This window comes from Legionella qingyii (assembly GCF_003184185.1).
Genome location: NZ_QHJG01000013.1, coordinates 77,780 through 135,450 on the forward strand (window position 1 = coordinate 77,780; position 57,671 = coordinate 135,450).

Genomic DNA, 57,671 nt, shown 5'->3' on the forward strand with positions numbered 1-57,671 from the left:
GAGGTAATCTTCAAAAGTTTTTGTTGTTCTTTTAGAATTTCGTCTTCTTGTTCGGGAATGGGTACTCGATTCATACGAACTTCTACTCTCATATCGGTATCTACTTTTCGTATTTTGAATATTATTACAAAACTTACGTATACTATTTAGACGAGGTTGGAAACTTTTACTAGGTCTTTACAATCTAGCCCTTTAATCGAGTGAGCTTTCTGTTTAGCTATCTTACTGAGTTTCACACAAACTGCTTAATCTGTTTCCGTTACTTTTCCTTCGCGCATTCTATAACTTAGTTGTTTTACGAAATTTGGACGTTAACCGTTCGGATTTCCTGTAGTTTAGATTTCACCCTTTACTCTTTCATAAAAAACTACGACTCAATTTGAGACTTCCGCATTGGATACTGTTTCGTAATAAACGAGAAGGGTTTCTAGTTCGGGTTCCTGAACATTTTGTGCTACCATTCATAAAAGAAGAACTATTTCCTCTTTTAACCCTTCTACAGTTTTTACTAAGCAGTTTTAATCTTTTACGGGTTCGTGCGAAACTTTTTCGGTTTGGGCTCTAATACTCACATTTTTTACATCAAGTTGTGCATTTTTTCGTTCTTCAGCTTGATTTATGTTGTGCTGTCCTTCTTTGAGCAAGTTTTTAACGCCATTTATTTCGTCTTGTTAATTACCAACGTTTGGTTTAATGTAACTACGTTAGACGGGCGCGTTTACGCGTCGTTCGCCGCGAATTTCGTCGGTAACTACATGGATACGTCGGCGGTCCTAGTTGTTAGTGTTGAGTTTTCAAACCGGATCCGGAGTGTAGTTACGGTTGGCGACGTGTTAGTGGATTCCGTAGGGGACGCGGATGCGGTAGCGGTGTCTATAAATTACGGCGACGGAAACATGTTTGATATTCATTACTGGGGTTTGGATGAACCCCGAAGTACAAAAGATTTCAATTTTGTTATGTCCTAGGTTCTCGGGTTTTTCTAAATCTATTTAAAGAATGACTACTTCGATTCTTTTTGAACGGTCTTCTTGTTTTTTTACTTGACCTATTTAAATTGGGTCTTCGTAATTTTGCTTTTGAGTACTCATACAATCTTTTTCGTGGACAAGGACTCTATCGTTACTTATCAAAGAATTTTGTATACCGACTTAAACTTCTTCGGATATTCGGATTACAATGAACACTTCTTTCGGGTAACCGTGTCGCACTCGTCCGTGTTGGCGAAAGAGGTAAATTATGATGTAGGTTATGAATTTGGCAAGTATTATCTTTTTTACATGGAGTTCTTATAGGTAGACCTACTAACCCCATGAAAAATTTATTATCATAGAGTAAGGACGTTTTGATTAATTATAGGGATTAAAGAAGTTTGCTCTTAATGTTTATATGAACGGTTATATTTGATTGAGAAGATTGTAATTTGAAACACTGAATTGGTTTCAAATGATTTTTTTATGTAGTGGCATCCTGAGTTATACTAGAATCTATTCAATGACCCTTTCGTTAGACACTAATATAGTGACCTACATCTGTTAAAGAACAAACTTGCCAATCTTGTTTAATTTCGTCGGCCAAAGCTAAATCAACTTTAATTAAGTTGTCTAGTTTTTAATAATCGAGTCCGTTAGCTAGCTATGGGGAGAGAATTTTAACCACGGCCACCACAATAACTATGTGTTGTTGAGCTTTTGACGATAGTTCGTCCACAAGTAAAACGATGATCAGGACCAATGAATGGACGTTAACGTGTTTGTCGTTTACAAATGAGTAAGTTAATGAATGGTCCTCAGCGATGCTAAAGTCTTCGTTACCGACGCTACTCGGAACCAAAACGTGTGCAGGCGGGGAAGGGGCGACTAGACCGGAAAACATGAGATAACTTATTCACGGAAGGAGTGAATTTCGATAAAGGTCGACTTTAACTTACCCTTCTTCGTCTCGTAAAAGAATTAAACGGGAGACATCGTCGTCACTCGTATGTATTAGGACTACGTTTTGTCGACCTGCACGAGTGTTGTTCATAAAACCGTATTAAAATTCAAAAGTCCTGAATGCTTTTTAGAGTTCCAGCTCCGTTTTTTACAAAATTACTCCCTCAAATCTATCTGATTTACTGGCTTAATTTTTGTAAAAAATTGTTTCTCTAACCTCAAAAAGCATTCAGGACCAAAACAATTCTTCAAGTTTTAAATTAGAATTCATATATGAATACCGATTCGTAAGGAATTACAATAGGACGGATATTATCCAATTAATGGATCAAAAATATCCGATAAATGATACGACTGACTGCGATAAAATCTACTTTGTTATCGCTGAGAAAGGTCAATATTGCCTTTTGTGTTTTTGCTAGGAAATAAACTATTGATGTTTCTTCCGTATTTTTTTCGTGAACAACTAAAATAATTAGTTACATTCTCCAATGGTGAACGTGTCGTTAACTTAATATAACGGTTTCTTTACTTTCTTTTTTGTCCGTCATACAGACGGTTTTAACTGTTCCAATCACCACCTTTCGCATCAACCTGAAATCAAAAACGATATTGTCGTAATCGTTAGCTTGCTTTTGTTTTAAATGGATTTCTAGTAGGACTTTAACGGAAATATCTATACGAGAATAGACCAAATTCATTACCAACCCAGTTACGTAAATTAACCCACCCTTATTGTCCTAATTCTGACTTAGTTCTTCGTTAATTATTTCATTATCTACCTTACTTTCCGACCTAAGTTTTTATGCTATAGTTAGTTCCCCTTGTTTGCTCGGTACTATAGAATAACCGTGACATGTGAAGGGATAGAAGTAAACTCCTTTTTAATTGTTGAAATATGGACTGTGGATTTTTTATATTTCTACTTTACCCTCGGTATTTTCGGGACAACTGACTATTTAAATTACTTAATTTTTTGTTTAACCTTTTATTTTTATCTGGAAGTCAAGTTAATCAACTAGGTAATCTTTTTGACCGAGGATTTCTTCTATAAAGTATAGTTGCGAAATTTCTAGTTAATTTAGTGAATTTTTACGTTGTTCGCGTTTAAGACGTTTTATATTTATGGAAAGGAGTTCTTGTTAAATTAGCTTATTGAGTTAATGTTGTTAATAATTTACTCGTTGGAAGTCATTCGTCGCTTCTGGATTACTCAGTTAAAACCTCGGTCATACTATGAGTTTTTTTTAAGTTAGTTGAAGACTAGCTAGAACTATATGGTCTTTTACTTTCTAGCCCTACCTTGCTTATAAAATTTATGGTTGTACCGAGAATAGTCCTTGTTCGTTAGAGTAACAACACCTGTCCTGCAACCCCGGAAGGAGTTAAATAGCCTCCGTAGGGTTCATTCTGCTAAAGAAATCTCTATAACTCCTCATTTTTACTATGCCGGAATTTTGGAGACGTTTATTAAGTCTGAGTTTAACTTGCTGTGTTTAATTAAGGCCTACTTCTTTTCGGAATAGTGGAGTAATAATCGTATCTTCTACTCAATTTATTGAATCGTCTTAATTTTTTCCAATTTTCCCTAAATAATCTTCTCCAACAGCTACAATATTCGGTATTTTGTTGTTTACGTAACCGTTTCTATTTATCACTATAACTCCTTAACTAATTATTAAACCTTTTCGTTTTCTTTTACTAAGTTAGCGAATTTTCGTAGGTACTTTTTTATCTTGCTAACTTCTTCGTACATCTAACATGTTCGAACCTTCTGAGAAAATCTAATAAGGAACTACTCCGTTCGTTATTTTATTCCGTGTGTCAAGAAGGAAATGGAAGACTGAATAGTTATCGTTTTTTTTAACGGCGAAACCTGAAGAGATATCGATCTCGAGTCCTCTTACAAGTTCCTGAAGTTAATTCGTAGTTGATATACCAGTTTCTTACATTCTCAGTTTTTAGCTCACATTAACATAACCACAGTCTAAAATAGGTATGGTTTCTTTTATGGGACCCTGTACGTAAGGATAGGAAAAAGAGTAGAAGCATATTTTCATACAAATTTCTTAATTTTCTTCGAGATTTACTCCTTAGTTAACTTCTAGCAAATTTATTTTAGTTTCGTTATAATCCGTAATCGTTACTTGATGCTGTTCTTTTTCTTTAACGGTCAGTTAAAGTCTTTGATTTTCTTCTTCGTGTTCTTCAAGATTCATTTTTTCCGTAACTTCTTTACGGTTATGATTATCTTGGATTAATTAACGAAAATAATTGGTTATTTAGGTTTTACTTTTTAGGTCGAGGCTATGTTTAGCGTGATAGACGATACAATTTTCATCGTTTTACCACCACAAATATTATCTGTAGATATTTTAGTTAATGTATTGGCACTATACGAGATAGCTTGTCTAATGGATATCGTGGTGGATTTTATTCCGAATAGGGACGGTTTTCATTGAATCGTACCGAGCGTCATGCTATGTCGGTCTATCGTTCATATGATGAGTGATAATTCGATTTCTGCCGTTTTTTGGTGGCTACGGTTAGAGGCCGTGGCGAATTTTTTGATTTTCGTCGCGGTCTTAATATTCGGTTTCATTCTAATTTGTAACCTTTTTGTCCATTACCAAATATCCCTCAATTTTTTCGTGAGTGGTTCATAAATGAACGAACTAGTGTTTATTAATGATGTTCTGAATTATATTTGGTACCGGTAAAAAAGTATATTTAACGGAGTAAAGGAGAACCGGTGACTATAACGGTTGTGTTGCATTTGTCTCGAGCCCTACAACTTGTAGAACAGGGTGTAGCCCAGCAGATACGGTTGTTGCTCGTGTGAAAAGTACGAATGAACGACTTTGTCGTTAGCTTTGTGGTATACAGCATCGTCTGTTCGGTCGTCCCCGACTTGAGTACCCTACTTGACGACGAGGACTACATTAATTATTTTTCGCGTTAAGGAGCGGGTTTGCTCAGTTAAATCCATTATGAAACAGCAGTCGTATATTTCAATGGAGACGTCGGTTTCGTCTTGGCTAAAGAGGAAAAACTGCACAAAGGAGGTTGCGGAATAAGTGAAGTAGTGCCTAATTTACGTTAAGTAGGGTTAGGTAGTACAAGTGTAGTAGTTAAACTCCGGTGCGTAGTATGGTTTCAAGTCATTTCTGACTAAGGACCAATATAGGTCCATATATCGCGGGATAGAGGAGTCGGCATTTCCTATTATACCCTCGATTGGTTTCTCTCTTACGGGATTATTACACCATGTAGCGTCAAACTGTTCTTGCTGCCCGGAACGAAAGAAAACGACACCATATAACAGACAGGAATTAGTTTAGTTCTATTTTTGAAGGGTATAGATGACGTGTCTTTAATACTTAGAAGACCATTTATTATACTTTAACTATCGAAAGTATCCGAAGATATTAAAGAAAAACATTCTCAACTGACGCGAAATTACGGGTAAATAGGTTGAGGTTTTCTAGAAACAGAACCTGTGTTAGTTAACGGCCTAGTTTTAGCTTATTTAATCGATTGTTTTTCGCCCGACATAATGCTTAAGACGCCATTCGTAGACGTAAAGAGAATTATTAAAGTAGGCTTTACGAGTGAAGTACAGCCATTAGTCATCTCCGATGGGTATTTGCATTTTATAGTCGTGGCACAACTAATTGGTTAACTAGATTTCGTTGTATTAAAGGAAACCTAAATCTTTCAAAGAATGGAAGTCGTAGGTGGCATATAGGTACTCAGTTATGCCAAAATATTCCTCGTTGTGGTATGTACCGGTGCCTTCATCAATTGCTCCTCAATTTGGTTGGCGCTACGACTAGACTCGGGAGCTTTATTTATAGACGTCCTTTTCGGTTTCGTAATAAAACAACATTTTGTGTCTTTACTCAATGAGGACTCAGTTTGGTGTGCAGGTACCATAGTAATTAAAAGAGTATTTTGAGTCGTAGTAGGGGATCGTTGAGAAAATGTAGGTAAAGCTTGGTCCGTAGCTAGGGGCTAAAGAGTTATTCATTTCGCTGGAAAAGTTAGTCGAGTTCACATAATCCTACGTTAAGTGCGCAGCGCGATACATGTTTGTTTCCGTATCCTCACGGGGTCCGAGAAACAGAACTATACGTGGTCAGCCCAGATAAAAGTTGGTATAACGATTATGCTCGGAACGGGGTTAGTCCTTGGGTTCAATGAAATAGTTAAAGAAACTGTTATACAAGGGAATTGACCGAAAATAGGTATCTCTATTTGGTAACTCCGCATCGGTTTTTTTAGTAGCCACTAAATACGGCGGTCGTTACTCCTATTGATACAGATTATAAAAGAAATCGATTTTCCTGAGGAAAAAGTCGATTTTGTGGATTCTACCAGAGTAATCGGAAGTTATGTCTTTCAGGTCGTTTTTCAAGTTGTAGTAGTCGTTTTGTTGGTAAAGGAAATTGACCTAATTAGTTTCCATTTAATATGCGAAATGGTTGGTCTATTAGTAGACCTGGTACTCGCCCGCGTCATACATGTGAAGGACATGGGCTGAGCCATCACTGTACGAGTGGATTATGGTGACCATGTTTTGCTAATATTTTTCCTACAAAGTTAAAATTTACAAGTTTAACGAAAGGAAAGCGGCTCGGTGCATAACATATAACTGAGTAGGGTATTGCTCGGTAGCGTCTAAGTTGGTTTAGTCATCGCTCATAGGTTATACGTAGTGGTCATAGCTGGTTCCTTATTAGTTAGCGTCCTACGTTTGTATGGCGAAGTAATCGTCCATTTCAGGTACCTCATCAACAGGTTTATCCTTCTGGATCCCCGAAATAAAGACGTAAATGAACTTTGTTTACTTATTTAAGAAGTCCTAAATGACGTTTTTTTCGCTGTAGTTAGCTACCTCTCCAAAAGAGTAGTATCAGTTGAAGACGAAGTCGATTTCGTCTTGGTGTTAGTTATGTGGTTACATGACCAAATTTTGGAACAACATTTACTGGTAAAAATTAGTAGTCGGGGTTACGCGCGTGCTATAACCGAAGTATTGCCTTTAGGTATCACTGTATTCCTAACTTGGTTAGTGGTTTTTGAGGTTCGGAAACTTTAAGAAGAGCGACTTACAGTTAAACCGACCGTCGTATGAGTGCCGTAAATCGTGCTTTGAGAGCTCGCCTATGGAACAGTGGTTGAGCCGGATAAAAAAAGAGATGTAATTCAAGTTACCCATTGGGCACTGTTAGGGTAGGTCCTTGTTTACCGCGCAGTATAGGTGATTCACTAAAACTAAATTGTTATTACAGAAATTCTTAGAATAAATTGCGTACAGGCGTCACGTTTACTGGTAAGCGTATTCCACCTGGTAGTACGTCTTACTTTGCGAATGTAGGTCGTGCCCGAAATGCTTAAAAAAGTATATGGAAAAAACGAACGGTTAGTCGGTTTTGGAGTCCAAGAGCCCATCGGTCCGAACGGAAGTAGCCTTTACTTCATAATCCTTCCAAATTACATAGAAATATAAGACGGTATTCTCAAGCGAGACGTTTTAGCAATTTGAAAACCACTGAAGAGTGGGGCATAGTCCTATATCGAGCGTAGCCCACGTAGAATCATACTTTTTGTAAAACCTTTTTGCGCGTAATAGGGACGGGAAGGTTTTACTAAAAGTAAGTTGGCCGTGAGTTTAGATGTGGATCGAAACTATATCTCCATTAAAGTAATGTTAAGAACTCCTTAAGAAAGCGGTGGCGTTATAGTAGTATTTAGACACGTTAATTTCGTAGGTGGCTTCACTTAAATTGGAGTAGTGCGTTAAACACGTTCTTTTTGTGGACGTTATTAAGCGGTATATAACTGACTAATTTTAGCTTATCTACTTGAAGGTTTTATAAAAACGACGGTAGATGACATCCTGCCGCAGGTTGTAATCGCTGTGGTATTTGGTAAAACCTCCGTTAAGCCTGGACTTGACGTTTATGAGGAACATCGCCATTGCTCATGGCTACTTCTCGGTCTAAACGACATCCTTAAGGGGTGACTGCAGGCGCAGGTAGAGGTACATTATGTGCGGGCGTTTATGATATTCCGGATGGGTCTATAAACCATCGATACGAGTTGAGCGGTAGGACATTTCGACAAGATTAAGCACAACTTGACTAAGCTAAAAGCAACTATGTTTTTAAACTTATTTATAAGTGTAGCGTTCGTATAAGTCTTGACTCAAGGAAGTTGTTCGAGTGTAGCGGAAGAGATAAAAACGGTTTTGCTTTTAGGAGTGGATACTCATCTATGAAGTGTAACTCACATCTTTTGTTTATTCATGCACGTTTTAGACGGCGACTACAAACGCGATTAGGTGATAATTTAAAATCTGTCATATATATTAGTTAGACCGTACTCGCATTGCGTAAATTAAAAAGAGAATTTGACCTCTCAGAACGTCCACGAAAGAGGACAACCTTTATAAGAGACCCGACACCGAGTTTATCTTATTCCTGATTTCCGTTGAAATTAAGTAAACGAAATCGAGAATTTCAGGATTATTCTAAAACTACTGGATTTACGTGTGGTAGTTTTAAAGGTTATCATCGATGGTGTGGAAATAGTTTTCGTCTTTTTACAACTTAGGGCGCGTTGTTAAAGTATTATTAAGTTAGCACATTGAGCTTTGGATCATCATATGAACAAAAGACGGGTCAACTCTTTATTATTCTTCTAACTTTTATTTAATAATCCGCAGCAAGGTCGAGGTCCTCGTTCGTTTTCGTTTTTAATCCAAAATTTTCTAAGGATATAAGAGACTTAAAGCGAAGCAACGGGGCTCTATGTAAAATACTAAAAAGACCTACTCGTCTCGCCTGTTAGTTTTGTAGTGTAACTCGAGGCACGTTTTATCTCAAACGACAACTCGGATTATTATTACTTTCTGGCACGAAAGGTACTGAAGGACATTGTTAGTTTAGCTATACAGCGAGAACACGTTAAGAATTTTAAAGTAAAAACCACCTTGGTTTAAGTTATTTAGCCACAAAACGTAGGTGAGGATTGAAAACCGGATTTAGTAACTCAAGAAAAAGCCGAACGAGAGCTTATCTATTAAGTTGGAGTCGTTTAGGCCGTTTTGGTCCTATACGTATACGTCCTTACCCGAGATGCTGTACTTGATTATAGTTTAGTCGCGGTAAGAGTAGTCGTTAAAAAAAACGGAATACGCGACGATATTATGGTTGAAGCAGTTTCAGTCATCGTTTGTTATGGGAGAATATGTAGTAAAAGAGGAATTTTAAGGCTACGGATGAATATCTGATCGTCTAAATTTTAATTAACGTAATGTTTATCTTGTACAAAGAATAGTTTTTCTATTCATAATATTTAAAGGGTAAGAAACATTAAAATAGAACTAAGTCTACGCAGAACGAAACTATTCAATCTACTTAAGAAACGTTTAAATCCGGAAAGAATTATTTTGGAATTACAAAAATGTTATTTGAGAATCCCGTATAAAATCAGTTTATTTAGGTTGCTAATCCTCAAAAGTTACGGATTCCGAAAATGGGTAAATACGTTTTTTCAATTAGAATCAAATATATTGCTATGGAACTGACAAATAGGGTTTGGTTCGGATGTTGTTTCATCGGATGGAGGACATTTTCTACTTAATTCGAATGAAAAAGAAGATAACAAGAGATTTTACTTAACGCAATCACGACTTCAGTTATTAAAAAAATACGTAGCGAGTTTGCTCAACCCACAAATAGCGAAACATGTAGCGCTACTACGACTAGTAATAAATATAGTAGTTCTGCTAAAACTTTACCTCCTACTAGTAATAGTACGAGTTAAACGTTATCGGTAATTACTCCCATTTAATCTATCGTAAAATCTACATAACGTCTTTATAAGCTAATAAAGACTTCTCCTTGTATTTTCGAAACAGTTTCGTATAGTACTTCGCTTACGATAAGGATTTCTTCTAGAACGTTGTTTCGTTTGCAGCCAACAATGAGGACGTCGATTCGTCTTTCTTCTGTTTGGATGAAAGCCCCCCAAGTTTGCTCCTAAAAAGGAAAGTTTATTTCTTGGTAGATTCCTCAAACTAATAGGACTATTTGGTAGGTACTTATGTGAAACTTTAGGTCGAGAGAACTGATAAGAATTTTAAGTCGCACGGAGTGAAGTCCGTGCAAGGAAGTAATGGAGTCTACGGTTGTAGTTAGGTCTAAAAAGAGAGAATTAGATTATACGAGAAGTCGAAATCGTTAACGAAAGGCTTATCGTAATCGGAGAAGACTAACAAGACCACGGTCAAAATTATTCGCAACGGTTATTGAATACCGTAGGAGTATTCGTACTGAGTGTTTTCGTAGGTAGCGTTCGTACCGATTACGTAGACCGACTAACCCTAATAAAAAATTATTAACTGATTTTTAGAGCCATTAAACAACCCATTTAACGACTAATAAGTCTTGGGTGTTCGATACACGTATTAACTACCGCTTAACAAGTAGTAGACCTAATTTAACTATACGAAAGCGTTTTCGTAGATGTCGTAAAACGACAAATAAAACCGATCATATATTCGCAGGGTTTTCTATGGTAGGAAATCGTGAAAAACCTCACAGTAGGTTAAAACGCGCATTAAATAGCTAATTAAGAACGCCTGAAAAATGCCTAAGATTGTAAAAAAATCGAACAAGGACTCTTAAGTCAACTACTTGCACGAGAACGGTAGGTGGTTTTGGTGGGGTTATTTTTATAGGTCGTTTACGCTCATTTTTATATCTGCCCTGGTCGTCGTTTGGGCGATATTTTACTGCGGACTTACCCATTTAATACTTGTATGTCCGGTCAGGACAATCTGGACGATTATTAGGGTTATTGGTGGTAAGTAAGTATTCTTTGAGTGATTAAAATTTATTATGGACCCAAGCTCTTGGGAGAGGTACTGAGTGATTGGATCAAGTTCACTTCATACGAAGAAGAGAGCTCAAGATTTTGTTCAAGCGGTCTTTTATTGTTTAGGATCATTATTTTTATTTTCTCCAGGTTTGGTGTCATTTTTTCAGTGGCGGAATTGACCACCAAACTTATCTTATTTTAGCGGTATTGCTCGTCAATCTATTAGTGAATAAAGTAATAGTGAGAATGGGAGAAATTGGTAAGCTATATGAACTCGTGCGTTCAGAAACCGATTGAGTCGTAATCTTAGGCGGTTTAGAACTAAAACTGTTTGTTCCGTGGCGTTTAGAAACTCATTTACCAATTTGACTCGAAGAAAAACTCGACTTAGGTTTCCTATTTACGACGAACGGGTTTGACTACTTGTATTTTTTTCATTTTTAGGTTTGTTCTACTCCAGATAAGAGTACTTCAGACGAGGTTGACGAAATAGTTCCCATTTTGGAGAAAATTGGTATGGAGAACTCAGTATTGAGGGTGTACAGCTATTGCTTAATAAGGAACAAATAGTTGTTGTTTTCAGAGACCACGAGGTATTTGAGGATTTAGTTAGCGTTGGGAAGGTAGAACCAGGACCTATTGCTCAAATATCCCTAAGGGGGTAACGAGATTGGTAGCCTCACGTAGTCAACGAAACAGAAATATTAAATTGGGTATTTAACCATAAGGAAGCGCACGGTCAACGTTGTATTTTTGAACGAGTAGTTATGTACGGCTTGTGGTTGACCGGGTTTGTAAATTGTTTTAGTGGACTAGCGCATTAACTAACCTTAATTATTCCCTTGGGCCTCGGACGTTAACTCCATCTGATTTGACTCCGTTACCGAAAGGGTCGACTTGTCTTCCATTGAGTACACCTAAATCTCTATTTGGTGCGGTTTCTTTTTGTGTTTCGTCGTTTTTTTCTCATTAACCTTATTGGAAGGTAGGATAAAAAAAGTACGAAAATTGAGGACTTGTGGTTGACGATGGCTGACAGAAAAAGCTATTATAGCAGACAGTCAGTTACGTTTTTTTGGTGGTCGATTTTAGTATTTAGGTGGGCGGGTTTAGGTCGCTTAATTTCCAAATATTATCTCGGAATGGCTGGTACTTAATAATCAATTACCAAGTGGCTCCCGTTACATTTATAGAGATTTTCCACAGTGTAGTTAACGGCTAAGGCAGTACCCGTAAACTGGATAACATATGTTGGAAAAGAGTCCCATTTAGTAGAAGCAGAATGGAACTATTAAATAAAATTTAACGCGAAACCAAGGGAATATCAACCCCGGTCTATTACCAAGAACGACGTATTTGAGCTATCTCATTGGAACGTCTCATTGAAAAAAAGGTCCGAGGTAAACGTGTAGTAGAACATGTGGTATTCGACATCTGTGGCGTTACGGTTAATGGCATCAACGGTGTGGATTTACACGGTCTTAGTAAGGGGTTATTCGGACGGGATGGACCTTATTTGGTGCGAGCATTTAGGCAGACATTCGGCGGACTCAGCATGAATTTTAGTGGGTCTTACGGTCCTAGTTCGGGTATTTCCGTCATTACAGTTTAAGAGAGCTTCGTCATTCGTTGTTTTACTTTCCTTTATTTTTTGACTCTTTACGGTAAAAGGTTTCAAAGAAATTGTGTAGAACGGTTGCTAGTGATAAGGTAGAATTTACTTATGGTTAAGGGTAGTTATTGTCGTTTCCTTGGTAGTTGCCTTGTTTATGGCGTAATTTTATCCCTCGTGGATGTCTATTAAATGGATCGGGGTTGGGAAGTTGTTCGTTGCCTATGTGACAAGGGTAATTTTGTCATTCGTATTAATGGTGATTCTTTTGTAATAAATTATTGTTGCGTGAAAGAGCCCTTTTTCCTGAACCCAACGACGGACTTACGTTCGAAACACGGGATTTTTCTTTATTATTATTTCTTGGCGGTTATTGTTTATCATTTTTAGGGTTATACATATTAGGTGCAACGCCTAGATGCCGTTTACGTACTTGGCTCCACTCTTGTGGCCTTGCATGTTCTTTTCATGGTTAATTCGAATTTCTTTTTCGCCGTTACCGGTTGTTGTAGCAGGTGCGAAATTTAACAACCGCAACGAGTCAGTGACGGTTTCTTACGTTATTTCGTCAAGGATGGTCGGTTCCGTATTTTCTTCGCAAAAGCTGACCTAGGGTTTTGGTGGTAGGAGGGGTTGGATTGAGAGCTATCCGGGTGGTTGAAGGATTTCATTAGGGTCGTCAATTTGTTGTGGTCCGTCGATTCCAGGTACCAGATCAGGTAAACCTGGTTGACCAAAGATGGAACGGCCGGGTTTCACGGCGATATCGTTTTCGTTTTCGGTGTCTTTTTGGTTGTATGGGGTATATGTTGTATCCGCCTACTTTATCTTTGGGACCTAGAACATTATTACCTAAGTTTAGTGCTGGAACTCATAAATTTTTAACTTTAACCGCATTTTTTCCTAACCTCCATCAGTCATTTTTGTCTTATTTTGGATATGAATTGGTCGGTTCTTGTTGATTTTGCGCGCATGCGTATCGGAATAGCTCTGGGCATGACGTTTTTCGATGTTCGTTGTAGGTTTTTGATTCTTATGTCTGGGTATTGTTGTATCTTGGAAGTACAGGCGGGGTATGACGTGTCTCAAACATTTTGGTTCCATTCCTTTATGAGCTCAATGAATGATGTATTTATTGACTTTTTAGTAAGAAATTTTTCGTTTCCCAGTCCTTTTTTATTCTGTTCCGGTATTTCTTTTTGACCGTCTGGTGTATCCATGGACGTCGTAGGTAGGTTAATGACGCGAAATCAACGTTGGGATGTTCTCCTTGTTTCCGTTCGTAATACCTGCTTTCGTTTCGGTTTTAATTTCTTTTTTGGGGATTAAGACGTTAGTACTCACATGGAAAAACCTATTTCGCCGAAAGTGAAGGCCGCCGTATATTAAACGTAGTACAAAGCGGTTATGAACACTCCGTGCTTTTACAACTAATAGTTCGTCGACGGGAAGTCGTTGATGTGGGACGGGGAGAGCTTTGTTTAGTCCTTCTTAGGGGAATATTCAATGCCATTAGCAGAATAGTTTTAGTCAATAAAATTTCCACTGTAAGTTTGAAAGAAAGCTTGCCTGTTACCTTGGCGAGAATTGGTAAGGGGGGTGTGCTTATAATACGACAGCACCGCGAAGTGGTCAATGTTGAACCCAACCTCATATTTTGTTCGATTATAAAACAGAATCTCGTATATTTTGGTTGCGACGTCGTTACCTATTTTATCTGTCCCATTTATGATCTTAGTAATAGAACGCAAACGCACGACCTCAGTAGAAATAGCGAATTTGGTAACAACATTAAAAACCGCACAAACGAAAGGAAAGGTAAAGTATGGATTATTTAAGTAATGATTTTGTTGTGTTTGGTTTGGTATTCGACCGGTGTGTATTTACCTTATAGGAGGGTAGCGGTTGGTAAGATTTTTGACTAAGTAAATTGAAGGGGAAGTTTAACTTAGAACTGGGTTCTAACAGAAAAAAGGGATTCGTTATCAAGGACCGCACGAAAGGGATTTTATTAGGTGTTTGTTATATTTTATTTAGGGCGATACCAGTTGTTATTCCCCATATTGTACGACGGTAGTTAAAACCCAAACCGTTTTTGGCTGTTTCACCTAGGAACTACATTCCATAAGGTGGTTATTTGACTTATTACTTATTAACCATTTAGTTCATAAGGTTGATTTCAATTCTACCGTTACTAAAATAGAGGTAGAAGAAACGAAAAATATCGTATCACTCAGCGATTTTAGCGGCGTATTTCGTTATTTTCCTAATTAAGTCTACAATTTGCTCGTAGGGTTTGGGTGGTGCGGGGGGTGTACCCGAAAGGGGTCTATGAAGGTCAATGGTCGCGTTCTTTTCGGTATGATTCTGGGTAAACTCGGTGTTATAATTAGTTTTCTGGACGATAGAATTATGCGGTTTGGTTTTCGTTATGGCGATTTTTGGGGTAGGTTCGTATCTCGTAGTAGCTATTTTTGCGTGACCCCTGTACGTGTATCTATTATGCCTTACGTAGCGGAACAACTATTAGTCCGCCTCATTTACGGTCAGGGGTTTGCTATGGTTGTTTATTGCATTGGTTTCGTGGATGACGGTTTCAACCTTATTCCGCAGGTCGTTTTAATATTTTATTGAATCCGCTACGGTCAACCATATTATTAAAGGTGTATCCTTATTAACTTTAGTTTTTTTCGCCTAAAATAGTGCATAGGTGAATAAGCGTTTTAGGTATTAGTTCTGTCAAACCGGTTTTATCATTTTTCCCTTAGTCGAGGATAAGTTGTACTGACTACGCGTAGTGAGGTCGTTAACGTATTCCATTTTTAGGGTGTCGTTGATGGCTATAACGACTATTGTTCCGGTCTATTCGCGATTGACCATTTGGAACGTACCGTTATAAATTTCAAGGTGAAGGTTTTTATTCATTTCCATTCCAATTACCATTATTTTAGTTTCGGTAGTTTTCTGGAAAAACCAACTGAGGCTGTGGTTTGCGTCGTCGGTTCCGTGTTTCTTTTTCATTTCGCCCTCAAGGCGTTTATTATCATTCGCGTTCATGAAGACAGAGGGTATTTGAATTACTTTTGTTATTTCGTTAATTCCCCGTATTTTACTCATTGCCGTCATTTAATTTATTGGTCACGCGTTAATGAAAACGTGATTGATCGTTACCATTACTGACTGGTCTTTGTTAGGTAACAAGTTAATGGGGTACGAGTATTAGAACAACTTTATTCGCGAGACGACTCTCGTTATTTCTGTTCTCATAGCGGTAGGTGTGGTTAGGTCCTCGATATCAAGATTCGTTTTACTAGAGACCGAAATGACATTCTCCTTTGTATTTTTCCTTGTAATTTTTTTTGTTTGTCCTCAACTGATTTTTTGCTTAAACTGCGTGGACTTATTCGTTGAGCGCAAACGTAACAAACCATTTATTTCGTTTACTACTTTAGTGTTTGTTATGAGGAGTATTAGTCTCCTCAACTCACCGTTAACGACCACGCTGCAGTTATTATGTCGGGGTGGGACGAAAGCTACTCGACGATAAAATAGGTATTAGACACATTACCGGAATAGTAGATTGCGGTGATTTCCGAGCAGTTCGTTGGTATTAAATTGTAGTCTCTTGGTGTTCGCATCATTTGGTCGAACGGACGCGACAGGACATCTATTATCCGGCGTCCCCTATAGATCTACTACAAGTTCAAATTTTTAGCTTCGCTTAAGAAAATCGAATGAGTTAAGTAGCAAGAACTACCATGCACTTGTACTTCTTCATATTACTTCTAGTTTTTGTGTTAAAAGAAAATTGCAATTTAATCCTAATTAGGGACTAAACACTGGTTGTTTTGTATCTACCGCAACTATTCAACGAGCCAGGACCAGATATAAAGCGGGATCTTTAACTTAAAGTGGGACTACGCCTACTATATTTGGCCGCTAATTAAAGTTATTTCAGCAGAACGGACGTGGTAAAGAGGGTGCATTTACTTAATTAGGGGGACTGCCGTTTACTTTTCGGTGGAATAAATTATTTCCGAATAGAACTATTAGTTTTAGTTCCAATTAGTGTAGTTCGTATCCAGTTATTATGTGACACCCAACCACGGTTGCGGACCTACTCCGTATCGCTTTTGAAACTTGGTAAAGTTGAAATATTATAGGTCAAGTCGGCGTGAAGAGATGGTAATTCAGTAATTTAGTTCATGAAAACAGTAAGGGTGTTTCCACCTTTAGATAAAGATGTACTTCGCGATTCGGTGAGATTTTTTATCTAGAGGCGGAAGCGCCTCTACTGTATCTGATATAAAGATTGTTCAAGTGAATTATCGTCACGGCGATGGGATGAGCCCGATATGAGATTATTTTCTTATCATGAACTTGATTTTTTGTTTTGTTCACAATAAAGTAAAGGTTCCAAAAAAGTTTAAGGTCTAGCGAAGAAGCAAGACGCTGGTAGAGAGATTTTCGAAAATGTCTTCTCCATAGCGTAACGTGTTTTTTCGAGTTTTGGGTCCAACATTCAGGAACTGAACGTCGTTCGTGGAATATGAGTCCGCTAAAAAGATTGAAACAATAATGAAGGAGTTCTAAGACGCGTCATCGCAAAAGTTCAACAAAAAATTTTAAGTTGTCTTAAACCGAAAAATTATTTAGTGGTCATTTAAAAAATATTAGTGGTAGATTAAACACTGAGAAACGTAACTTTTCTACCTTAGATAAAAGACTACGTAAAAAATGAACTCGAAGTATTACTCATGACTGATACATCTTAACACCAAACTATTCTTAACTTCGTAATCACTAGTCTAGTCTTGTTTAAAGTAAAACAAAGAGCTAATAAAAATACCTTGAATTTAGTAATAATAGCTTGTAACCTTTATCTAACCCTGGTTAGTAAGCTGAGTTTAATAGTCTACAGTAGAACCAAAAAAGTAGTAACCGTTGTAACAAATTGTAAGAATTGTTCGTTTTCCGATAAAAAACTAATTAAAGACTCGCAACAAGGTTCTACACAAAATAAAAAAGATCTATTAAAAGTAACAAGACAAAGCGAAACTAATTTCACGGATTAAGTTATCGACATTTGTTCTCGAGCAATAACCGAACATTACACGGGTTTTAACGAAAATCATGAACACGTGTAACGTCTTAACAGTAAAGTCACTTTAGTTAGGAAGGAACAAGTTAAAGTCGTTGATCCCGAAATGCGGAACCAAGACTTTTACGTCTATATGCTTTTTGTGGAAGAAAGAGTTGTAGGAAGAAATTAAATAATAGATAGTCGAACTACTCTTAATTACGACGTATGACGTTTAAGAGTTAAAAGAAAACAGAATTAGAAAGTAATCTTCCGTATTATAATGTAAGGGGATGTTGAATAACTTATATGAATTTGATCGAGAACGCATGAGAGAATAACTCTCGGTATTAAAACAAAAATAAAAAATTTCCAATTACTACCTTAAAAATCGAGTTATGCCATACAAAGAAAATTTTAGTCACTGACATCACTAACGGAAAGAGTATTATAAACGTCCAAAAAAAAGGTACTCGGCGTTTGGGTTCGGATTTGACCTTTAGTGTAGTAATTTACTCGTAGTACTAGTATAGTATAGGTATTACTTGTTTCTTCAAGAACCGTTTTTCGGCGGCTTTTTCTTTTTTTTATTTCTTCTTGTCGGTTGAGAAATACAAGAACTAAAAGTACCCCTGTAATCTCGGAGGGTCCATCTTGTTGAATCTCTCCTTTATTGTCGGTATGATACGTAACGTTTTAGACCTCTACTTCAAAATCAAGCGGACCTATCAGGACCACCCCATCAGTTATCGATACCTAACCGACGCAGTGTCGAGGTTGCATAAGCACTATCTTTATAAGGTAACTGACACTCATAACTATTTTACCGGCGGTCACCGCCAATAGATTACAGGACACAACGCTTAGTCTAGTAACGTCGTGGAAAACGCTAATAACCGAGATATCCACATCATCGGGTTTAGGGATTAAAGGTAGCGACCGAATTTTTTGTGCTATAACTGCACCTTAACAATTGACGGCCTCTCATATTTGCTTGAAATTGTAACGATCCACTCTTATGACTTTTTCCGTTCTTTTTCCGAGTCCTTCTAGACCTTTTTTAAGTACGACGAAAATCTTTAATACATCGACTTGTAGCGCTTGTTGACCTATATCTATTTCAAAGATGTCCTCTTGTAACCAATCGGTTTCTACGGAAACGAGACGTAGAGCAGCTATTTAATACGTGTTCACTACTGATAGACTATCTTTTTTAACGTTTGAAATTTCGTAAGTTTGATTGACACGGTGGGTTTCGATGAGATCGATTATTTAACGAATTTGGTCGTTACTCCAAATACGTTGGGACCCCAATTGGTTAATTTAAGTCGTCAACTTAATATTCCTACTTATTATTTTTCGAAATTATAAGTTTTATGACTTAGTTGTCGACTTAAACTCTATTACCATATATTAATTAAATCTAATGTATTACCTCACTCGATACTCACTGAAATTTTGTTTTGACGGTCTAGAGTTTCTCAATCGAAGTTACTGTTCGTTCAATATATGTCTATAGTTTTTTTCACAACCACTTTAGCAAGTCAGGATATTTCTTTTATCTCGGGTTGTTCGTCTCCTTTGCCTTTTTTGTCTCGTTTGTTGTTTACATCTCGGACAATTTCTCCGATTCGGATTTTTTTGGCAACTTCTTTCGCGTAGATTACTTAGGTGCGTTGGTCAACTTGGTGGTCTTCTTGGCTTTTGGCTACTGTGCTTTGTCATTCATCAAATTGACTAATGTTACATCGGACCCACTTCGCATCGCTTTGGGCCCTGAATGTATTATATACACTTAATAGACTGTGTGGAACGGTTTATCGATTGAGTTCTTTGCGAAGTTTGAGCAAGCCCTGCCCATTCTGGTATAAATGCGTAAAAAAGATGGTTTCACCACGCGGAGTATAAGTTTATTGAACGTCGTACACGTTGATGGGTTAGACTGAGTACATTACGAACTGATTATTCCCGATTGAGTCAAAAATGGTTTACAAGAAAATCCAGATATGGGAGACATGGTCTTTCGACGAGGACTGAGTAGCGAAGATTATTTCGAAGAGCAAGTCTTGAGCTACATAGACTAAGACATACGCCTCCGAATATAAGTGGAGCTTAGAAAACACCATTTAGAAAAAGTGAGTTTTAAGGAAACCCTATGTCTTATCAATTAGCGAGCTGATTTAATCGATTGAGAGATTATAATGGACCGGTCGATATGACTGAATTGCATCGGTATCGTAGGCCGTAATTCGCATGCGATCCAGACAAAAGTGAAAGCTACGCTCTCTAGTTGAGTAATTTATTATTACCTTACAGGAGACGAGCAAGGGACTCTCCTCCGTAAAGATACCCTTTATGCAATTCGGACATTTTATTTAGGAGAGACTTGAAGGGAAGAAATTAGCGAAGGAGGTTTAAAGATACTCACCGTCGTTATTAGGAATGTAAGTGTAGTTATGAAAATAATCTTGGATGAGCGAGTTTTGTTGCGAGAACATTATGGGCATTATTAAACTGAACGTACCCATTGCCGTATAGTGGATAGAGTAGTTCTTTATTTCATGGCGGTAAACGATTAAGTTTAGCAGGAACCGCACTCCATTAGCGCGGTCATTTACGCGGGAAGAGTACTGGTTTATTAAGTGAGAGTTCGTCGAGAGGCCCTTACCGTGGTGTCAATTATCCTTATTTTCCGAATCATCGAGCACTTCTGTCTCTTACTTATAATGCACGATGTTGGAGAAATGGACATGGTCTAAGGGGATCTTAATCTTGTGAACGAAGTCATAGTCTATGAACGAGATAATTAGACGCTTGTAATGCTTATGACTGTGATAAGGGGTGTTCCGACGCATTATTTCCTAAAAATACTAACGACGATTATTATCTAAACTGACGAAGGAATCGTTAAACCGTAACTACGTTCCTAAGGTAATAAACCCGTATTCATTTACCCTTGCAAACTGTTCGTTGTTGTAACGCATTCTCCGTAACTCATAATAAATTAAAAACCGGATGCTCTTATTGACCTTGTAACCCTTTAAACAAATGGTTTCGTAGGTCGAGTAACTAACAGAGGACATAACGAAGTGAACGAGGGTCTTCATATTGTAATCCGAGTTATAGTCGGTGAAAGGTGAGCGATATGAATAACTGAAGTCATCTAAGTGGTTATTTTAGTTCATACCATGCGTTGCACAACGGTGCTGAAAGTAATAATAGTTACTATTTTTGAAACAGTAATTATGAGTATTTGAATAGGAATTCAAAATATATGAACGTAATAGTAAGAAAGGAGGTTTTCGCTCCTTTCTAAAGTTATTGAGTGATAGCTATTGTGTGCTAATTAAATTTGCGTAACGTGACTAAGGGTTTCGTATTGAGAACCGATGGCTAACAAAATCACCGTGAATGAACCCAAAGAAAGTGTTTTACGAACCGCACATATATAGGGTATGCTGACGTTTTCCTTAAACGACGTGCACTTGGCGTTGGAACGAAAACCAGTATCGTGGTTAGGTGTGCTATTAGTAATTTCGCTCCCCGTCGTTTTGAGAAAAGGGCTATTACTATTCCAAAACCTCCCCATACTCTATTAGGTCATCGTGTTTGATACCAGTATTTTGGTAATGTCGCGGTCGGAAACGTCAAACTTGACCAACTATCCATTACACAATTAGGATATAACATCCGTTAAAGTAATAGCGAGCTTATTAGCATTGGATCGTAAACCGTTATTGCTAGGCGATGCTAAAACGGTGTAAGGAATGGTAGGTGTCATGTTATTAGGTCTGCGAGGGGATCTATTCATCCTACGGTTTTTAAAGCTTTTCGAAATAACACGAAAAGTAATCGTAAACTTACTGAGCTTTTCCTTGTTTTATTTTTTTGATTTTTGTATTTCATTGCTTTTAACGAGTAATTTTGTTAGGAAATCGCTAATAATTTAGTACAATCGGATACTGCGAATGACCATGTTCTCATTGTATACCATTTAGTGATAACTAAATAATTTACATCGTGTAGATTCAGTTAAGTAAAAGTTTATAACCGATAAATACTACTAGTTCGACTTCCTTAATCGAATATATCCTAAAAGTGATAGTTATTTATTTACGAGATCGAGTTTGACTCTTCGTTCTACTAATGGATTTCGGACTTAAGGTATTGCAAGTCATCGTACTACCGGTGTCCTTATTATTACTTATGGATTAAGAAAACGAACTATTATTCAAGCAAGTCTATAAAGGGGCGACTATATTCGTAGGTGCGGATTTGCCTTACGTAGAAGCTATTTTAGGACACGAGGGGGTGATGTGGTTCGTTATACACACTAGCGAAAAAGTGATGGACGTTACTTGTTACCCCAAGCAGCATTGAAAAAACAATTTATAAGTCATTTGAGATGAACGAAGTAACAAACTCGATTGAAAGGACTGGTGTAGTCTAATAGTCATGGAGGACGGGCCACGCATACTTGTTTCAGGTGAAGTTTATTAAACCGATTTGTCCGTAATAAAGGGTCTAGTCATACCGTTAGGTTTCCTTCTACTATACGCTTATCTAAATTAAGTAATGTGTTATTAAATATTTAAGCAACTGCGAAGTAGGGATATTGGTAACCACGAAGTGGCGCGGTTTTCATTGGTACTACTTGATTGTTTCGTAGACGTGGGGTACGTTAACGGAGTCACTAGCGGAGTAGTCTTCGCCAGTGACGTCATGTTTAAGCCGCTTAAACGAGAAATGGAAGTTGAACGTAAGGTAACCCTCGTATTAGTGATATAGCAAGTGTCGAGTTATCAACCACGTCCATATTCCTATTAAGGAGAAATCATTAGTGGCCAGACTTTGAGAGAACTACAGTCGCGGATTATTTCTATTAAAAAGAAGATATGCGAGCATTGGAGATAGATGTACTATCTATGCGAGTTGTCATCAAAGTGGTAGTCGTTGATTAGGTCGGTTTTAGTTTGACCGACTTCGTGCATTTAGTCAACGGTAATGCCCACGAGGCCAATTAGCAAGTTGAGGTAATTAATAACGTCATAAAGGTAATTCAACTTAGACGCGCGGGTACGCAACATTAAGAACATGCACGTATTTTGCTAAAAGTTTATAGCAAAGTTGATATCATCTCCTTGGGAGGCGTTGACTCAAGTAACGGTATTTAACTCGAACGTACAGACAACGTTTTCGTCCTATGCCACGCCATCTTTATAAATGACGAACACCTGCAACCAATACGTACAATTCTGAATGGGTTAGGAGTGGATACCAATTGAGACGCGGTCGAAGAAGTTTAAATGTATTAACGCTATTATTGCATAGTCCTGCTTGAGCAAAATGTCATTGTACAGGAGCCCAGTCTCGAGGACGTCGGTTTATTCAAGGACGGAGTTAGGCCAGTCTGTAATGACTTATCCACGGAGGTCTTTCTCTGAGTTGTGGAAGTTAAAGCTAATAACTCCAAGGACGTGGTCTTTAAAAACGTGGGTAAACTTAATCTTTTAATCGATTTAGTTGGTGAAGTCCGAGTGCTCGTCGTAAAAACTATTAACAACAAGGAAGTCGGTCCCAACGACGGTATTCATACAAAAGTCATGGACATTGTCACTGACATAGTTTGTAATTTGCAAACGGAACGTTCGCTGGAGCAGCTGTTGCTCGTAACTATATTGGTAAAAAGTGCCATTATAGTCGCGGGTATCAAAAGTTACGAAAATTTACGTTTAGCTGTCCAGAACAAGGTTATCGTGTTGGAGGCCCATTTCTGTGTAGACGAAATGGTTTAGCTCGTTCATTTCCGGGGTTGTGATTTTAGCTTCGGGCGTACCAAAATTGGTTTAGTATTCCTCGTTGTTTGAGTAAGTGAACTAACCGTAGTTGAACCTGTAAGTAAAAAAGTAGTTGTTAATTAACTCGCGGATTAACTGGTTCGTTGAGGTAGTACCATCACTACAGAAAGTCTACTCCTTGTAACCTTTACCACTGTACTAGAGAACGTTCATTCGAACGACGGTATTATCCATTTCGTCGTAAAAAACGAGGGCTTTATTGATGAAGCGGTAAATCACGGAATGGTGGTAAATAATTATTAAATAGGTACAACGTAGGGGGTAAGAAGAAAACAGGTGCAGAAGTACGATTAGCGTACTTCGGACGGCCACCATTAGTTAAGAAAGTTAACGCGTATTTGGGTGACGACAGACCGCTGGAAACAAAATAAATTTTTTTGTAGTGACTGATATCAATAGACCATAACTATTGGTAGGGGGAGGTGAAACTACATTCTTTGTAGTAGCTACCGAAATTTAAAAACAAGCTAAAGAAGTAATGAATAGTAATTTTAATCGAGTGTTTAACTTTATTTATGTTGAAAACTGTTGTTTCGATAGACTCTACTTTGTTTACGTAGTAGGTTATAAGACAATAAGGTTTATTTTTTCTTTTGGGCCCGAGACCGAGTGTGGCAGTGGGTCCGATGTTAAATATTAGGATTTTTTCATTGGCGAGAAATTTTTCATCCGTAAGGATAATCTTGTTAGTTTATAATGTGTCGGAGGTTTTACGGGAAGTGTGGCGTTTTGAGATGATTTCTAACTCAAAGCCATCCGTATGGATATTAAAGTTTTTTGAATAACAAAAAAAATGTATTAAAAGATCGAAGCTATTCGTTACGATTTGGTCGTGATAGTGTTACGAAATGTAGTGAATCTAGGTTTGATTTAGCCAGTGAAAATAGAAGGTAGTTTCGGACTATCTCGAACCGAGCGTGCTGTTGATGACTGAATTTACAGTCTAGTTGTGGTCCAAATTTTAATCGTGATGAGTGTTAATCCTTCAGGAAAATTCAACAAAAACTAGGTAATTGAACTACTGAAGCAGTTATGACCTTAAAACATTACGCCGTCGTTTGACGCTTGCCTTTGAAACGTTGTCCGATTGGGGAAGTTGTGATTCTAGTATCTAGAAGGTGACTGGTAAAAATCGTTGTTCTGATATTCTGTTACCTTATAAAACTGGAAGTCGTGCTTATTATTATGACAATTGTGCGTTTTTAGCTCTCAAGTTTCTCGGAGAATTTCCATTTTTAACATACGAAAGTAATCACATAACACTGTTTCCTGACCTTATTCATGCTTAATGGTTCGCGCATTTGCGAAATCTTTTAACGCGAGAAACGCTTAAGCAACGGAACCAGGTTCGAACAGAAGGGTTTTGTCTTGCACTGTATGGACGCTGTAGTTGTTATCCTTCGTTTAAACAAAGATGTCGCACTATTTATTATAAGCCTAACGAAAAGTTCAACAGGAATAAAAGGAAATCTCATCGTTACTACAACAACCGTCAAACGAGATTGTAGCCTTATCCTCTTAAAACACTACGTAAGTAATAGCCTCTATTTTAGTGTGACCGTTGATTATTTTAACAAAAATAATAAGAGTACAAGACTGGAATAAAAAATTACAATTTATCATCAACTGGTTAATTTAAAAGATCTTATTAACGGAGAACTCAGAAAGGTTAGTGCAGAGGTAAAACGTTTATTCCTACAAGAAATAGGGGAAGTAGGAGTTTCGGACCTTGTTATGATTATATTAACCTTGGTTCGTTGGGAAGTCAGTTTTACGCACGCCTTCGTAGCAGTATGCCATAAAAAAATAGTGAAGCGTTTGCGTATCAATGGAAACGTAATTCGAGAGGACCGACATTGAGCTATACCCAATGAAGAGGTTAGAATTGAGGACGATGTCATTGTCCACGGGCGTGAAAATTCGGTGGTTATAGCCATTTTAGTCGGCAATGTAGTATTGACAGTACTCTAGGTTTTGATCTTTTTAATGAATGAAAGTAACAGTACTGGTCGTTTCGGTTATATGGTTCGTTGTATTTATCCGGTTGTGATTTTAGATGCATTGCAACGAATGAGTAAATGGTTAGAGGTTAGTAGTAACGCCAGTTGTTTTTTAGTTCAGGATTATGTCGTTCGCTACTTATTTGATGACAAAATCAGCAGCGAACTGATTATGGAAGACGTCATCCGTGTGTAAGTTTTGGGACCTTATGTCTTTAGGTCCAATGTTGTTTTCGTTTTTGGTTTGAAAATTACTATGGTGACTCATGCAGCTAAGCCTTTAGGTGTCGACGAACGTATAACCTGGTCTTTGAAGGACGTAGTTGTGGATTGGTCACTTGTGGTTATTTTATTGGTGGTTTTTATCGTTGTCGTCTTTTTTAGTTACGGTTTTCTCCATTACATTATTTTGGGCGATATTTTGCTCCTATTTATTGAGAAGGATTTCCTAGTTGAGGGTAGTATAGGTATGAACTATTAACAAGACAACGAAAGTAGTTTGGTTAAAGCCGTCAATTTCGACTTGGACGTGCAGGTCGTTTGTTGTTTCGTGATTAATGACCAGGTTCAAGAGAACTCTATGAATTCCGATTATTGACTGGGTTGACCGAACTTCGCGGTTTAAAAACGTTGCATAATATTGGGACTTCGGGGTGTTGGTAAGGTTATTTATTTCGTCTTTGTTGTTATTAGTTCGTGCTGTTTTGTGGTTGTTTTACCTAAACTATTGCGTTGTTTCCGGTTTCAAAACTTTATGGGCCCGCAGACTTGTTGTATTTTTTGTCTTTATTCGGACTCAAAGGGTTTAAAACATTTTGGGCACTTGATGCTAATGGGTATGCACACTACTTGAGTTCGTAGATTATCGAGGAGATATATGCGAGACCGTCCTATTACTTTTCCTTGTTGGGGTAGGCGAAGAGGTACGTATTTAACAGACTAGACTCCGAGTCTACTAACTTACTCAAGTAAGCCTCAAGGAACCGGATACTAAAAAGGTGGTCTCTAATCTATTTATATTAGACGATATCTTGTTCAAAGAAGTTGCAGCACCCTCTGTTATTAACACCAACATACGTTGTTGAGTAAGTTGGAAAACTAGTTTGCTTGGTTTTGTGGATTTCTTTATCCCAGAACAGGCCATTTACCAAGTAGTATGTAGTATTCAAGTCCTAGGTTTCGATACCACGCACGATTTCGTTGAGCAGACCGGTATGGTGGACTGTTAACTCGTCCGTAGTTTCATCGCCGGGGAGCGTTGGGATGCCGAAGATCGAAGTAGTTATGCTACAGTGCGTTGTACCTGAGTAAATTAACTCATACGAGGGCATTTCCTTTTCGGTGTAATAGTTTGTGACTATCTACCCATTTATTTCGTCTTGAGACTTTTTCGTTCGGGTACAAAGCGGATCGGAGTATGTTTCGGAACGCTCTATTAACTACATACAGAACTGGTAACTGAACTTATGTCGGTGACAGTCCAGAATCGACTCGTGGTTAATTGACGTTATTTCATCAAAAAGGTCTTGGTGAACCGGGGTATTAACGCCATTAAAACGGTGCGACTTGGTCGTATAGTTATGGTAACTTATACGTTGCCGAGAGCGCTCACTTCTAATTTAAAAAATAAAGTTGGGTTAAAAGTCCGTACGAGACAAAAGGCCAATATCGGTTTTCATCTTCATATGGGTTCTATGAGAGGTTTTACGATCCAAAAATCCCCCGAACTAAAAAAGCGAGTCCTATGAAAAATTCCTACTTATTATCGGTTCAAAAAACGCTTATAAATTTTTCGTAGGACTCGTTTTTTTCGTTGTTTGATTTTAATTGTAAAACCTCATAGGACTATTAAATATGACCTGGCATTTTTTTAACTCGCTAAATTAGGATAAATAAGTTTACAAAAAAACAATCTTACCTTTTATTCATTTTTTGTAGTTTATCGGATACTTAAAAACATGTGAACCTGAACGACAATAACTTTGACTTCGTGTTCGACAGAAACTTAATTGGGTCGCTTAACTATCGGCCAAACTTTTTCGGACACTTGATAACGAGAGGACATTGCCCGCCTAGCATCAATGACCATACCCTTTTAGGCCAGTATATCGCTTATTTTAGCGCCGTTGAGATAGTTCATGTCCTTCGGGAAGCAAAAAATACGTGGGCCCGCTTCGTTCAGTGCCCCTAGACCCTTACTAATGGGCGGTTCTATAGCATTAACGGTAAAGAGTGAGTCCATTATGTAATCTCAATCAGTGTAATGAAGGAAACGATTTTTCTGACCTTCAAGGAAACTAATGGGATTGACCTTTAAGACTCAGCTGAAATCGTTTTCGTCGGCTACAATTGAACCTACAATCATAGTTCGTTCTTCGGACGGGAGAACCGGAACGGGGTTGTTGGTCATGATGGCATCGGAATCAATACCCGCTACGTGATCGTTAACGTGAAAACGTTCGCGCTCCAAAATTACTCCTTCTGAAACGAAATAGTGTAGGACCTCCGAGAAATCCGTTTGCTGAAAACGACGCATAACTGCTTGAGACAGTGGTTCCTCGTGTCGATGGCGAATAAGTACTTTTACGTTGTCAGTCACTTCGCGATTAACTTCATTGACTATTTTTTAACCCATACTGAACGCAGTAATTATTGTTTCCCGTAGAACAACCCCAGATATGTCTACCACTGTAAGCTGCGTGAGATTGTGCGGTTATACTATAATTATGCTGCGGTTATTTTCTTCAGTACTGAGCGCTACGGGCATGCTAAGGGTACCCTTACGAACGCCGACTTCGAAACTGATAATACGTTTTTGTGTCATAGTGAAGTAATTAGCAGCAACTCCTTCTATTTGCCGGATATCGACAAGAAGTAGAAGTACTAAATAATTTTCGCCCACAAAAGATTTACTTATTTAATTAACTCGCTCGGTTCTTGTAATTTACGGAGTAGACACTGAATCTACCGCAAGAATGACTACCAGAGAATATATAGCTATTGGTGAAATTACTTGACTTTTGTAAGGTATAAGTACTGCCTCACCCAAATTTTAATGAATACTGACGTCCTTAACTCCAGCGGCAATAATGACCAAGCGCATTACGTCATCATCTAGTATCTTACGTTGTTAATCCATAATAAGTAATGATATTTCTAGTTAATCTATTCGTTCTCTGAATGTTCGTTGAATTTTCATTTGATTTAGAGGTCCTACTTGTGAAACGAATATAACCACTACTACACGGCCTACGAGGTTAATACGCCGTTCAACCAGAATCACAACGGCAACGGTTACGACATGTAGTTTAATTTCTTTAACGGTACACCGTCTGTTGTGACAGACCTCCGGCACCTCGCCATGCACTCAATACACTGGAATAAGAATTACGTGTCTTATTCTACCTAAGTCGATATCGTCCAATAGATTTTATTACTTACGCTGTTTTGTTAAGCATACCGACAAAAAATGAAACTAATAGGACCGCACAAGTCCTACCATAATGTCGGTGAGACGTTATTCTTAAGCGAACCTATCACTTTGGGACCGATTAAGTCATCTGTAATGATAAAGATTGCAATGTCATGCAGTCATATTAGTTGTTCCCTGTGAACGGTTACACGAATGGAGAGGTAAGTACGTCGTATAAGTTTTTCCATTACAGATAAATAATGTTTTAGGTGTATAATAACATTCGGTTCTTCTTGTCGGAGGGACCCTATAGTCGAGTGAGTTCCGGTTTAGTAAACTTCCACCATTTGTTTAGTGCAAATGACCGTTACAACAACACGCAGTTTTTTTTCCTTGCGTTCTTTCATGAAATTTTTGTCTTCTTCATTAGATGAAGGGATTTCTTTTCTCCCGTTCAAGACTAAACGAGCATTGTATGCTTGTTGGTCCATTGCAACAAGTCAGATGGCCTTACTTACGAATGGAGCTACTTTTTTCTCATCTCAATAACGTGGTTCGTTCTCCTTCAATACAAGGTCGCTTACCAATTGATGTCAAACGAAGAAAAAAAGAACAAGTGAAGAAGACGTAAACGGGATCGTCTTCTATTTCTTTTTCATTACGTACATTACCGTCTGAGTCGACTAAATTCGGTTGTTCTCGTATTTCCTTAGATATAACCGTTACAACTTAACCACGTTCCTTGTTGTTTAGATGTTCGGAGATTTCGCCACTGATATCCTTTACTTTTTTTAGTTGATCAACAACGGTATCGGTTACCTTGATTTCTTTTTGTCCGCGTGATAACCTGTTATTGCCTAGGATTTTTTGGAGGGCATGTACGAATACGTCTATAGTAAGCTATAATAGGTAATGCGGTAAATTAACTCAATTATCCCTTACGAGCTCATCTTGTTCCTTTTTTGAGAAAAAGACGACGTTTTTATTCAATACTATGACTCTTTGTTGTACAAGACAGAGTGCCATTACTGTCGGTTTCTTAACAATAATAAATAGTGGGTCTTTTCTTTGGTAGTACTCATATGACCTTCGCGCTTTAGATTTTTTTAGTAAATTTAGCGCTTGGCACCAATTGCCGTAGTCATAGGTATATTTTTTACCGCTCACGCAACCAAACAATCCGGGATTACCTCGCCCATTTTGTTGCACAAAAATATACTATCAACCAAACGTTAGGACGCTACTTCCAGTTTAAGAAGATAGATTGGTTCTATATTGTGATTCACGGTACGTAGTTTCTCGCGCAGACCCTTAATCGATGGAAGGGGTTCTCCGAAGACAGAAAGCATTTGACTGACAACGTCTTTTGTAGTACCGATAAAACCTCGAATCTGGACTAAATTTGCTCGTCCGAGCTCTTCTTTTCGATCTAGAAGACGAAGTTCTCAAAGTATAATGTGTAGACGTATTTTCAGAACCATACAGGAATAGACCTCCTCTTTCTGCTGCACAACTTTAACGCTCTCGGAATCGATAACTCGGAAGGAAGTAAGAAGAACTACTTGGAAAACGACCTCAGCTGGGATAAAGCCAATAACTATAGTTTTTTTAGTAAGTTGTAAATACATTATTTCCATAACCGCAAAATTAGTGCCTAGTATTACAGTCTCTTTGGGACCTATAAACACTCGCTCGAATATAGCAGTCGGTTCCTTTTTATAACACACTTCCTTGGGGACTCTAATATGACCGGTTGGTTGTTCAATCCCGGCAAATAAATCCGCTCCTAAAGTGGAATATTTATTCATGGGACTCATGTCGCGTCGCCTCGGGTCCTTACATATAAGCCATTTGGGTCCCAATGCAAAACGTGGGTTCGCTGCAGTGGTTGGTTATAAAACTAAATTGTACGACGAGTAATAACTATTAATACTAAGTAAGTGGATGTTGGATCACGTTATAAAGGTTACGGAGTTAGTTCTTCATAATCAAATATGGGTACTAGTTTAGTCATATTCGGTCTATTTTTTTGATCCAGGAGTTATGAACCAGTAGAGTGGTCCGGGTTTTCGAGGTTTACTACGTCCATAAAGGTACCTTCGTTATGTATGAAAAATAAGATGATAAGGATAAAATCCATAAACAGAACCTGTAGTTTCGTAACGAGTTCAAAAACCGCCAGCTTATTATGGGCGGAGTCTTTATTACGTACCTTCTTGTAGTTGATATCTTGTATTAGTTGTTTCTTAAAAATTTTCGTAGGGCTTAGTAAAGTTTCGTTGAGCAATAGTAAGAAACTACCAACTTTTTGTTTCGGAAGGTCTCACGAAGCGTTAACTGCGTACCTGTTTACTATGTTAATACCGTTATAGTGTAGCAGTTATAGGACAAAAACCAGATGTTAAGGTGGGTCTCCGTTATAATTCGGTTATACCTGACGTTAATAATCTCTTAAAGAATTTTATACTTTGGGTTACAAGACAAACTCGTGAATTAGCGCTTTTTTTTAAATTTTGGACTTGTTTACGTTCGGCACTAAGTGCGCACATACAGTCCGGTTATATTACTATATGTTTAGCGCTGAAAAAATCGTGAGTACGCGTACTTTCCACTTTGATGACTTCTCAATTAACGACGTCGTCTTCAATACGTCTTTAATCGGGTAGGTTAGCTAAATCCTAGGTTGAATTAACTATAGCAACCCTGTCCGCCTCTACCGTTTTTATGTAAATTGCAAAGATGTCGTACATCAAAACACCATCGTCGTCGTCCTAAGGTTCAACGTTTTGTGCCATTAGCGAGACAAAGATCAGCATCACCTTCACGACTAAATAATCTTGTTCGTCCAAAATATAATTCGGAAAGGCTAGTCGTATATGTCTGGACATAGCTTGTTACACCGGACCGTAAAAATAAACGCGGAGTGATGGTGGGACGGTACGTTGTACGTGCACGTCGTGCTGTTGTTGATCCGTAATCTTGGAACAAGTTGAATGAACCGGGAAATTAGTTAGGACGAGCTCATTTTTTCGTTCATCAACCACATAAAAGTTTTCTAACCGTTTTTGGAAATCGAAGACAAGAACGAGTGAACCCTTCACTTGCTCGAAATCATCATACAAGAGTTCTACCTAATCTACTTTAGTCATAACGGCGTGGATGTCTACAATAACTCATAGCTCTTCCTAGGAAGCTAGTAACCTATTAATTAGGTCTTCTGATACCCTAGTTTGTAGTGAGAAATCTTCTTCAATAACAACTAAGGGGGTGAGTTTCAAATCTTTACTAAGTCCGCCACAAGAGGCCTCTTGTTCCTCGGCGAGCACTATACCAGAATAATTTAAGACGGCGTCGTTAAATGACGCGAGTACTTTCATAAAGCAAATAAGCACGTAACCTCGTTCGATTTTAGCAATATCTGTCACCTTTTCGGTCGGTTACAAAATGAGTTGAATCAGTTGATTGAGTTTGAAATTTATTTCTTAGCGTAGTACTTATCACACAATGTCGCATATCGGGTTGCATTTGTCCTTCTCCAGCGAGAACGGTTCTTTTTATTCGGTAATTCGCATAACCGTCTTGTCGGGGAGTACCTCGCTGCACTAAAGTAACGACGAGACTTGTCACTTGTTTTAGGCCGTTAATAACGCCTTTAATTCGCACGTAGCGGTTCGTTTCCTAATTAGTCTCTCCTAAAATTACATCTTCTTTAACGTTGTTAGATACGTGTTGTACCACGTGCAACGGAAAGACACGAATGACTGTAACTAAAAAAAGTTCCAGTAGGACTAATAAACCGAGACCGTTTTTGCGTAACGTTGGATGGACATAATGCTTTCCTAAAATAAGAACTAGGTATAGTTTAAATACTTTCGGACCGTAATCCACGTCTGACATAGAATGAATAACAACGTAATGAACTACTACAAGTCAATTGCCTAAAGATAGTTAATCGCGTGCTTGACCTTAACCGTCATGAACATCTTTCGGTATCAGTGCTCCTTGACCTCGCGCGAAATGCGAATGGATGGGGGAATTATCCATAATTATTAGCATCAGAAGTATGAAAATTCTGTCTGTAGGTTGAGTCATAGGTTAATTTTGTTATATAAGGAGTTCTATTTTAATGATAGTGACTTTCACCATAATTGTGTGCATGTCTATATTTAAACTACGTTAGAGTACCGTAATTATGGAAAGAATAACCTCTTTCAAATTACTCCCGGTTTCTATATCCCTTTCGAGACCTCGTCGAATATTTATCTTTAATTAGAACCCTATTCATAGGGGGACATGGGACCCACGATGCTTCGTTTTGGGCCCTTTAGACCTACGAATCCCAATACCGAATATGGAATTAGGCTTAATATTTCGTAGGTGGTAAAAACAATTGCGGACAATTTGTTGATGAGGGTTAAACCGAGTCTACCAACACTACCAAGTCCGAGTCCTATAGGTCCGAGTAGGCCGAGTATTCCGAGACCAAGTTAACCTATAAGAAGTCCTAGGAGTCCTATGAGTATTCCGAGACCATAAAGTAACAGCAAAAAGTTCTATTGTGGGAATACAAACATACTAAATATTTTTAATATCGTTTTCCTTTTTTTTACTTTCATCGACATTAGTGGCCACGACGTTTACCTTAACCGAATCGTAATTCGGTTCAGTTAAATGTTGTTCCGTTATGACATCAATACCATCTATTTCTACTGTAATTTGAGTTTGTTCTTTGGCTTGCTAATAACAGGGAGAAGGGCCTCTTTTAAAACCGTTAACGGACACTACATTGGGTTCGACTACTGCAGCATGTTAACCGTGTTGTCCAACTCTTATTCAATCCTGCCTAACTAACCTAGATGTTATTACGTCCTTAATATCCGAGTAATCGCGGATAGACCCTAAACGGAAGTCTTGTATAGGTTGCGCATTACCTACACTTGAATATACCTTACTAAGTATACTAGGTCCGAAAATAAGGCAAAAATAAAGTTGTTCGAAAAGTAAGTGTATAATAGTTATATCGCTCGAATATACGTAATACATGTCCAAGCGTTTGGTGAAGAATAAGGTACAGTTTTGTACGACATGAACGTAACAGACTTAGTAATATAAAACTAAACCACGCATACTTTTTTGGTCATCTACAGAGTCAACAAAAAGGAAGGAAATGTCTGTGTAGGGACAACAGTGTATGTCGGTCACGTTTAAGAAGAAAAGTACTTCGTAATTTCAGTGAAAATAGTGTAAGTGCGGGGCGATATCTATAACGTCTTGTATAACAAGTACTTCATCTGGTCTTCTTTAAAATATAAAAAGGCCTATTTCTTCATTTTCCTATAACACTTCTTGCTTGATTACGGTACTAAGAGGTCCTTTTGGGTGTACATTGGTTATAACTCTTTAATTACCCACGTGATTAATTTGCCGTCCTTAGGTCCTTAATTAGCGAGTGAGGGTTATGTAGAGTGTTTGTGTCATTATTTGGTTGAACTACCTATCTAAGGGCGGGAGCGCCCTTACTGTGATGTATGTTTGTTGAACGTATAATTACTCAGTTATTTACCATTCTTCACTGCTATGTAGTCCGAGTCCAAACTGCACTCAACAAGACCCGACTGCATAGGATTACTTATAACCTCTATTGTATAGAACCACTTGCAAGTTACCATAGTTGGACCTATACGCTTTAGAACCCATAAGCCCGTGTCTCAAGGGCCCAACCCCGAAACGGAAGTGGGTCCGATGTTAAAACGTTAATTCGAAGGTCGTATAGGTTATTAAGCGCCGCTTTGAATACTATTAGGTGAAGATGTCGTACAGAATATACCCTAAATTTAGCTATTACTCCAAATAAGTAAAGAACTTCACAAAAAAGTACGTTAAATAGTCCAGCGAAGTTTCAAGGGTATTATTACGCACGGCGCTAAAAACTGACTATTAGTCGATCTCCGGTTTATGTAGGAACTCCGACTGTGTTTGGTTATTTTATCTCTAATAGTTTCAGGCCTACGTAGTAAAATGCTATGTCACCTTAGAATCAACTTAATGATTTCAGTCGTTAAAGAAATAGCTCCTTTCCTTTTGAATAAAATATTGGACACCGCTTTTAGTGACATAGTTTGAGAAGTCTTAATGGTAAACATTTTACTTGAGCTAAAGGAAGCTTTACTCATTAAGGACCCGCTCCCTTTTGAAGAGGTACTGCTTATTTTATCTCGTTGAGACATAATTAACAACCTACCTAAAGATCTCCTGGCGTTAGACCAAAGTAATTAAATATAAATCGTATAGCGGGGACGTTCTATGCGCGTTTTTTTGAATTTCAGAAGACAGAATCGGTCCTTCCGTAGGTAGAGTAAAAACGATGTCGTAGTAGACAACCAAACGGTTTATGTTTAAATCCCTTTTACACTATCGGAGATGCGTATGACTATGTGTAAAAGCTTCTTTGCGCACGATGAAGATGTCGTTATAGTGTTCGTCTTAATGGCGGTGGTTGCTGGTTTTGTGCAACTAGAAATTTTTGTCTCCGAAAGAATATAACTACACTCACTTCGTCGACAGGTCTTTTAAGTGGACCTATAAGACCGTAATTGCCTAGGGTTACTACCGGTAATCGCTGGTTATCTATTAGTTTTTTGAGAAGTACTCATGGAACTAGTAAAAGTTTTTACTGAAAGGTAACTGGGTCTAGGCATACAAGATGAAAGTTTTGTAAGCACAATTTTGCTTACATAAATCAATTTAGTTTTACCAAACGCATCGAAAATTTTATTAGATTTTGGTTTCATACACTACCTATTAGTCCTATTACGCGGCCGTATCCTTTTAGAAGCTTAAGGCTGGTTGCGAAACTTGATTACTATACTCAGCAAAGTATTTGTGACCTTACTAGTAAGGAGAGCAGTATATGGGTCAATGGCGGCTAAACTAACAAAAAAAGTTTATGTCACTATAGCCAATGTGGGAGAAGAACGTTTAAAAATTAACGTCGTTCTGGCGAGCCTGGACGAGGTTACTACGTCTGTGCTCCTGTTGAGAGAAATGGGAAAACGAACTAAACGTAATGAGTTGTGGAAAAAATGAAGAAGGTAATAGTAACGAACATGTTGCCCTAGAAATAGTTATCATTTTACTAAGTGAAGCTACGGAAAATTGCATCAGTGCAATTACAACAGTTATGCACAAACGAGACCTAAGTGACGAGATTCGAAATTTGGTGATTTGTATCCATGTATAGGTCCGAACTTTTTTAAGTAGCGTACAAAGTGTAATCCTCCGTGTTATCAAACTCTATGTCGTAGGTGTCACTAGTTGTTTAGGTGTCCTTATGGGTAAAATAGGTCTAATGCTCGTTGGAATTAAACAAGTAATCGGGGATTTCTTACAGGGTGATTTTATTATCCGGATACGTAAACTACAAAAACTATCATTCACCGATAACTCGCTCATTGTAATGGACGCAACATGGTGTATAGTGACCCACGACCCTGTAACGTGAGAAGTCATTGTCATAGCGAATCACAAGAGTAGGGCCACGATTTTTCGGGTTCAGGTGGGTCGTACCATACATGGAGTGGTACTATTCCAACCCTAAATGAGTGAAAGTGGCAGAAACATCAACAAAAGCGAAAAAAGACTCAAACACAAAATTCTTAGTGCCTAACTCGCGAGAAGCCATAACCAGAGAAGAGTCTCCGGGATGGAGGACTATTCAGCTGTGTTGGTTGGTATGAGTACCAATGTTCGTTTTTGTTTTTACTCGACTTTTTAGAATTAAAAGATAAAACCTTACTCAAGTAAAATAAAAATAAGAATTAAAAATTTCGTTCCTAGTATCGAATAAGAATCTTCCAAACGGTTCTATCCAACTTTACTTCAATTTAAGAAAGTAATGATATACCTTCATTAATTAAAACCATGAGACGTTCGGTACGTACAAATTTTAAAATAGAACAAAGAGTAATAATACCTCGTGCGTGTTTAACTAGCACCTTTTTTCTTTATGTTAAGAATGACAGTCGGTTGAATTAGCTGTTCAATTTTCGATAGAACTTTTACTTAATCCATGTCAAGTACAACTTCCTCTTGAGAGATTAAACTCATTTGGTCAGAGGCCTGTAAAAATGAAATGTAATTTTCTATTATTACGGGTTTAAGCAACACAAATGAAATTTTTGGCGGTACGGTGACCAGAACGTTTGTTTAACAAACTGCCAGTTGTATATCAGCGATCACCTTCCAATTCGGACATACTTCGTGCCCCGCTAATAGTTAATTAGCACCTCGTTTAATGGCTTCGGCCGAACCCTCGGGAGATAGTTGCAAAACTTCTTAATTTTTTGTTTGAAAGAAGGCTTCCAAATAAACTAAGTTAATTTTTTTCTGGGTAAGGTAGTTACGGAGCGCGGTAACCTCAATAGTGAAGTTGATGGCCTCGACGCTAAGCGCTATATAATAGGTGAGACCGGGCTGCTAAAGGCAATCGACTACAGAAGTAGATAGGTTCACTTCAAGTTCCGCGGCCACGACGTGAAGTCAACTAATTACGTAATTTTGTACGGTTATGTCTTTTTGCTACACTACACGAAGACGAACGTGCTCCACCACCTTCGTAACTTCTGAATACCCGCAAATTACTACTTGTTAACCGTGCTTGATAACGTTTGTCGAGTTAAGGATAACATAGGCCGCACCCGGTACTTTGTCTAAAATGTTAACGGCTGAAACATCGACTAATATCTCGCCTTTGTGGATGTCGGCGACGTTGTCGTCACTGCGGTCTGACATTACTCAACAAATTTAATAATTTAGTAAGCTAGAGAGCGAACAGACTTCGTTACGTGGCTAAAAACGTTTTTATAGTCCAATTTAATGTCGTGAATTAGCTGTTTTATAGCAGTGGTGTTTTTCGCTAACGGTCAATAACCGTTTGCTGGCTAATAAACCTCGCTGTTAACTAACGACCGTATATGAGCTAGTAGTTTGTCTTTTGTGTAGTCGAGGTAGACACGTGGTTAGTAAACTTACGGGTTTTAGGGTTTTGTGTTTAGTTTGTTTGTCTTTACGAAAATGTTTTTTAGCGTCGTGTTAATTAGGTCGATTACGTTTTATTCTAGTTGGTTGAGGTTATAGTTAATTCTTGTGTTAATAGATGGAACGTACGGCAATCGGGGAACCGATGTGACCTATCTCCTATACGATAACGTTGCTTTTTTTTATTTCATCACAAAAGGTCGGTTGTTCATTTATAACCGCTATGTTAGCTATATGCGAACCGTGTTCCATTAAATTGAACGCTTTATTGGGTTTATGTACTCATTTTTCACGAACTTCTTAATTTATTATCAGACTCAACCTAATATTCGGTTTGTTTTTTATTATAAGGTTAAGACCTTTAATAAAATAACTAAGGGACCGAAAAGAAGAAACAGTCAGTCCAGATATTTTTTTAGAATTAGGACCCGTAATAAGGTTCCGTAGAAGCACCGAATGGACCGTAATATAAACGAGGCGAAAACGTGAGTTTAAAGTTGGTATATAAAAAATTGAGCTAAGGGAACCATCAAAATTCATTAAAGTATAATTAATTACCCGAATTGATGAAAGAACAGCAATGGCAATACTAATGAGAAAATTCGCCTTAACGCTAAACCACAAAGCGATTTGGACCAAACGTACATCCACGATCGCCTGAATAGTGACCAATGACCCCAAAAAATCAATCATTATAGATAGTTTTGCCGTGTAATTGATGGTATTAAGACCCACAGTAATCAGAGATAATGAAACGGCCATAAAAGAAACCATAAAAAGGGTCTCTATTTCCCCATAGGACCCTTCGTGTAAATAAACCGGAAAATCGACCGAATCGATGTTCAATAGATAAACATGAAATAGGATTAAACAATGTTCGTTAAGTTCACGTTGGATTACCAAATATTTTATAGCCCCAACAAATGTAAAACGAGCGAACATGGAGTTACGGGCTAAAAGCTTAAAGCTTAACGTCTTTTAGTCCTGACGAACCCGTTCTATCATCTTTAAATTTGTCTGGGATACGATAAGATTTTTCTTTTTATTAAGCTCTTTAGTTCTACGCCAGTGAATTTTGAGAAAAGACATAACCATATAATTCAAAAGAATAAAGTGGTCGTATGCGGGTTAGAGTCATATAAAGGCCAACAACATCAGTTTACCCGCCGCACTCGATAACACTAAGTAGTCGTCCAGCAGAACAAACATTTTTACCAAAAATGAGATGAACAATAACGTGTGGTGTACGGCATTACCTAGATGTTAATAAAGCACCAACGACGAATACCTTTCCGCCGCAACAAAGATGGATGTCGCATTGACCTAAGCAACATACATTACTACCTAGTTAAAGTCTTCTCACGAGAAATGCAGGTCCTCTCTTTTAACGTCGAACCATCCAAAGGCTATATATGAAGCGTCGAATAAAAGTACGACGCATCATAGCGAGCGGTCCTTGCGTATACGAACTGGCTTATGTTAGGTGGGAGTGGGATGATTTTGCCGTTTTTGGGAATTATGAAACGGATTGATTAATGCAGTGATACCTAAAATACCGCTTATCGGAAAACCGAAACCCACGACGCGGTGAATACAGACTTAGAGTTCTACTTTAACTTCTCAACCAGAGATATTCAGTCCGTCATATAGAATTATATCCGTGAAACTTACTACCTAAATACCTGTCTCGAGCTAAACGTCGTTTGTATCGTTTGAGCTATCCTTTTGGTGATTAAGAACTAGGTCAACCGCGTCCTCGTTCATTTGAAGCTTGTAGACGTCGGTACCTCAATAAAAGAATACGAGTTCAGTAGTCTCCGTTACGGTCACTTTAGTAAAGTAATCGCCCACGAGTGCCTTCATGATTTCCTCAACTTTCGAGTCTAGGACATTGATTTCGTTAGTTGTCGCGCGTATCCGACCGTTTTAGTGTTTTTTGTCAACATTAATCACCAGGACTCCTAAAATAATGATTACCTCATCTGCTCTTATATGACGGTAAACCGAGATTCGAGTACGGTGACTAGTGACCTTACCCGACATGTTACTGACGACAAGAATCACGGAAACAACGCACGGTGAGGTTAGTAAAAGTTCGACGTCAACTTCGTTGACGGATAAAACCGAATACGCCCGTTAACCGAGTGCTCGCTCAGTTTCCCGGACGGTGTAAGTTTCTTTGTAAATAATTATTAGATAAACTAGGACTGACCTAAAGTTACAGTTTTCGCTAATGCTCTTAAATCAATACGCTATATTTCGGAATAGATATCGTCCTAAACTACCGAGTCCACCTCGTCCTTAAGTTCGACTGAATTTTTGTAAAAGACGAAATCCAACGATACCTTACTGACATGAATGCCGTGATGGACATGTCTTATGTACACCACATTCTGTGACAATGTGATAAGGTAACGTTCGATATCTTCTAGTTGATTTACGATATAAACTACTGTAATTTGGTCTGTCATATTTTTATCCATACGAGAAGTCATTACTTTAGTAACTTAATCAAAGGAGTAAAGAATTTTCTTTTCGGTATCTATAAGGACAACAGTAACTGGGACATTGTCAACGATTTTCACCTCTGGGTAATAATAACGGGCTCCGACAACTAAGTAACTATTGTGTTGAATACGGGGAACGATGACACTAATGGGGATTAGACGGTCTTCGTAGATGAAAATGTCCTTGTTGACGTAGTAGACTTTTTCTTTACGACATACAACCTGTTTTCGACGAACTTGAACCGGGATTTATGCAAAATGAGTTTCCGCCTGTAGAAAACGTGAGTCTTCTTAGTTTACTAAACAATTATCCTAGTTTGCCTCTATGAGTAACCAAACGTTCGGGTTCTTAATTAAGATTTTTATGGGTGCCTTGACCTACATGGGAAAGACGTCGTTATTGTCGGACGGATCGAGTTTTTTAACTGAACCAAAGCCGTACGTCATAACGTTTTTTTATAAATAAATTACGGTATGTCCGTCGTTTTCTTTTAACGCAACCAGTTCCTTTACCTGGTCAGGTAGTAAAAATGGTAGATACCGGTCATGTTAATAATCTATAAATTTTGTATAGGCAAGATAGACTCGACTACGAATAAGTGATGAGTACGAAAAACCCGATGACTGAGAACTACAACAAGTTAATCGAGGGGTTTTGTGTTCCGTGACTTTTCTTAATTATTCATTGGATAACAACTTATTGTTTTATATCATAGCCTCTTTCTATTGTGTGTTTTTCTTTGGTTATTGGGGTTTTCTTTACCAAAGTAAAGAAATTCGAACTTCCGTCATTGTTTATTGCACGGATATTTTTTTTCTTTTTCTTGTTAGGGATAATTTGGGTCAAGACGTTCGCAATTGGTTATAACTGGTACTCCAAGTAATTCAAAGAAGGGGGTCCGTCCATATCCAACGAGAACTCGTTTCGACATAACTTTTGGAGGACACGGATGAGGATAGTCCCCTACAAAAAGTTTATTTCTAACTCGTATAACTACTTTGACTTAAGATTTGGGGTTTCTTCATAGACGAACTAACGCAACGTTCTCGAATTATAGTAGGTAGTAATATGCTTGAGGTAAAACGTAGTGTCCTGAGTCCCATATCCGATTTGAGTAACGAGGATATTTATGATGTTAAGGCTAGTTTCGAAAAAATTCTCCGTCAAAATCGTGTTAGTTATTTCTGTAATTTTGTGGCATCTATTACATCGGACAAGAGGGTCCTAATTCTTTTTTACAGACTATACAAGGGTTTTGTTGGTATTAATTTATCTATTAAGCATTGGGAAATAAATATAAGCCCGCATTATCATTTTAACGACGTTTTATTTGTGGGTTCCGATGGTATTTGGGTCATTATTACACTAACATTTTATGTAGTCGTCCTAGATACCTTACTTTGTAATTATTGACAAGCAGGAAGTCGTGACTTTCTTGCGTTCAGTTATCGTACCAATCATATATCGATAAATTTTGGGTCTAAGAACAAAACCCAAATTATTTCGGATGTCGTTCGTGACCGTCTTTTTAATTGAACCTTATAAATAGCTATTGTAACATAACGTTACTCTTGCCACGAAGGCTGGTTTTCGTTGGCTATTACTGTTTTTCTTTATTCGGTTACCGTCGAGCTCGGGTATTACATAATTTTCTTATTATGTTCATAACAGACATTATTCCTCGTTCGTGGTCTCGGTGATTCGATTAGTGGTGATTTTAACTGAATTGTGATTGTGAATATCCCTATTTTTTGCGATCGTTTTGTTCGTCGTAACCATAATCATTTAATAAATAAGGAAGATTGTTCGAGTCAGAGTTTAATTAAGGAGACACGAAAACCCGTTAACTAGCTATAACGACAGAACTATGTTAACAAATTGTGGCGCTATTTTTCATGGAACACGTAATTTGTGACGTTTATTTTTTGGATAAGACGGTAGGTTTTTTGGTGCAACGTTCTATATTGTAGACTTTTTGTAGGTACTTCATGAACGGTAACAAAATTATTTTGACCTAGAAGAGAATAAGTTCTACATACAGAAACGTGACATTCTACTTATAAATAAGTAGAATATATTTTGTACTGAGTGTAGAAATTTACTCACTACGTATTATTGTAAAAACTAAAAGGGTTAAGCACACGGGAGACCTTCATGATAAAAAAGTACGTGTTACAGTAATGACTTTATCCGCAAACGTGCAAATTTTTCTGCTTGCACTGCAAATCCCGATCTTCTTATAAAATTCCCAACTAATATCTTTATGTAAACTTAACGCTAAGACTTTCGTAGCCGACGTAAGCTGCTGTACCGGTTTTACTAAAGAACGACGTTAAGGAGTGACTGGCTGAGTAGTCGTAGTTCTAAATTATGGGTTAGCGGACATCGAAAACTATTACGAGAAACAAAAACCCGTGGTATTGGGCCGGTCAGACATCTCTTTTGCACAAGTCACATAAGAAACCGTTAGCGATGACACAATAGCCATGAAGGGCTTAGGTCATGCTGATGAAGTAGCCGTTTAGCATGCCTAAGCTCTGTAGAAGATTATAAAGAGAGAAGTAAAAATCAATAATAATAATGTCAGTTACTGTAAATTTTTTGTGGGAGAGATACTAGTACTGACAGTTTTACGTCGAATGGCAGAAAATGAAAATTCCACTGTACAGGTGGTACGTAGTTAAATGGCTTATTTTCGAGTAGTCGGTCACCAAAAAAATGTAAAAGAACTTAGTTAGCTCGGTAGCCTGCTCGGGGGTAGTGAAACAGTATTGGTACGAGTTATTCGGTGAGTGCTCGGTAAAATAGCTGCAACTTTCATTGCGGGAATACTGAATTAACGAGTAGGTTGAGGTATTACTTGAATAGTTGTTGGTTTGGTTAACAGTGTCGTAGGTTACCTCGTTTTAATTATTAACGTAGCTCAGACAAAGATTTGAGTCCTGATTTAACGAAAAATTATTGGAGTTCGGGTAGTAACGACAATAGAACAACACTTTTCGGTTACCTTAAAGCATGGTAGAGGGGACGGGGACGTAATCTCCAGTAATGGTCTTATTATACAGATTTTAGTCGAACTGCCGGTAAGCATAGCCAATTCCATGGTACTAGGTATTAAACGTTGTCATTTAATTTATGTAGACCTACACGAAAAAGATAAAGTAGTTCATTGTTGTGACGTACTCCTAAAAATCAGTGACGAAGTCAGTTGTTTGGTGGAACTAGTATTGGTTGTATAGGACCTCCACGTGGTTAATTTGCACTTTGCCATACGAAAAGGTACATAAGTCTGTATAGTTTCGCATTATTAAGATACGGATTTTGTAACCGGTTAACAGACCAATGAAGACAAAAAGGTTGGGGGCAACCAGGTCGTTTATCCTTTGTAGGATGACCGAAAACCCCTAGAGATTCAGGACTTGCTGGATTAAATTACCGTCTTCGATTGCGTCACTAGCGAACTAGAACGGGTATCTGATTCTCAAAGTTTAGTGCAAGATTTAATGCATTGCATAGAAATAGTGCTCGTCTATGAAAGAACTATCCATACGCACGTTAAAAACGTTGTTGTGAGAGCTAAAGCCACTGTGATTACTAAAAGAACGCAAATGAGCGGCAATTATTTAAGACTATCCGCGGACGGAGCAGTTGGTGTAGCTAACGAAATAGTCCATTTTTAGCCAGTAACTACATAAAACGTCTATTAAGTCGTCGACGAAAATCACGTCCTTATCACTTAAAGTGTGGTACTACGAGAAGATTAGCAGGAAAATTGGGAAAGTTATAAAGTTTTCAAAGTAGATGACATCCAAGTCCATATAGTTAAAAAACCTTTGCAGAACGATTTCGAGATAGAAAAAGTTTTTATGGAGCCATAAGGACTATGCAACATCTTGGTTATGTAAAATCGAGTGGCAAACGGTTGTTCCCAAATTAATCTAATCTACGTAGGTATTGTGGTGGACTACGTCGAGGTCGTGGTTATTAACATACTTAAAGTAGTTACTTGTTATGCCGTGGTAGAACAACTGGATTAACAAAATTGTGGCGGAAATTGGCAAAAAGTTTTAGTGGTGCTATAAACCAAGGTCGTTCGTTTCGTGGATTCAGTTCCCTTATCTGTTGTGTTAGTGCCTAGCGCAGCCCATAAAGTGGTAGATGTTACGCAGCTCGATTCGGAAGTCGCTAACGTCAAAATGGATGGGGCCGAAGCGGCTGTTCGTTACCTAATAAAAAAGCTGCAGCCGTATTATGGACTTATCATGCGACATAAAGAAGTACTGCAGGTTAGTTGCCTAGTTAGAAAGGAACAAAGCGTGCAGCCAACTCCAAGCATGTTATTGAAAGGTCTCCACTAAGTAATGGGAGACTACTCGAGTATAGTAGAAGGTATCTCAAGTACAAAAGCACGTATAGTAACAAAACTATGAACCTTTGAGGTACTCTCTATATTAATTAATGTAGTTCGGCACATTACAAAAGTGCTGCATTTTTTATTTGACGAACTGAAAGAACAAGCGATTTTTAACGACGATTTTGCAATCGTGGTCAATGAAGTCAAAAAGGACGTCTAACTTGTACTTTATGTCGTGCAACGTTGTGTGCAACTTTTGGTTCACATCCAACTCAAAGAGATAGGTTAAGTAGAAGTCCTTAAGACCCTCAGCAAAGTAGTTACTTAAGTTAATTTAGCGCCGCATTACGAAGTTATAAACGTAGTGTTCGAACGTTATGTGAAGGACGGCGACCCAATAGTTCGTTACTGTTGTTGTTTACGAGTTGACAGTATTTAAGTACTGCGAAGAGAAAACGAAGGAACTTCCGATTTAAGTTCCACTTAAGTTCAAGAAATAAATTGTAACAGCAACGAGGAGAAGTCGGGTGTCGTTTAATGAGCCCAAGGTACGACCTATCGTTACCCACGACTAAGTAAGACCGCATAAGTAAATGGTCACGATGAAAACAAAGACGATATAGAGCACATTTATGGGGTGTGTGCGGAAAAGGAACCTATACTTGGACATTGTAGTGGACTTACCGTTAAAGAAGTAAATCCACTTTTTTTACGAAGTCATGGAGTTGATGTTTTAGGTATCCACATATTAGTAGTAACTCGTTGTGATGAAACATGAAAGATCCGTCAGACAAAAGGCACGAATTGAGGCCAAGTCGCTGAAATACGGAATGTTAAAGGAGATCTAAAACGGGCGAGTATTGTATGTTGGAGATATGATAAAAATATCTGAGGGATGCGTGAAAACCGGTCATTTTAGTAGATAAAAATTACTTTTTTAATCAGAAACTTTATTAGTTTTTGTATAACTAATCTATTGTAAGTAAATTCCAGATTTAACATTACCATACCTTCATCGGAGACTACTTTTATGTTTTAACCTTTATTAGGATTGAAGATAACGTAAAATGACTCCGATGTAAAGTAGGTATGCTAAATGTATACAAATTAATAAAGTAGAGGTTTCGGTCTCGACGAGTGGTTTCAACGAGGCGAGTATGGTGCAAGTTTTAGTATCCAGTGACAAAATCGACGCTATCGTCGAACGTACGGAAACTATTAATTTAGTCGACGAAGTAAGGTAGGGTATACTGCATTGTAGTAAAGTCGTCTATCTTATTATCTGGGTCCCAAATGAAATAAGAAAGGACGTATAAAACCACGACAAGGTACACAACGAAGTTTATGTCGTTGTAGTAGTGAATATAACCGTGGACCTCGCTATGGTTATGGCGGATGAACCCGTCGATTTCGTAGTCTTTATATTAGTGGCAAATTCAATTCACATCGTTAATGCGATATTAGAAGGCCAGAATTTTCTTAAACAACGTTCTTGCGTAGTCGTTAATGTAGTAACTACTACTAAACGAACGGTCAAAAACCTAAGAACTTAAGGTAGGTTCCTGGTGGAAGTATAAGAAACCGTGGTTTTTGTAGTGCACGTTGAACTATCGGGGTTAGAAATTTACGTGGAAGTCATTTGAAGTATTATAACGGAAATACTTGGTTTCAATGACATACCGCCAGTAATAGTTAACGTATAACCTAACGCCGAGAATGGTTTGCGTAGCAAGGAAGAAATCTTTGACCAAACTACGGATACGGTGTTAAGAGCCCTTTTGCCTAAAAAAATTGTGGGTATAGGAAATAATTCTTAAGTTAGTGAAAGAATCGAAGACCTCTTAGTCGGAAGGTAAGTTATGGTCGTATCTATAGGAGTCTCAAAAGGGATTTTTATTGGTATAGCCAAAAGAGTCCAAGAAATTCACCTGAACCCTGCGGCCATTTTATAGCTTAACCCGCGTTTGTTCATATTTCTAGGTAAAGAACTGCTTATCGCTGCAACTCACTCGCTTAAGGCGGAGGTTGACCTCAACAGTCCCCCGGAAATTAGCTTTGTTGTATAAAAAAGTAGCGTAGATTTCAAAGAAATCCATTGGTAACTAGTCGTGGTATTTGAAATCAACGAAAAAGCGGCCGTATATGAAGGTAGGTCCGTTAAAAAGAGAATAGCGGTATACGAAAACGTTGTCGTCGTAGTTGTTGAGCTTAGTAACCGCCCCAATGTAGTTGTGGTTAAGGTAGAGGAAGTTATTTTCCTTATTACCCTAATAATCCATGTGCTTCACTGTCTAGTCGTCGTTGACATTATCGGAGTGGTACACTTCCGTGAAACTAAAATAGCATACAGTAACTGTTGAGGCATTTTAATCTCTTTTCCGTTACTATCGTACACTATCTAACCTTAGGGTTCATGGTAAAAATAAATTAACAGATACGAACTTACAAATGATACGTACAACGTTGTAAAACTAGACGAGTTGTTCAACTAGTATAGGACGAAGTTGTAACTATATCAGTAAAAAACGTTCTATATAACTGTTACTAGGTAGTAGACAACGTCTTCCAAAAACGTTTTAAGGTAACATCGGAAACGAAAAATTTGCTTCTTTTAGTAATTAAAACCACTGATTTATTTTTAATGCCTTTATTAAAAGGCCTTAGTACACATAGCGGACACGTAGAAAAAGGTCTCACAAAGGACCATTTATTAGAAATTCACTTATTCAACTTAATAATACTTGTCGTTGATAAAAGGGGAAACCGTCATTGACAAAATAAAATAAACGGTTGAATAAATGAAGGACTACACGGACGCCTAATATAACTGGTTTGACGTTTTCGCAAAAAAACTAGGGTAATAGACATTTTTAAGCTAAACCTAGTTTGAGTATTGCAACCAATAAATTTACTTTCTGTTATAACGCTGGTGGCCTTACATGATTTCGTTATTCTGGAGGTGGTAGGAAGACCTAATGTCGGACTCGACGAAAATTTCGCCAAACAAGTAATACCACATTCACTTGTTTCCAGAATGGAGATGGGTGTTACACGAATTAAAGTTGAAAAAGTAGTGGTTGGTAATGTTATACTAAGTAGCGTATGCATTTAACTGTTTTTTTCTCTCTTTGGTTCTAACACATAAAGTATTTGTTAAAAGTGGTATTTCATATTAAAAACGCAATAACATATTCTTAATTGGATGTTTTTGTTACTTAACTTAAAATCTTAACGGGTATTACACCTTTTGAGGATGATATTCGTCTGATCTTTGAGCAAAATATAGTACGAATTACGGTCTTTAATATAATAACTTATTTGGAATACCACAGCAGTCGGTTAAGAGACCACTACGAGGCCTTGTGTGTAATTGACGAAAATAATTATTTGGCCCCAAAATGCGTCGTCCTGCCAATCTATTTTTGTCACTTCCGGACAATAATAATTGCTTAGTACCTCGGGATGTTGTAGTCGATTGGGTAGGGTTTAAGTTATTTGCCTTCATAATAACCCAAGTTCAACTTCCGTATGGATTACTTGATCTAAATCAAGGAGAATTTTTTCCAAATCAAGAATTCCTATAATCGAAAAATGGACGGCTTCAGTCTGACTAACTACTTGGAGTTAATACCGGTGCATAAGGAGGATAAGCGAAGGCCTTTTTATAAGGATGGTCAACCGACCTTTAATAAAATTTTCTTCCTTTTTTAGTAGTTCAAGCATTTTACTGACGCCGTTAACCCAAAGGATGCAATTCTAATCAAGCGGTAGTTTAACCACTGACCTTTAATCTCTTAAATGTTGGACCACTCATGGCTTATTATGTAGTAGTTAAGTTTATTGGGCTGGCCGTACCCTTAAGTTGGTCCCAAGAGGTACGATATCATGTCACTGTTCTACGTCCGAGGAAGCAACGGAACCCTACTGCTGAATTGCTATTTGGTCTGCAAAATCGTTCCATAGAAGTGGTTCGTCCGCTTAGGTACCGGTCTGTTTGTAAGGATGGTTACGCGATCGATTTCCGTACTTATTTGATATCAACTTTGGCTCTTCTCGACATTAATTTCTCTATTAGCTAACCATATTTTCTGTTTTCTTAGGTTAGTTCTTCTAAACGACGTAGTACCTTTTTTTAACTTTAGCAGAACTAAACGACCTTCGTTAGGTCCAGTGGTTATTGTTCCGTTTACTTACGAGAGGTTAATGGCAACGGTTATTCTGTAGGTTATTATTAGGGTGTTTGTCATTACATCAGTCAGATTTCAATGGGCCATTTTTTATGAGATATATTTCGTGCTCATTATTTTGGGTCCCTCCAGATTTTCGTCTCTAATTAAGTCCGTATCCGTTATATCTGTTTTCTTCTCGTTGTTATTTAGGGTTCTTATTTGCATACGCTTCTAAAGAGTAGTGTATCAGAGGAATCGTAAATTTGCAAGTAATTAAACACATAAATTGACGAGAACGAGGCGTAGAACGGTATAGTCGTTATGGTTGGCTAATGCTAATTCATCACGTTGTCCAAAATGAAATTGGAATTGTTTTAGAAGTGGTCCCTACGATAAGTGAAGAAGGTGTGAGGGGTGTCCCATTGGAAGTCCCATCACGGATAGGTTTGGACTTCATTGATCATGTAGCGGTCCTACTTAGCTGCTTCAAAACCCATTTAATTAATTTCTATTAAAGAGATATAGTAAACAAGGTTGTTCTTAACGCGCGAGGGGGCACGCTAATAACGCGTGTCCTTGTCGCGAGAATCTCAGTCTTTATTCATTCTGACATGAACAATATCCTGGTTGTAGTTGTTAAACGGGGTATTGCGGAAATCGCAGATTTTGCCCAACAGGATGTATCCGCGGTAGCGCAAAAGGAAATAAATTTTATTGATAGACTGCACTTAACGAGCATAGTTGTCGTTCTTAAACACGGCGGTAACGTGAGTACAGACGAAAACTTCTCCATTCCTCGTTAAGAAAATTAACACTCAAAAGAAAAACATAATACTAATTAAAAACATTGAGACGAAGGTTGTACCAAACGACTATCGCATTAACGTATAAAAGTCGTTAATTTCGAAAAAAGCGCGATTGGTCGCTGACATGGGTCGGTTATTGCGCATGTCCTATTAGATGACGCATAACGTTTCCTCGTTGTTGTTCCCTTTTTGGTGATGCGTGCAATAGATTTATTGCTATTACCATTAGTCTCTTGTAGTTTTTTTGTCTTTTCTGTTCTCGCTCGTGTTTAGGATATCTTGACATGGGCGCAGATGATTTATTAGACAATATGCATGATAAGACAACTCTCCTTTAGTGGCGGCGCATTTAGGTACCAAAGATTTCGAAATGGTGGTGGTGCACGATGTGTCCAGTCGCCTAGAAGTCGTTAATTATGTCCATTTGGTCAAAGAAGGTACTCGTTTCATAGATACAAAAAGTTGTCTCGTGGTGGAGGTCAATTTTGGTATGGGGCGAGTCGTTACAGTCGACGGTTGAGTCCACCTCGATTAAGATCTCGCCGAGAGTGACGTGGTTGTTATGGCCTATTGCCAAGAACGTCACGAAGATTTTAAAGACGCGATCAGTTTTATTTTGATGCCCCTTGTGGAAGTCGTTCCAAAGACGGCGCTTGAAGTTAAAGTTTATTTAGCGCCGAACCCTTCCGACTCGGTTAAAGTACGAATTACGCAAGACGTCATCAAAGGGGTTATTCACACGGTATCAATGCTGCATGTATTCTATGTTAGCGTAGTAGTTTGAATAGCGGTGGCTATGCTTGCCTAACTACTATTTGATAAGGTGAATTCCTTTATTAGCGTTGAAGGCAACATGGTGGTGGATATAGGTGTTGGTATCTCGGTGACCGAAGAAGTTGACCGTAAGGTCTGGGATTTCGTCGACGGTATCCGAGAAGTTATTCTTTATGAAGCGCTCGTGGTCGTGGGTAACGACTAAGCGCTTAGCGTGCTGCAAGATGAACACACCTTGGTGTTCCTTGTGTTTGATTTTGAGCACCTGAACCTGCATTCTTAAATAAAAGTACTTGAAATACTTACTTTACGACGTCGTAAAAAAGTCATTGTTTTTTCAGTCGTTAGTGAGGTAGAAAGTAACCAGATTACCGTAACTACAAAGGACCCCAAGAAGGGTTGTACGCGAAGCGAAGTTCCGGATGTCGCCGTTGTGCAAAAACAGGACTAAGTAATGCATTTCGTTGATGTCTCCCAAGTAAATCTTGTTAGGGAAATAGAGAGTGTATTTAGTTACATAATCGACAGGGGTTTAGTTAGCTATTTAGTAACCTCTTGTGCGGGGAATTAAAAGACTTGTATTCGGCGTGATAGGGTAAGAAAAAAAACGCGATGAAATATGATTTAAACCTATTTTTAGCTGTCAAGAATGTGTTGTTAAATTTTAATTTGTCACTTAAAAATATGTACTTCTCTTAAAAGTTAAAAACTATTTATTACTTTTGTTTTATTTGTTGAAATTTATGATAAATACATGTAGGTCGTTAGTTTTATTAGTTGATTAATATTTAATAAATAAGTTTCAATGTTAAAATTTTGACTACGTTTAATAATAATACTAAGTTAAAAGGTAAATTTTATATAAAACATTAGTAAAACTAATATAATATATGATAGACAGGACTGTATTTACTTGATTCGATTCCAAAAATAAATAATACGGGTGGTCAAATTTTAGTTTACTTAATAGCGTCACCTGGGTACCACTTGGACTAAATTACCCATTTGAAGAAAAGTTGGAAAAAAGTAAAAATTTTCTTCGCTGATTATTTCCGTTTCTGTTGCAGCTTATATGTTTCCATTACCTTTTATAACGATTAAAATATTCGGACGTTCCTCTGGTCGCTGAAGTATAGGGAGTTGTACCGTTTCGTCGTTAACTACGTAGGCGTAACAATCCGCGAATAAATGCAAATCCTTATTGCGAATTATTGTTCGGTTAACAACTTAATTCGCTACTTGTTTAACTCCATCACGTATGAAAACAATTTGGTAATTAAGGGGTTCTTAAATGTGGTTTTGTTAAAAAACTGTCAGAGCTACCCAGGGGGAGGGTTTTCGTATTTTGATATAATTTTGAAGATTATAAATTTCTGTATGGAGGAGTTTTTGTTTTCCTTTACAAGTTTCGGTTCATACGTCTTTTTCATTTATTGGAGGAACTAAGTTAGGAATCGGATCAACTAAAGTACGCTTGAGGAAAATCGTAGAATGGACTTCTCCTCTTCCGTCTGTATCGACTTCGTTTTTTTAACCCATTCGTTGGTGCCTGAAGGCCCTAGCTAAACGCTACCTGGAGTTACGTATTTCGGTAACTCGTTTCGAACGTTCTATAATAAGAAAATTTTTTCCCGTTCCGTCTTCTTCGTGTGTTCAAAGAATTTCTATATTTTGGTCGCGATTTAGATACAGTTGTTACGAAACCTTATCGATTACGGGCAGTACTTCGTGTTTTTCTTAAACGACGTCTTCGGTCTTTTGTAGTTCTTCAAGAATCACTTTGAAAACTTCGAGAACCAAAAGGTCTTCCGTTAGTTCTCCTTTAGTTGGCCATATAAAGACGTAAATCTTTTTGAGAGTACCTATTTCTAGGACTCTTACGGCGTCGTAATGTTCGGTACGGGGAATGAGTTGAATAGTTTCAAATACCGTGAGTTACCGTTCGGCGAAATCTATTTTACTTTTTCCTTGATAGACGAAGATCCCTTCTCAATGTTTTCTGTGTCCTTGTTAATAGAGTTTCTTACTAATGAAATCTCCTCAGATTAGCAGTTGATGTTTAGGATGTTGTTCTTATACTCGTTCAATTCGAACTACGACTACTTCGTTCTGCGTTCGAATGTCTTGTCCCAAATCTCGAACTCGCTGATCTTTTTCAGCTCAGGTGTAGATTTCTTTGGTAACTTTTCGTTTTTTCTCTTTATCTCGTTTTTTCATAGCGAAAAGTTCTCGTCTCATGGCGAAAACTTGTCGACTTCTCGTTTAATGTCTTACAAGTTTCTCTTTTACTTCTCAATTTTCCTTCGGACTAAAGACGTGTCTTGGTGCTCGTTTGATAAGAACTTGATTTTTTAGTTTATCTTCAGAACGTTGCTCTTTTACCTAATAACGTAGTTGTTGAACTCTATGTCGTTGTTTGATTTTTTAGTAGTTCACTTCAATCGGGGCTTTGATCAGCTGAATTTAGTCTTAACCTCAGAAATGTTGTTTTTATATTAAGTAATTAAGTCGCTTATCTTCTTCCCTTCGTTTAGTTCCTCGGACGTAGGCTAAACTACCTAGAATTTCGAGTCAATCTCAAGAACGTCGTTCTTTTACAAGTTGAGTTTCTTAATAACGAATTTCGGGTTGTTGGTAATGTGCATCGTTTATCAAGTTATGTCGTTCAGCTTAATGGGCGACTATTTTATTTTGAACTAGATACGTAGCGGGAACCTTTTAACGCAAATTTACGTCTTCTCTGTTCGTTATATCTCGTTGCTTATTAATTTACATTGCTATTTTTTCCAAATAGTCTTTATAAGTGACTTTAATTCGCTAACCTTTTCTAATTACCGTAATAACTTTGTCATTTATTCCCTTAAAATCTTGCTCGACCAAAAAAGAGGAGACTAGGCGTATTCTTTTAACTCCGTTAACTTTGTCGTAAGGTAGTCGACAGCTAACTTCTGTTTTTATTTAATCGGTGTAACAGACTTGTTGTTTATTTACTACTTAACTTATTTCTTTTTCCATTTCTTTCACTATAGCCATTTGAAGAATTTCGTTAAGTAGTATTTTCCCCCAAATAAGGCTAAGCTCGTCGTTGTTCAAAATGTAAGAAATTCTCGCTTTAATCAGTAAATTTTTAACTAAACCTTCGCTAATTTCATGGACTTGTTCATGAGATTTTTTAAATTAAGTGCACAGTGACAACATGATTATTACGTATGTTGTCACTGTATTTTCATTAGGAGATTAAATGATACTGAAAATAAGATAAAATAATTATTGTTTGTGGACTAAATTAAATAGAGCTAAGCGTCAGTATTTTGCAACCGGATTCGGGAAGTGGAGTCGTTCGAGAAGGTTTCTAAATTTTGGTACTACTGAAAATGCTATACGTTACTACCGAAGTCGAGCGAAAGAAGGATACGGAAATTGACTCGGTCATTCGCAACTATTTAGTCGGCTCAACTCTAGTTAAAATACTTAATGGTGTCCCCCGAACAAAAACTGTCTTCAAAGAAACCCTTGCTGACGTACCCGTCTTTTTCATTGATGACGCTTACTGTTTTGTCATCGTTATTTAAAACGAAAGTATTAAAAGAGGATTAACAACCTGATTCACCGAGCAAGGTCTCGGCCTTTTTCATAGGGTTCTTAACTCGACGGACAGCTCTCCCAAAAAATTAAAAAAACGAAATTCAAGTTCCTCATTGTTTTTAAAACGAACTTACACTGACTTTTTAAAGCCTAGTAGGCGGGGTGCCCGTGGAAGAGGGGATCCCTTCTTCCCTTTTACCCTGTAATACAAAAACGACACGAAAATTGCACGATGTGCGGTTCTTACGGGAGAGGGTAGTACCCTCTCCCAATCCCACTCCCTCAAAGTGAGAGGAGGTATACCTCTTTTCGTCGACGAATTTTTATATAATTGAATGTACTATTTCATGTATTCGTTGTGTACGTCAATTAAAAGAGTGGTATAGATTCACGTTCTTGAGTAATCCTGGTACCCGTAACCTGACTCCAGGGTTTTGAGGTCATTAGTACTTAACACGTAGTCCTTTAAAGAATGGATTGTAAGGGTATTTTCCTTATCAGGGGGGAAGAGGGTTTATACGTCGACCAAAAGGTTTCATTCAGTAACTCCGCTGTAGTCGTCGAAAAAGGTTGGTCCTTCGTTCAAGTCCGCGTAAGGTAGGGCCGCTCGGTAGTGGATGTCATTTTGAGTGAAATCGTGCTATTCCTCCAAGAAATCAATTATGGAGAACGTAGTGAAAACGACGTTAAAATCCTAGATGATTTCCACCATTTGCGTATCTATTAAAATCACGCCACACACCTGCATTTTGTAAAGGTCGCAAACGATATCGTCCTTTTGGTAGTCGAGGCCATTGTCAGTTACGGCCAGAGGTACAGGCTAAATCTTAGTTAACTAAAGATAGGCAACAATGGCCTAGTTGAGGAAGTACGTCCCCTTTGGGACACATTTGTCTTAGAGGATTTTGGACCCGTGTGACGAGACGAACAAAATAAGCAAGAAGTCCTTATAGTGTCATGTTGAGCCTACCAAAGTGAAGAGGACTTCGAAGTAGAAGTTATGCTGATTAATCAACGGCGCGTTGAGCTTTTGACAGACGTTATTATGGTGAACGTCGGGGGCTTACTTGAGGAAGAACTTACTCAAGTTGACTGTTAAGTGGCTGGTTTAAAGGAGCATTGCTTCATCAGTAGGTATTAACAAGCATTAAAGGTCGCGGCCTTAGTTCCGTTTATTGATCGAATCCAAATGGTTAGGCGAGTAAATTAACAAGTTATATTATTCCATCCAGTATTGATGGTGAGAGAAGTGTGCGAAGCTATTAGTTTTGTGTTGCTCCTTACCCATTGGGAACTAAGACATTTCGCGTTTAACGTCAGTTACTCCGTATACGTCGTATTGGTAGTAGACGACGTGGTGCTGGTATATTTGCCGGTAGAAAATTGTGCCCAGCGGTCCCCAAGTTTAGAAGTAAGGTAGGACTGTAAAGGCCAACAAATAGTTCCACTGGCATGTTGTTTTGTCAAAGCAGTTAATGCGGTCCCTGAAGCTATTTTTAATTCCCTCATGCAGGAAGCTCGGAGTATTAAAGGTCGTGGTAAGGAAATCCTCGCACTCGGAATGTGGTTAGTCGTTATACCCTATGTCGAACTAGGTACTTAGGTACAAGGACGGTGAGTCCTAGTTTCACTCCACTAAATAATCCTTAAAAATACATTAGTGTATTTGATCCTTAATAAAGGAGAAGGGTGACCACTGTTTGCTTAAGTATGTCACGAACGCCTAACTTGTACTTGAACGAGGAGTTATTATCGATGCTAAACGAGGCATCGCCTGAATTATAAATCACGCAACTAAAATAATAATTATAGGAAAAATAATCAGAGGTCAAGTACATTGCAAACGTCATTTCATAGGTATAAATTTCTGGTTAGAAGTTAGTGATCCGATTAAGGATCGGAAACTTTTATCGCACGTAAAACCTAAACTAGGGGAGCTGATTGGAGTCGACCATTTCCTTAATTCTATACTCCGAAAGGATTTCGATTTTAAAGTATATCTCTTAATCGTGGGCGAGCACTGTGTTGTTAACTACGACGCCGTTTATTTAGTCGATTAAGAAGTCATCGTATAAGTTTGACAAACATGAGAAAAGCTAATCAATTACTCCGGAGATTAAAAGGAAAAGGCGTATATACTTATTGAACTATAAGGAACCAATTAACCCCATTACGGAGTGCTTATGAGGCTAACTATCTTGAACGAGGGTTCGATGGAGGATATCGATTTTCTGTTCCAAAGAGACATAATTTGGGCGTATTGAGTTCGGGTGCCAGCATTGATGGCCGTTTGTTGACGAATGCCTAACCTCATGGTCAATGAAGATAAAATAGAACGAAAAATTTCACGAAAAAAGGACGAAGTTTTCAGTTCGTTTAAAATAATTGCTTTCCTTTTGAGTCTGCTAATCGCTCAGGTCCTGAGTATAGCCTAAGTACTCGTTGTTGTCCCTAGGCCAAATTGGTGCGTGGATGGTGTTGGCCTTTACGTTGTTTTGGTGGGAACCTTTTGTGATGTAGGCCAAAATTAAATAATTCGTTCTTTTTTCTGACGTGTTATGGTTCATGTTAGAATTTACCTAGGTTATTCAAAAAATTTGATTTTATGGCTGCGTTAAATGGTGACGAATATGGTATTTTACCTTAAAATTCACCAAGCTAGTAGACGAAGAGTTATGGTAACCGTCTTGGTTACATACGTTAAAGGGTTGGAAATACTGATTTGAGTACATAATTACGGTTCAATCCGCGGTGTACAGGACGACATGGAGGAGGGCATTTTTAATAGTAACCGTAGTATTTTAAAAGGATTATTCATTCGAATTCAGATACCGTACTTAACTAAACCATTAACGTGGTTGTCTTTACTTTAGTTGTGGATTAACTGGATAACATCGTTATAAAAGGTCTCATTGCGGAGGCCTATGAAGATTTCATGTTGCAAAACCTACTAAATAAGATTAGCGAAGAAGTTCGTAAAAACCTGATTTTAATAGGTTGTATTAAGCTAGTCCTACTCGTGTTTAACGAAGTGTATTGAGTAGGTCTCAAAGCTGAAGGTGGAGTTGATTTTGTAAAAAAAACAAAAAAGAACGGTTTCGTTGCCGGACTCGTTGTCTCGGTGTCCGAAATTACACTAAAAGAAATTAATTTTATCGTAGTATTTCGGGGTATGCCACTAATTTTGGAGGAGGTGTTCAGTGGCGTATGAAAACACGACGAGAATTAGGTCCTTAACAAAAAGCGCATAGGTCATTAGCGCAGACCCATGGTACTTCAAAAACACGCATAACTATTCAAACACAACGGCATCGCCTTTCTCAAACATTTTTTAAATTACGGCACGCGAGTGGTCAATTTTACGAAGAACGGCTCGGTCTATTTCATGTGTTTCATCTACCTCGGCGATTGGTAAGAGGAAGAGATTGAACGGTAAGATCAAACTAAACTAATAGTTCAACTAATTTATGAAGTAATTGGGTTTCGACCGGCGTATGGTGGTAACCGAGAGCTCTTTATTAGAGACGAAGTCGGACTTCAAGCCGTCTATTATTTCAACGCCATTGTAGAGGTAGTGGATGTAGAAGTACATTGCGTGCACAATGGAGCCGGAGATAGACATTATTTCACAATAAGTACACGATAAAAGGATAG

At 38.0% G+C, this 57,671-nt stretch carries 6 protein-coding genes; 4 read left to right on the top strand and 2 right to left on the bottom strand.

Annotated features, from left to right (window positions below; genetic code table 11):
* Window positions 1–518: 518 nt before the first annotated feature.
* Window positions 519–644, bottom strand: coding sequence for a hypothetical protein (locus tag DGG96_RS21305; protein ID WP_276309318.1), 126 nt, complete (start codon window positions 642–644; stop codon window positions 519–521).
* 22,318 nt (window positions 645–22,962) lie between these two features.
* Between DGG96_RS21305 and DGG96_RS09400 the strand changes: the two genes are divergently transcribed.
* From DGG96_RS09400 to DGG96_RS20825, 4 genes are all read left to right on the top strand, one after another.
* Complete coding sequence (locus DGG96_RS09400) at window positions 22,963–23,310, top strand: hypothetical protein (RefSeq protein ID WP_110142468.1); 348 nt, start codon at window positions 22,963–22,965, stop codon at window positions 23,308–23,310.
* A 2,049-nt stretch (window positions 23,311–25,359) separates the two neighbouring features.
* Complete coding sequence (locus DGG96_RS09405; RefSeq protein WP_110142469.1) at window positions 25,360–25,569, top strand: hypothetical protein; 210 nt, start codon at window positions 25,360–25,362, stop codon at window positions 25,567–25,569.
* Window positions 25,570–25,629: 60 nt separating this feature from the next.
* Window positions 25,630–25,854 (top strand): hypothetical protein, encoded by a 225-nt coding sequence (locus tag DGG96_RS09410; RefSeq protein WP_110142470.1) that lies wholly within the window; start codon window positions 25,630–25,632, stop codon window positions 25,852–25,854.
* Between the two features lie 3,406 nt (window positions 25,855–29,260).
* A complete protein-coding gene (locus tag DGG96_RS20825) occupies window positions 29,261–29,416 on the top strand; it encodes a hypothetical protein (protein ID WP_165831598.1) in 156 nt (51 codons plus the stop codon).
* Window positions 29,417–30,230: 814 nt separating this feature from the next.
* On the opposite strand, the gene DGG96_RS09425 is transcribed toward DGG96_RS20825, so the two are convergent.
* A complete protein-coding gene (locus tag DGG96_RS09425; protein ID WP_133249331.1) occupies window positions 30,231–30,593 on the bottom strand; it encodes a hypothetical protein in 363 nt (120 codons plus the stop codon).
* Window positions 30,594–57,671: the final 27,078 nt, after the last annotated feature.

Excerpts from the sequence above, each read along its gene's own strand:
- DGG96_RS09405 (WP_110142469.1), top strand. The coding sequence starts at position 25,360 with ATGAATGAAAGTAACAGTACTGGTCGTTTCGGTTATATGGTTCGTTGT.
- DGG96_RS09410 (WP_110142470.1), top strand. The coding sequence starts at position 25,630 with ATGGTGACTCATGCAGCTAAGCCTTTAGGTGTCGACGAACGTATAACC.
- DGG96_RS20825 (WP_165831598.1), top strand. The coding sequence starts at position 29,261 with ATGCTTGTTGGTCCATTGCAACAAGTCAGATGGCCTTACTTACGAATG.
- DGG96_RS09425 (WP_133249331.1), bottom strand. The coding sequence starts at position 30,593 with ATGAATAAATATTCCACTTTAGGAGCGGATTTATTTGCCGGGATTGAA.